The following is a 54,433-nucleotide window of genomic DNA, read 5'->3' as shown; positions in this document are numbered from 1 at the left end:
CGCCCTCGTCATCGGGTTCTCGGTGATGGGCGCCGGCAAGTTCAACACCGGCTCCAACTTCGTCAACCTCGCGCAGAACGTCGCCATCCTCACGGTCCTGTCCATGGGGGCGACGTTCGTCATCGTCACCGCGGGCGTCGACCTGTCGGTGCCGAGCGCCGTCATCCTCGGCGAGGTCTTCGCCGTCAAGGCGCTGTCCCTCGTCACGGTCGGCGACGGCACCGGCGTCGACGTCAGCGGGGAGAACACCACGGCGACGCTGCTGCTCGTCGCCCTCGCCGGCTCGTTGTTCGCCGGGCTCACCGTCGGGCTCATCAACGGGTTCGTCGTCGGGTACCTCAAGGTGCCGGCGCTCATCGCGACCCTGGGCACGCTCGGGGCCGGGCTGGGGGTCGCGTACCTCATGCAGAACGGCGTGAACGTCGCGACCTACGCGCTCGCCCCGGTCGCGACCGGTCAGATCATCCCCGGGCTGCCCAACCTCGTGCTCGTGGCGGTGTTCGTGGCCCTGGGCGGGGGAGTGCTGCTCCACCTGACGGTGTTCGGCCGGCACACCTACGCGATCGGCTCCAACGAGGAGGCGGCCCGGCGGTCCGGCATCAAGGTCGAGCGGCACCTGCTCAAGGTGTACGCGTTCGCCGGCCTCATGTCGGGCCTGGGCGGCTACCTCTCGGTCGCCTACTTCTCGACGACGTCGGTGGCCGGGCACTCGACCGACAACCTCAACGCCATCACGGCCGCCGCCCTCGGCGGTACCAGCCTCTTCGGCGGCATCGGCACGATCATCGGCACCGTCATCGGCGTCTGGATCCCGGCCGTGCTCAACAACGGACTCATCATCGTCGGCGTGCAGGCCTACTGGCAGCTCGTCGTCGTCGGGTTCGTCCTCATCCTCGCGGTCTGGTCCGACCAGCTGCGACGTCGGTCGCGCAGCAGACGCTGACCGGGCCGGACGGCGCCGCGCCCACGAGGCGGTGCGTCGTCCGGTGCTCGACCGTCCACCGAACGGCACCATCCAGCACCACCCGGCACCACCGCACCGAAGGCACCACCGTCCTACCGACCCCCTAAGGAGCACATCAGTGAAGACGACTCGACTCATCGGCGCGTCGACGTTCGCTGTCGCTGCGCTCGTCCTCTCCGCCTGCGGCGGCGGGTCCAGCGCCGGCACCACGTCCAGCGACACCGGCACCGCCGGTGCCTCGTCCTCCGCCGCGACGGGTGGCAAGAACATCACCCTCATGGTCGGCGTGAAGGGTGACCCCTTCTACGTCTCCATGGAGTGCGGCGCCAAGGAGGCGGCGGCCGCGGCCGGTGCCACCCTCACCACCCAGGGCCCGGACAAGTTCGACGCGACCCTGCAGAACCCGCTGCTCGACGCGGTGGCGGCGTCCAAGCCCGACGCGCTGCTCGTGGCGCCGAACGACGTCAAGGCGTCGGTCGGCCCGCTCAAGAAGATCCAGGACGCCGGCTCGAAGGTCGTCCTCGTGGACACCGTCGTCGACGACGCGTCGATCGGCGTCTCCCGGATCGCGACCGACAACAAGCTCGGTGGCGTGAAGGCCGCCGAGGCGCTCCAGACCCTCGGCGTCCCGGCCAAGGGCAAGGTCCTCGTCATCTCGACGAACCCGGGCGTCTCCTCGGTCGACGCGCGCGTCGACGGCTTCAAGGAGAAGGCGGCCGAGCTCGGCTACACGCTGGTCTCGGACACGCAGTACTCGAACAACGAGGCCGCCAAGGCCGCGCAGATCATGTCCGCTGCGCTCGCCAAGGACCCCGACCTCGCGGGTGTGTTCGCGACGAACCTGTTCACCGCGCAGGGTGTCGCGACCGGTGTGAAGCAGGCCGGCCAGTCCGGCAAGGTCAAGGTCGTCGGCTTCGACGCCGGCCCCGACCAGATCAAGCAGCTCGAGGCCGGCGACGTGCAGGCCCTCGTCGCGCAGAAGCCGTTCGACATCGGCGTCCAGGGCGTCGAGCAGGCCATCGCGGCGCTGTCCGGCGGTTCGGTCACCGCGAACATCCAGACCGAGTCGCTCGTCGTGACGAAGGACAACATGGCGCAGCCGGACGTCGCGAAGTACATCTACAAGGCGAGCTGCTGACCTCCGGGTCGCAGCGACACCGAACAGGTCGCTGCGCCGTCCTGCCACGCGCGGACGGCGCAGCGACCGCACCACCTGCGCAACCGCTCGACCTGCTCCACCGCACGACCTGCCGCCTCCCGGCGGGGTGCACCGCCTGACGGCGGTGCACCTGCCAGGGTGGCAGCAGCCAGATCCCGGTGGCCCGACCCCTGCGGGGCACCGGACAGGCGCCCCGGCCGTCCTCGGACGCGCCGGGGCGTCGCCGCGAACCGAGGAGGACGTGTTGCTCGTCGTCGGAGCCAACCTGTGCATGGACCGCACGCTGCGGATGGAACGGCTCGTCCCGGGCGCGGTGCAGCGACCGCGGACGGCGGACCTCACGGCGGGCGGCAAGGCCGTCAACGTGTGCCGCGCGGCGAAGGCGCACGGCGTCCGGACCCGGCTCGTCGGCAACCTTCCCGGGGTCCTGGGGCGCTACGTCGGCGACCTGCTCGACCGGGAGGGCCACGACGTCCGACGGGTCGTCACGAGCGGTGAGATCCGGTCGGCGACGATCATCCTCGAGGACGACCTGCGGGCGACGGTGCTCAACGAGCCCGGCCCGCCGCTCGCCGAGCCCGACCGCAGCATCTTCCTCTCGGCGGTGGGGGAGGAGCTCAGCGGGCACCGCGTCGTCGTCATGTCCGGCAGCCTGCCGCCGGGGCGGCACCAGGACCTCTACGGCGACCTCGTCGAGCTGGCCGGCGCGCGCGACGTCCTGAGCATCGTCGACGCCGCCCGGGACGCGCTCGTCGCCGTCCTGCCGCACCACCCGGACGTCGTCACCCCGAACCTCTCCGAGGCGCAGGCCGTCGTCGCGGTGCTCACCGGCGCCGCGCCGTCCGCACCCGTCGACGAGTCCGTCGAGCCGTCGTCGGGGGACGTCCGCGCCGACGCCTTCGCCGCCGCGCGTGCGCGGCGGCGAGTTCTGGGNTTCGTCTTGTAGTCCACGACGAGGTAGCGCGGCCGCCGCCGGGGCCCGGGCCGCCCTCGTCACCGCGGGCCGCCACGGCGTCGCCGCCGCGCACGCGGGCGGCGAGTTCTGGGTGCCCGCGCCCACCGTCGACGAGGTGAACCCGATCGGCGCCGGTGACGCGTTCGCGTCCGGCCTCGGGGCGGGCCTGGAGCTGGGTGAGCCGCTGGAGCGGGCGACCGTCCGCGCGGTCGCCAGCGGGTCGTCGTCCGTGACCCGGCCGCTCGCCGGCGAGGTCGACCCGGCGCTCGTCGCCGCGCTCATGGAGCGGGTCGCGCCGCAGCCGGCCTGACCTCCGGCCGGGCCGGCCGGTCGTCCGGGCGGGGCGTCCTAGCGGGTCTGCCCCGCGCGGACCATCTCGACGGTCTTCGCGACCCGTTCGGCCCGGGTCTGCTCCCGCTTGGCCTCGGTGACCCAGCGGACGTACTCCTTGCGGTGCGAGTACGCGAGCGCGGTGAAGGCGCCCTGCGCCGCGCCGTCCGCCGCGAGCGCCGCGGCGAGGTCGTCGGGGACCTCGACGGTCCGCTCGCCCGCGTCCGCGGCGACCTCGACCGTGTACGTGCCGTCGACCTCGACGCCGGCCTGCGCACGGACGGCCTTGTTGAGGCCGATCATGTTCTCGCCGCCCATCCGGGCCAGCCGCAGCGCCAGCGTGGTGCCGTTGACGGTCACGCTCACCGGGAAGGTCTTGCGCCCGTCGCCGACCGCCGCGACCTGCTCGTCGGTCAGCAGGAACGCCCCCGCCGGCCCGCGCTTCTCCAGCACCGCCTCGAACCTCAACGTCTCACCCATGGCCCCAGAACTTACTAGCGCGTATGACCCGATCAACGGGTCATACGCGCTAGTAACTGCAAGGAGTGAGAGTCAGTGGTCGGGGTGGAGGCGCTCGCCCTTGGGCTGGCCGATCTCCTTGAGGAGGTCGGTGAACCACTCGACGTCCGTGTCGAACGCCTTCCCGCCCTTGATCCGCGGGAACTCGACGGCGCGCAGCGCGTCGCCGGCCTCCTCGTCCTGGCCGACGACACCGCTCTCGCCGCGCAGCGCGGCGTCGACGGCGTAGTCGGTGCAGCGCTTGATGAGCGCGAGGTCGGCGTCGTTGGCCGCGGCCGAGCGCGAGTAGTAGCCGCTCTTCTGCACCATCGTCTTCTCGGCGCCGACGAGGCCCGCGAACTGCTTGGCGAACCAGGCGCCCGGGTTGATCGTGTCGATCTTGACGTGGCCGAACGCGTCGCGCTGCGGCTCCTCGCCGCGGGCGATCATCTCCTCGACGATCGTCTCGACGCCGGCCCCCTCGGAGAGGAACAGGTTGACGCAGCCGACCTCGTCCATGACGGCCCTGAGGCGCTCGGCCTCCTCGGCGATGTCGAACGACAGCTCGGGGACGAAGACGCCGTGGACGTCCCACTTGCGCGCCTCGTTGCCGAAGCCGGCGAACTCCTGGCGGCCCAGCCACTCCCGGTAGGCGACGGCGGTGGCGCCGGTCAGCCAGCCGCAGTGCCGGCCCATGACCTCGTGGACGATGAGCATCCGCGGGTTCGAGGAGTGCTCGGCGACGATGTTCTTCGCGAAGATCGCGCCCTGCTCGGCCGCGGTCCAGGCACCGAGGCTCTGCCGGATCGGGATGACGTCGTTGTCGATCGTCTTCGGCAGGCCGACGACGGTCAGCTCGTAGCCGTTCGAGTGCAGGTACGCCGCGAGGTCGGCCGCGGTCGTGTTGGTGTCGTCGCCGCCGATCGTGTGCAGGACGTCGACGCCGTCGCGCGTCAGCTGCTCCGCCGCGACGTGCAGCGGGTCCTGGCCCTCGGTGACGAGGCCGCGCTTGACGCAGTCCGCGACGTTCGTCAGCTTGACCCGGCTGTTGCCGATCGGGCTGCCGCCGAACTTGTGGAGCAGGTGCGCCTTCTGCCGGACCTCGGGGGTGACGGTGATGTAGCGGCCGGCGAGCAGGCCCGCGTAGCCGTCGAGGTACCCGATGATCTCGATGTCGGGGGCCACGGCGCTGTAGCGCTCGATGAGCCCGCCGACGGCGGAGGAGAGGCAGGGAGCGAGGCCGCCCGCGGTGAGCAGGGCGACGCGGCGAACGGTCATGACGACGGGACTCCGTGGGTCGACGACAGGTCGGTGGACGCCAATGTCCCGCGGGCCGCGGCCGATGGCCGGCTGCCGCCCGCGCGGCACAACCCTAGTGCGCCGGTCGGGCCGCTCCGGCCGCGATGGTCCCGTCAGATCCGGACGACGGTCACGGCGGCGTCCGACTGCTCCGTCAGCGAGAGCAGGTCCGCGGGGTCGCCGGTGAGGACCGTGGGCCGTGGTTCACCGGCGGCCAGCGCTGCGACCACGGCGTCGACCGCGCTCACGTGCCGGGCGCGGCGCGAGGTGGCGCGCAGCCGTGCGGCCTCGCGGGCCAGCGGCTCCTCGACCGGGACGATCGTGCAGGTCCGCAGGAGACGGTTGGCCGCGTGGTCCCGGCGGTGGTCCCCGGTGAGGCACTCGGCGAGGACGACGGCGGGCACCTTCGGCGGCCAGGCGCCGCGTCGGGCGAGCGCGGCCAGGCGCTCCTTGTCGCCGGCGAGCGCCGTGACGGCGCCGGAGTCGAGCACGAGGGTCACGCGGACCGGTCCTGACGTCGCCGGGGACGGCCGTGCGTCGCGACCGACACGGCGCCGCCGCCCAGCACCTGGTCCGCCCAGGCCTCGGCGGCCGCCACCTCTTCTGCGGTCGCGGGACCCTGCTCCGCCTCGAGCTCGGCGAGGTAGGCGTCGAGCGCAGCCACCTTGGCCCGCCGCTCGAGCTCCGCCTCGAGGGCTGCGGTCGCCACCTGGGACACGTTGAGCCCCGCCGCGCGGGCGGCCGCGATCACGTCGTCCGCGACCGTGATGTTCACCCTCGCCATGCGCATAGAATACACACGTGGAGACCTTGGTGCCGCGGCCGGCGACGGGTGCCGACGTGCCCGCCGTGGAGGCTCTCGTCGCGGCGGCGTACGGGCACTACGTGGCGCGGATCGGGATGCCGCCGCTGCCCATGGTCGACGACTACCCGGCCCGGGTCGCGGCGGGCCAGGTGTGGGTCGTCGACGCGCCGGACGGCGGGGGACCGGACGACGTGCCGGGTCCGCTGCTCGCGCTCGTCGTCCTCGAGGAGGAGCCCGACCACCTCGAGGTCGACAACGTCGCGGTGCACCCGGGTGCCCAGGGCCGCGGGCTCGGCCGGGCCCTGCTCGACTTCGCGCACGCGCGGGCCGTCGCGGCGGGGCTGCCCGAGCTGCGGCTCATGACGAACGAGCTCATGACCGAGAACCAGGCGATCTACGAGCACCTCGGCTGGCGCCGGGTCGGCGGGGTCGTCCGCGAGGGTCGCCGCGCCGTCCGGTACGCCAAGCCGGTCACGCCCGGCGCCTGAGCCGGGGCGTGCCTCAGCCCCGGACCGTCGCGAACGCCCGCCCCAGCGCGGCCACGGCGCGGACGATCGTCTCCTCGTCGTAGTACGCGAAGCTCAGCCGGAGCCGGTCGGTCTGGCCGCCGTCCACGGAGAACAGCGTGCCGGGCCGGAAGTCCACGCCTGCGCGCTGCGCGGCCGCGCGCAGCACGGTGAGGTCGACGTCCGCCGGGACCCGCAGCCAGAAGAAGTACCCGCCGCCGGGGGTCGCCCACATGACGTCCGCCGGCAGGTGCTCGCGCAGCGCGGCGTCCATCGCGGCGGCCCGCCCGCCGAGGATCCCGCGCAGCCGCCCGAGGTACGCGGCCGCGGAACCGTCGGCGAGCGACCGGGCGACGACCGCGCAGACGAGCGGGTTGAGGCCCCCGCCGGAGACGACGAACCCGCGCATCGCGAGGCGCCGGGCGAGGTCGGGAGAGGTGTGCACCCAGCCGAGCCGCAGCCCCGGGGCGAGGATCTTGGAGAACGTCCCGAGGGACAGCACTGCCCCGGACGGCGCCCACGCAGCCATCGGCCGTGGCATCACGGAACCGTTGCCGGGCAACGGGTCCTGCCCCGGCGCGGGCGCGGACAGCAGGTGGTAGACCTCGTCGGCGACGACGAGCGCGCCGTGCTCCGCGGCGAGCGCGACGACCCGCTCGCGGCGCCGGTCGTCGAGCGTCGCGCCCGTCGGGTTGTGGAACGAGGGGACGACGTACACGAGCTTCGGCCGGTGCGCGCGCAACGCCTCCTCGAGCGCGTCGGGGACGATCCCGCCCTCGTCGACCGCGACCGGGACGACCCGGACGTGGTGGTTCGCGAAGATGTCGAGCGCCAGGAAGTACGTCGCCTCCTCGACGAGGACGACGTCCCCCGGCTCGGTGAGCGTGCCGACGACGAGGTCGATCGCCTGGCTGTTCCCGTTCGTGACGAAGGCGGCCTCCGGGTCGGGGCAGAACCCGTAGTGCGGCTCGAGGTAGTCGCTCACCGCGACCCGCAGGTCGCCGTCGCCGGGCTCGATGCCGTACTGCAGCGGGTGCGGGCGCCCGGACGCCGCGGTCGCGGCCATCGCCGCGGACAGCACGTCGACGGGCAGGATCGCGTCCTGCGGCTGGCCGATCCCGAGGTCGACGACACCGTCGGCCGCCCACAGCTGCGTCGTCCGCTCGTGCAGCCGGGCGCGGACGTCGTCGGGTACCGGGGTCATGCGGGGCTCCCTCCGCGGGCTCGGTCCGCGTGCCGGACGTGTCGCGGCCACCCACCCTGGCCGCGCGGGCGGGCGCGTGCAAGCATGCGCGCATGCCCACCCTGGACACCTACGTCGCCGCCTCCGACCGCTACGACGACACCATGGCCTACCGGCGCACCGGCCGCAGCGGCCTGCTGCTGCCCGCCGTGTCGCTCGGGCTCTGGCACAACTTCGGCGACGACAAGCCGATCGAGACCCAGCGCGCCATCCTGCGCCGCGCGTTCGACCTCGGGATCACGCACTTCGACCTGGCGAACAACTACGGCCCGCCGTACGGCAGCGCGGAGAAGAACTTCGGCTCGATCTACGCCCAGGACTTCAAGCCCTACCGGGACGAGCTCGTGCTGTCGTCGAAGGCCGGCTACGACATGTGGCCGGGCCCGTACGGCGACCACGGCTCGCGCAAGTACCTGCTCGCGAGCCTCGACCAGTCGCTGAAGCGGATGGGCGTCGACTACGTCGACATCTTCTACAGCCACCGGTTCGACCCGGAGACCCCGCTCGAGGAGACGATGGGGGCCCTCGACACCGCGGTCCGCTCCGGACGCGCGCTCTACGCGGGCATCTCGTCGTACTCGCCGGAGCGCACCCGGGAGGCCGCGACGATCCTGCGGTCGATGGGGACGCCGCTGCTCATCCACCAGCCGAGCTACTCCATGCTCAACCGCTGGATCGAGGAGGGCCTGCTCGACGTCCTCGGCGACGAGGGGGTCGGCTGCATCGCGTTCTCGCCGCTCGCCCAGGGCATGCTCACCGATCGCTACCTCGGGGGCGTCCCGGCGGACTCCCGGGCGGCGCAGGGCAAGTCCCTCGACCCGGGGATGCTCGACGAGCGGGCGCTCACGCACGTCCGGGCGCTCAACGACATCGCGGCGTCGCGCGGGCAGTCGCTCGCCCAGCTCGCGCTCTCCTGGGCGCTGCGCGACGACCGGGTGACGAGCGTGCTCATCGGGGCCAGCAGCGTCGCCCAGCTCGAGGGCAACGTCGCGGCCGTCTCCGCGCCGCCGTTCACGGACGACGAGCTCGCGCAGATCGACCAGCACGCCGTCGACGCGGGGATCAACCTGTGGAAGCGGTCCAGCGACAGCTGACCGCGACCACGGGGGACGTGCCCGGAAGGGCAATGGTCCTTCGTACCCCCGGCGGCGCACCCTGGCAGGGTCCGGTCCGTGCCGTCGGGGGAGTCACCGTGGAACCGTCTCTGGCCAGCACCGCGAACGACGGCCCCGGGGAGGACGCCGAGACGCTGCGGACCGCCGTGCTCGGTGCGGCGGTGCTGCTGCTCGCCGCGACCGGCGCCGGGATGGCGCTGGGGCGCAGGTGGTTCGGGCTCGGCGAGGTCCTCGCGTGGGCCGGCCTCGGGGTCGCGGCGCTCGCGGTCGTCGCCGTGCTCGGGGCCCGCGGCCCGGCGGGGGTCGTCGGGGCGAGGCTGCTCGCCGGGGCGGGTGCCGTCCTCGGCGGCCCGGCCGTCGCGGCGGCCTGCCTCGTCGTCGCGGTGGCGACCGTGCGGCACCCGGCGTCGCGGGTCGTCCCGGCGGGCCTGCGCAGCCTGCCGCCGTCCCGGACCCCGCGGCGCCCCCGCCGCGAGCCGGCGCACGCCTCCGGACCGCCGACGGCACCGCTGCCCGCTCTCGGGGACCAGCCGACGGAGCGGCTCCCGGCCGTGCGGGACCAGGTGTGGCGATGAGGGCGCCGGGCACCCTGCGCTGGACCAGCGCCATGCTCGCCGTCGCGTCCGCGGCCGTCGTGACGGGCGCCTTCGCGGCGTGGGTCCAGGGCCTGGACGACCGGGTCGTCGTCGCTGTGGACCGCCCGCGTCCTGCGGCGCCGCGCCCGCCGGCGGCGGTCGCCCAGCCGCGTCCGGTGGCGACGCGGGCCGCCGTGACCCGGGTCGACACCGGGGCCGCCGGGGCGGTGCTCCTGCGGGTGTCCGGCGGGGCGCTCGTCGTCGAGGGCGTCGAGCCGGGGGCGGGCTGGACGGTCGAGCGGGCCCGCGACGGCGGCCGGGTCGACGTCCGACTGCGCAACGGGCACTCGGAGACCCGGGTCGAGGCCTCGATCGTCGGCGGCGAGGTCGTGCCGCGGGTCCGGACGAAGAGCTAGCCGGGCGGCCGGGACCTCAGGTCGCCGTCCGGTGGCTCTGCGCGAGCGCCTGGTCGGCGAGGTGCGCGCCGGCGTCGGTCGCGCCGTCCCCGCGCCCGTACCGCAGCAGCCGGCGCCAGGCGTCGGTGTCGTGGCCGGCCGGCTGCGTCGCGGCGAGGAACTCCTGGAGCACCCCGAGGAACCGGGCGGGCTCGCAGTGGTGCGGGAAGTGGCCGGAGCCCTCGAAGACCTCCAGCCGGCTGCCGGGCATCGCCGCGTGCGCCACGAACGCGTGGTCGACCGGCACGATCGTGTCGTGCCGGCCCCACACGAGCAGGGTCGGCACCGCGCGGGCGAGGTAGCAGCGGTCGAGCATCGTGACGACCTGGCCGCGCCAGTCGACGACGGCGCGCAGCGTCCGGGTGACCGCCGAGCGCGACTGCGCGTCGGGCAGCGCCTCGAAGATGCGCAGCAGGTCGTCGACGTCGTACCCGAGGTCGAGGGGCAGCCGGCGGACCGCGGCCGCGCCGACCCGGCCCACGACCTTCGTCGTCGGCAGCCGCAGCAGGTGCATGAGCTGGTCCATGTACGGCAGCGACACCAGCCGCAGCACCGGGTTGACGTCGCGGCCCACCCCGCCGGTGCTCACGAGGACGAGCCGTTCGACACGCTCGGGGTACTGGTAGGCGAACTGCATCGCGACGCCGCCGCCGAGGCTGTGCCCGACGAGGGTCACCCGGTCGACGTCGAGGATCCCGAGCAGGTCGCGCATCGCGTTGGCGTACGCGGCGACCGAGTAGTCGGCGCGCGGCTTGTCGGAGCGGCCGTGCCCGAGCAGGTCCGGCGCGATGACCGTGTGGTCGCGGGCCAGCACCGGGATCAGGTCGCGCCAGGTGTCGGCCGAGTCGCCGATGCCGTGGACGAGGAGCAGCACGGGCCCGCTGCCCGCCCGCAGGAACGCCCGGCGGTACCCGTGCACGGTCCGGTACTCCACGCGGACCGGCTCGTCGAGCGCGGCGAGCGGCCGACGGGCGGCCGGTACGGCGTTCCCGGAGGGCCTCATGGCGGGATCGTCCCTTCCCTGGCGTCCGATGGCAACGTTCACACCTCGGCGGCCGCGCCCGGGCCGTCCCGGGCCGGAGCACGACCAGGCACCAGTGTCCTCCACACCCTCGCAGGGGATGCGACCCACATCCCGGGTCGGGCGTCCGGCAGGATGCTGCCGTGCCTTCCGACACCTCTGTGCCGACCACCGCCCCCGGGCCCGGCGGGGCGTCCCCCGCGCCGGCGACGCCGCGCGAGATCGCCGACCGGTACGTCCGGCGGCTCGTCGCGCTCAACCCCGTGCTCGCGACGAGCCTCGGGCTGCCCGACCGTGCGGACGAGATGCCCGACTTCTCGCCGGACGGTCTCGCCGCCGAGGCTGCCGTCCGGCGCGAGACCCTCGCCGAGCTGGACGCCGCGGAGGCGGCCGCCGGCGGGCTCGCCGCGCTCGACGCCACCGAGCGCCGGTGCGCGCGGCTGCTGCGCGAGCGGCTCACGGCGTCCCGGGCGCTCGAGGAGGCGGGGGAGCAGTACCGCTCGCTGTCCACCCTCTTCTCGCCGCTCCACTCGACGCGGCAGGTCTTCATGCTCATGCCGACGGCGACGGACGACGACTGGGCCACGGTCGCGCGCCGGCTCGGGGCGGTGCGCGGCGCCCTCGCCTCCTACCGCGCGACGCTCGACCTCGGCCGCGAGCGCGGGCTGCTCGTCGGCCCCGCCCAGGTCGACACGGTGCTCGACCAGCTCGGTCAGTGGCTCGGCGGCGGCGCCCCCGACGGCATCCCGTTCTTCGCCGGCTTCGCGGCGAAGGGCCCGGACGTCCACCGGACGGCGCTCGACACGGCGGCCGCGGACGCGGACGCCGGGGTCACCGAGTTCCGGGACTGGCTGCGCGACACCTACGCGCCCGCCGCCCGTGCCGACGGCCGCGACCCCGTCGGGCGCGAGCGCTACCGGCGCGCCGCGAGGTACTGGACCGGCTCCGACCTCGACCTCGACGAGGCCTACCGCTGGGCGTGGGGCGAGTACGCCCGCCTCGACGCCGAGATGCGGGCGGAGGCCGAGCGGGTCCTGCCCGGCGCGACCGTCCGGGAGGCGATGACCTGGCTCGACACCGACGGCCCCGCGATCGAGGGCGTCGAGGAGGTTCGGCGGCACCTGCAGGGCCTCATGGACACGGCGATCGCAGACCTCGACGGCACGCACTTCGACCTCGCCGAGGAGGTCAAGCAGGTCGAGGCGATGATCGCGCCGCCCGGCGGTGCCGCCGCGCCGTACTACACCCGCCCCGGCATCGGCTTCTCCCGGCCGGGCCGGACCTGGCTGCCGACGATGGGCGAGACCCGGTTCTCGCTGTGGCAGCTCGTGAGCACGTGGTACCACGAGGGCGTCCCGGGCCACCACCTGCAGCTCGCGCAGTGGGTGCTCGTCGCGCCCCGGCTCTCGCTCTACCAGACGAGCATCGGGTCGGTCGGTGCGAACGTCGAGGGCTGGGCGCTCTACGCCGAGCGCCTCATGGACGAGCTCGGCTACCTCACCGACCCCGGCGCCCGGCTCGGCTACCTCGACGCGCAGCAGATGCGCGCCGTCCGGGTCATCATCGACATCGGCATGCACCTCGAGCTGGAGATCCCCGCGGCCGCCGACCAGGGCGTGCCGGTGCCCTTCCGGCCGGGGGAGCGGTGGACCCCCGTGTTCGGCCGGGAGTTCTTCGGCCTCAACAGCGGCCGGCCGGCGGACTTCCTCGACAGCGAGCTCGTCCGCTACCTCGGCATGCCCGGCCAGGCGATCAGCTACAAGCTCGGCGAGCGGGCGTGGCTCGAGGGCCGGGCGCAGGCCCGGGCCGCCCACGAGGCGCGCGGCGAGACGTTCGACGCGAAGGCCTGGCACATGGCCGCCCTCTCCCAGGGGTCCCTCGGGCTCGACGACCTCGTCGCCGAGCTCGCGGCCCTGTAGGCCCGCTGTGCGCGCCGTCCTGCTCGAGGAGTACGGGGTGGTCCCCCGGGTCGCCGACGTCCCCGACCCGGTGTGCCCGCCGGACGGCGTCGTCGTCCGTGTCGAGGCCACCGGCCTGTGCCGCAGCGACTGGCACACGTTCGAGGGGCACTTCCCGGACATCCCGCTGCCGCACGTGCCCGGGCACGAGTTCGCCGGCGTCGTCGAGACCGTCGGCGCGGACGTCGCCGGCTGGCGTCCCGGCGACCGGGTGACCGCCCCCTTCGTCAACGCCTGCGGGACGTGCCCGACCTGCCGCCGCGGGGACCACCAGGTCTGCGAGCGGCAGACCCAGCCCGGCTTCGACGGCTGGGGCTCGTTCGCCGAGCTCGTCGTCGTGGAGCGCGCGCCGGTCAACCTCGTCGCGGTGCCGGACGGCGTGGACGCCGCGACCGCGGCCGCGCTCGGCTGCCGGTTCGCGACGGCCTACCGGGCCGTCGTCGAGGTCGGCCGGGTCCGCGCGGGGGACTGGGTCGCTGTCCACGGGTGCGGCGGGGTCGGGCTGTCGGCGGTCATGGTCGCGGTCGCCGCCGGCGCCCGGGTCGTCGCGGTCGACGTCCGGCCCGGGCCGCTGGCGCTGGCGACCGCGTTCGGTGCCGAGGCGGTCGTCGACGTGCGCGCCCTCGACCTCCCGTTCGACCAGCGGTCCGGTGCCGCGGCCGGTCCGCTCGCCGTCGGCGAGGCCGTCCGCGCGGCGGCCGGCGGTGCCGTCGACCTGTCGCTGGACGCGCTCGGCAGCCCCGCCACGTGCGCCGCCTCGATCGCCGGGCTGCGCCCCCGCGGCCGGCACGTCCAGGTCGGGCTGCTGCCGGCGGCGGTCGGCTGGCCGCAGGTGCCGATGCACCTCGCGATCGCCGGTGAGCTGGAGCTCCTCGGCAGCCACGGGATGGCGGCCCACTCCTACCCGGGCATGCTCGGTCTCGTCGAGGCCGGGAGGCTGCGGCCGCTCGACCTCGTCACCGGCCGGGTGGGCCTCGACGACGTGCCGGCCGGGCTCGCCTCGCTCGGCTCGGCCCCGCCGACCGGGATGACCGTCGCCCTGCCGAACGGCTGACCCGGCCCGTCGACGTGCCACTGCCGCGGTCCTGCGACAGGGTGGGGCCGTGCCGGAACGACCAATCCGCCGGGCTGCCCGCGCCGAACAGCGGACGTGGAACCCAGCCAGAACCTCCCGGGCGGGGCGCGGCATGCCCGGCCGGTCCGCCTCGTGCCGCGGTCGGGCGCCGCGCCGGTCCTGCGCATGAGCGACGGGCCCCCCGGCGTCGCCGACGTCCCGTCGTCCCCCGAGGCGCTGCTCGCCCGCGTCGCCCGTGGGGACGAGCGCGCCTTCGAGCAGCTGTACGACGCCCTCGTCGGTTCCGTCCACGGGCTGGTCCTCCAGGTGGTGCGCAACCCCGCGCACGCCGAGGAGGTCACCCAGGAGGTGTTCGTCGAGGCCTGGCGGACCGCCGCGCGGTTCGACCCCGGGCTGGGCAGCGTCCGGGCCTGGATCACGACGATGGCGCGCCGTCGCGCCATCGACCGGGTCCGGGCCGCGCAGGCCTCCACCGACCGGGACGTCCGGGTCGGGACGTCGTCCATGGAGCGCGACGTCGACCTCACCGCCGACACCGTCGAGGTGCGGCTGGAGCAGCAGCAGGTGCGCCGGTGCATGGGCGGCCTCACCGACCTCCAGCGGGAGGCCGTGACGCTCGCGTTCTACCGTGGTCACACGCACCGCGAGGTGGCCGGGCTCCTCGAGGTCCCGCTCGGCACCGTGAAGACCCGGTTGCGCGACGGGCTCATCCGGCTCCGCGACTGCTTGGGGGTGGCGTCATGACCGACGACACGACGACCGCCGGCCCCGGCGACGCCGCGGACCTGCACGCGCTCACCGGCGCCTACGCCCTCGACGCCCTCGACGACCTCGAGCGCCGCACCTTCGAGCGTCACCTCGCCGGGTGCGCCGCGTGCCGCGAGGAGGTCCGCGGCTTCCGCGAGACCGCGGCCCGGCTCGCCGACGGCGTGACCCTCGCGCCGGCAGGCGCGATGCGCGACCGGGTGCTCGCAGAGGTCCGGCGGACCCCGCAGCTGCCGCCGCTGCAGCGCGACGGGGAGCAGCAGGACGCCGCGGGGCGCGGCCGGCCGCCGGCCTCGGGCCGCACCTGGGTGGCCGCGGCAGCCGTCGCCGCCGTCCTCGCGCTCGGCGGCGGCACGTTCGGCGCCGTCGAGTGGCGGGCCGCGCAGGACGCCCGGGCCCGCCAGGACGCCGCCGTCGCCCGCGAGCAGCGGATCGCGACGGTGCTCTCCGACCCGGCCCGCCGGCTCGTCAGCGCCCCGGTGAGCAGCGGCGGCACGGTGACGCTCGCCGTCGCCGGTGACCGTGCGGTGGTCCTCACCGCCGGGGTCGCCGGGCTGCCGGCGGACCGGACCTACCAGCTCTGGGTGGTGCGCAGCGACGGGATCCGCTCGCTGGGCCTCGGCCCGGCGGCAGCGGACGCGGCCGGCAGCTGGGCCCGGCCCGTCGAGGGGATCCGGCCCGGGGACACGGTCGCGGTCTCGGTCGAGCCGCAGGGCGGCTCGCAGCAGCCGACGACCGAACCGGTCGCCGCGGTGAAGGTCTAGGCCGGCGGGTCGGCCAGCGGCCGCGCCGCGGACGCGAAGCCGCGCACCTCGACGTCCACGAGGAGCCTGGCCCGGACGGCGCCGCTCGCGAGCCGGCGGCCCAGCGCCGCCGCGGGCAGCGGCCGCACCGACGCGGCGAGGACGACGTTGCCGTACCGGCGGCCGTGGAACTGGCCGGGCTCGGCCGCGAGCGCGACGTGCGCGAACACCGCGAGCGCGCTCGCGGCCTCGCCGCGGGCGAGCGACATCTTCGGCGTGTCGGCGACGTTCGCCAGGTAGACGCCGTCCGGGGCGAGGACCCGCCGGACCTCGCGGAGGAACTCGACCGTCGTGAGGTGCGCCGGTACCTGCGAGCCGTCGAAGGCGTCCCGGACCACGACGTCCTGGCTCGCGTCCGGGAGCCCGGCGAGCCCCTCCCGGCCCTCGCAGACGCGCAGCCGCAGCAGCTTCGACGAGCGCAGCCCGAGCGCGTCACGAGCGGCGTCCAGCACCGCGGCGTCGATCTCGAGGACGGTCTGCCGGGACCCCGGCCGGGTCGCGGCGACGTAGCGGGGCAGCGTGCAGCCGGCGCCGCCGACGTGCACGGCGCGGACCGGGTCGCCCGGCGGGAAGGCCACGTCGAGGACGTCGCCGACCCAGCGCATGTACTCGAAGTCCAGGCGGGTCGGGTCGTCGAGGTCGACGTGGCTGCTCGGGACGCCGTCCACCTGCATCGTCCAGCCGCGCCGGCCGTCGTCGTCCGGGACGAACACGACCCGGCCGCCGGCGAGCGGGAAGGGCCGCGGCGGCGCGGACTCCAGCGCCCCTGCCGGTTCCCCTCGCCTCGCCACCCGGACACCCTGCCACGGGCGGCCGGGGCCCCGTCGGGCGGTCCGCGTGGCCCCTGCTCGCGGGCCGCCCGACGGGACCGGCGCGTCGTGCACCCCCGTGGTGCACCAGGCGCCGGTGAGGTCACCGTGCCGCCGCCCCGCGCCCGGTTCCCTCGCGGGGCAGAACGCGCCGGGCCCGTCCCTGATACGTCCGGACCCGGCCCGCGTCGGGTGGCGTACCTCACGAGGTCCGGACGTATCAGGGCCCTGTCCCGGCGCCTCCGTGCGGCGCTCCGGGGGCCGGACGGGTCCCGCCGGACGTGGCGCACGCCTCACCGGGGCCGGGGAGCCGCAGCGGCCCGGACGCCGTCCGACGCGCCGAGGGACCCCAGGGGTGGCGGAACACCGCACCCATGGGCGACCGTTGAGAGGTCGGGGGCCGGGTCCGGTCCCCACGGCGACACGAGGGGTCGGCATGAAATCGGTGCGGCGCGCCGCGGCGCTCAAGGTCTTCTGGCAGACGATGCGCGGCTCACGCGTGGCAGGGGCGCCCACCGCGGGCGCCCGGCTCGGGGCCGTCCCGCGGATGGTCGCCCAGGGGATGCGCGGCACCTACCCGCACCTGGACCGCGGCCGGATCCTCGTCGCCCTGCTCGGCCTCGTCTACGTGCTGTCCCCCGTCGACGCGATCCCGGAGATCATCGTGCCGATCCTCGGTTTCGGGGACGACGCCGTCGTCGCCGCGTTCGTGTTCGGCTCGCTGCTCTCGGAGGCGGACGCCTTCCTGGAGTGGGAGGCGGAGAAGAGCCGGACGGTCACGGGCCAGGTCATCGGCTGACGTCCGGTCGGGTCCGACCCGTCCACAGGTCGCGCGTTCGTCCCACTGTCCACAGCCGGCACCCGCGACCGCGCGGGACGTCGCCGCTGCCCGCCACGGTGGGCGCCATGACCTCAGTGATCCGCGGGGGAGCCCCGCACGACCTCATCGCCTACGCCTGGTTCGTCATGGGGTTCCGGCCCCGGGAGAGCGTCGTCGTCGTCGGCATGTCCGGCGACAGCCTGACCTCCGGTCTCGTGGCCCGGCTCGACCTGCCGGGCGAGCGGCACGCGGCCCGCGCCGCCGTGATGTTCGCCGAGATGCTCGAGCGCAGCGGCGACGAGGCGTGCCTGGTGCTCGTCGTGTCGGACGCCGCGGGCGACGCGCCGCTCGTCGACGGCGACGGCGCCATGCCGCACGACGGGCTGACCGTGCGGCTGCGTGCAGCGCTCGCCGCGGCCGGCGTGCACGTCGTCGACGCGCTGCTCGTGGGCTCCTCCACGTACCGCTCCTACCTCTGCGAGGACGAGGGCTGCTGCTCGCCGGCGGGCCGGCCGCTCACGGAGGTGACCGGGAGCCGGGTCGCGGCGGCGATGGTCCTCGAGGGGCGCTGCGTGCTCGACGACGAGCAGGACCTCGTCGCGGACGTCGACCCCGACGCCGCCGCGGCCCGCGGAGAGCCCGTGCTCGCCCTGCCGAGGGCCCGTCCGGGGCGCGGCCGGCGGCGCGCGGCGTTCCTGCGGTGGTGCGCGGACCTCGACGCCGCCGCCGAGGAGCCGACCCGGGCCGAGGACCTGCTCGCGGCCCTGGTGGCCGACCGGGACCTGCGTGACGCCGTCCTGTTCAGCCTCGTCCCCGGTGGCCGGGCGACGGCGCTGCGGCTCCTCGAGGGCCGCCCGACCGGTCCGCTCGGCCCGGACCGCGACGCCCGGCCGCAGGATCCGCTCGTCCGCACCGGGGACCGGTTGCTGGCCTGCCTGGCGCGCCGGGCGCCGGCGGGCTCCCGGGCGGAGCCGCTCGCCGCGCTGGCCTGGCTGGCCTGGTGGTCCGGGGACGCCGTGCGCGGCCGGCTGCTCGCCGACCGGGCGCTCGAGGACGCCCCGGGGCACCGGCTCGCCGGGCTCGTCCACGCGCTGCTGGAGGGCAGCGTCCCGCCGCCCTGGACGGACGTCGCGCGGGCGTCCCGCGACCTCGAGCCCGCGCAGCAGCAGCAACGGTGAGCGGGTGTGCTCCGGGCGGGGGACAGGTCCTGGCGAGCGGGTGAGACGCGCGGATCGGATGGTGAGACGGGTGGTCCGGCCCCGGGGGTGTGTCCTAGGATCGACGACAGGTCATGAGCGCCAGCGTCAAGCCCCGGCTCGCTGGCCGGCAACCCTCCTAACCGCGGTGGGGTGCCCCGGGTGATGACCAGGCTGACCGCCGAGGTGGCGGAGGCAAGCGCGGGTCCCCTGGGGCCCCGGTTCCGAGGAGCGCACCATGACCTGTCGAATGTGTCGCTGAGCAGCAGTCCCGACGCTCCCTGACCAGGGCACCGCCGCCCGGCACCCCCGGCGGCCGCACGTCCCGAGCGTCGTCGACGTCCTCCCCGGCGCGCCCTGCGCCCGTGACGTCCCGGCACACGCCACTCCACGACCGACCACCGCGGCCGCGCCGTGCGCGGCCCCGACCCTCCGGGAGACACCCATGAACGACGGCTGGTCCTTCGAGACGCGGCAGATCCACGCCGGCCAGACGCCCGACCCCACGACCGGGGCCCGGGCGCTGCCGATCTACCAGACGACCTCCTTCGTGTTCAAGGACGCCGACCACGCGGCGAACCTGTTCGCGCTCAAGGAGCTCGGCAACATCTACACGCGGATCATGAACCCGACCCAGGACGCCGTCGAGCAGCGGCTGGCGAGCCTCGAAGGCGGCGTGGGCGCGCTCCTCGTCTCGAGCGGGCAGGCCGCGGAGACGATCGCGATCCTCAACGTCGCCGAGCACGGCGACCACATCGTGTCGAGCCCGAGCCTGTACGGCGGCACGTACAACCTCTTCCACTACACGCTGCCGAAGCTCGGGATCGAGGTCACGTTCGTCGAGGACCCGGACGACCTCGACTCGTGGCGCGCCGCGGTCCGCCCCAACACCAAGGCGTTCTTCGGCGAGACGATCTCCAACCCCAAGCAGGACCTCCTCGACATCGAGGGGGTCTCCGGGGTCGCCCACGAGGTCGGCGTCCCGCTCATCGTCGACAACACCGTCGCGACCCCGTACCTCGTGCGCCCGTTCGAGTGGGGCGCCGACATCGTCGTCCACTCGACGACGAAGTACCTCGGCGGCCACGGCACCTCGATCGGCGGCGCGATCGTCGACTCCGGTCGCTTCGACTTCGCCCAGTACCCGGAGCGCTACCCGAACTACAACCAGCCGGACCCGAGCTACCACGGCCTCGTCTACGCGCGGGACCTCGGCGTCGGCGGTGCGTTCGGGGTGAACCTGTCGTTCATCCTCAAGGCGCGCGTCCAGCTCCTGCGCGACCTCGGGTCGGCGACCACCCCGTTCAACGCCTTCCTGCTGGCGCAGGGCCTCGAGACGCTCAGCCTGCGCGTCGAGCGGCACGTCGCGAACGCGAAGGCCGTGGCCACCTGGCTCACCGGCCGCGACGAGGTGGAAAGCGTCGCCTACGCCGGCCTGGAGTCGAGCCCCTGGTACTCCGCGGCGCAGAAGTACGCGCCCAAGGGGCCGGGCGCCGTGCTCGCGTTCGAGATCAAGGGTGGCGTCGAAGCCGGCAAGCGTTTCGTCAACGCCCTCCAGCTGCACAGCCACGTGGCGAACATCGGCGACGTCCGCAGCCTCGTGATCCACCCCGCCTCGACGACGCACAGCCAGCTCTCCGAGGCCGAGCAGCTCGCCGCCGGCGTCACGCCGGGCCTCGTCCGGCTCTCGGTCGGCATCGAGCACGTCGACGACATCCTCGCCGACCTCGAGGCCGGGTTCCGGGCGGCGAAGGTCGACTGATGGTGGCCGCTCAGGAGCTTCCCGTGCCCGCCGCGCTCCCGGTGACGGGGGCGTGGCGGGTAGGGGACCCCCCGGGCGGGCGCCGGTTCGCCGAGGTCGGCCCCCTGCCTCTCGAGGCCGGGGGCCGGCTCGACGGCGTCACGGTCGCCTACGAGACGTGGGGCCGGCTCTCGCCGGCCCGGGACAACGCCGTCCTCGTGCTGCACGCCCTCACGGGCGACAGCCACGTCGTCGGTCCGCAGGGCCCGGGGCACCCGACGCCGGGCTGGTGGGACGGCCTCATCGGTCCGGGCCAGATGCTCGACACCGACCGCTGGTTCGTCGTGGCCCCCAACGTCCTCGGCGGCTGCCAGGGGACGACGGGCCCGTCGTCGGCGCATCCCGACGGGCGGCCGTACGGCAGCCGGTTCCCGTTCGTCACGGTGCGGGACCAGGTCGCGGCCGAGGCCGCGCTCACCGACCACCTCGGCGTCGACCGCTGGGCGCTCGTCGTCGGTGGGTCGATGGGCGGGATGCGGGCGATCGAGTGGGCCGTGTCCTACCCGCAGCGGGTCGAGCGGCTGCTCGCGCTCGCGACCTGCGCAGCCGCCACCGGGGACCAGATCGCATGGTGCTCGCCGCAGCTCGCCGCGATCCGTAGCGACCCCCACTTCGCCGGCGGCGACTACTACGAGGCGCTGCCGGGCCAGGGCCCGCAGAACGGGCTCGGCATCGCGCGCCGGATCGCCCAGGTGACCTACCGCTCGGGCAACGAGATCAACATGCGCTTCGGCCGCAGCCCGCAGCTCGGCGAGAACCCGGTCGGCGGCGAGGGCCGCTACGCGATCGAGTCCTACCTCGACCACCACGCGGACAAGCTCGTGAGCCGGTTCGACGCGAACTCGTACGTCGTGCTCACCGAGGCGATGAACTCGCACGACGTCGGCCGCGGGCGCGGCGGGGTGGCCGCCGCGCTGGCGCGGGTCACGGCGCGGACGACGGTCGTCGCCGTCGACAGCGACCGCCTCTACCCGGTCGACCTCAACGCGCTCGTGGCCGCCGGCATCCCGGACGCCGCGCCGCTGCAGGTCCTGCACAGCCCCTACGGCCACGACGGGTTCCTCGTGGAGTCGGCCGCGGTCGGCCGGCTCGTCGCCGCGCTCCTCGAGGAGCACGATCCGGACGACGCACCCGCCGCGGGGACCGCGGACGCCCAGGTGTCCGACGCCCAGGTGTCCGACGCCCAGGTGTCCGACGCCCAGGTCGCAGGCGCCTGACCGCCGGGCCGGTCAGCCGAGCTCGTCGCGCAGCCCCGGCCAGGCCCGGGCGAACGCGGGGTGCAGCGGCAGCGCCGTGACGTCGTCCAGCCCGACCCAGCGCAGCTCGTCGCTCTCCTCCGTGCGGGGGGCGACCGCGACGTCGGCCGGGGCCTTCGCGAGCACGTACGTGTAGCGCCAGTCGACGTGGTCGACGCCGAGCCGGGAGCCGATGACGGCGACGGCGTCCGCCGGTACGGCCGCCTCCTCCCACGCCTCGCGCAGTGCTGCGGTCACGACGTCCTCGTGGCTGTCCCGGGCCCCGCCGGGCAGACCCCAGGAACCGCCCTCGTGGGTCCACCCGGCACGCAGCTGCAGGAGCACGTCGGTGCCCGCGCCGCCGTCCGTCGGGTCGCCCGCGCCGTCCCGCAGGAGCAGCAGCCCGGCCGCGCCGTGCAGGCCCCAGTGCCGTTGCCCGCAGCGGCACTCCACCCACCCGTTGCCGTCGTGCGCAGCCACGGGTCCACCGTAGGTGGTGGGCGCCGGGTCCGCCGGGGACGACCGGGACGAACCGACCCGCTGCAAGCGGTCGTCATCGGGTAGCGTGCCCGGCACCAGCCGTGGCCGTGCCGCCCGCGGGCCACGCCCCGGGAGCGCCGGCACCGGACCGTCGCGAGGAGGAGGGCGAGATGGCCGTCGTCGTGGGCTACGTCCCGACAGCAGAGGGTCGTGCGGCCCTGCACCGGGCCGCCCTGGAGTGCCGGCTGCGCAGCACGAACCTCGTCGTCATCAACTCCAACCGCGGCGGCAAGGACCTCGACGCCGCCGAGGCGGCCGCCTACGAGGCCGAGCTCGACGCCGTCCGCGCCGAGCTCGACGCCGCCGGGATCGCGCACGAGGTGCGCCAGCTCGTCCGGGGCCTCGAGCCCGCCGAGGACCTCATCGCCGTCGCCGAGGAGGTCAAGGCGGACTTCATCGTCATCGGCCTGCGCCGCCGGACGCCGGTCGGCAAGCTCATCCTCGGATCCAACGCCCAGCGCATCCTGCTCGAGGCGCCCTGCCCGGTGCTCGCCGTCAAGGCCGAGGGCTGAGCCTGTGGCGGCGCTGAGCATCGCCGGTGACCCGCAGGCCGACGCACTGCTGAGCACCGACCCCTTCGCCCTGCTCGTCGGCATGCTGCTCGACCAGCAGATCCCCATGGAGAAGGCGTTCTCCGGCCCGGCCGTCATCGCCGCCCGGATGGGCACCCCCGGCCTCGACCCGCAGGCGGTCGCGGACTGCCCGCCCGAGGAGTTCGAGACCCTCATGGCGGGCCCGCCCGCCGTCCACCGCTACCACCGCAACTTCGCCGGCCGGGTCCAGACCCTCGCGAGGTTCGTCGTCGACACCTACGGCGGCGACGCCGCGGCGATCTGGGCGGACGTCGAGGACGGGCCCGCGCTGCTCGCCCGGCTCAAGGCGCTGCCGGGGTTCGGCGAGCAGAAGGCGAAGATCTTCCTCGCACTGCTCGGCAAGCAGCTGGGCGTCGAGCCCGCCGGCTGGCGCGAGGCGGCGGGGGACTACGGCACCCCGGGCAGCCACCGCTCGGTCGCGGACGTGGTCGACGGCGAGAGCCTGCTCAAGGTCCGGGAGTTCAAGAAGGCCATGAAGGCCGAGGCCAAGGCGAAGGCGGCGCGCTGACGACGACCCCACGACACACCGGAGCGGCCCGCTCCGCGCGGGCCGGTCGCGGCCCCGGCCGGCACAACGTCATCCGTACGGACGACCGTGACCGAGCCGTCCGTTTGCGACCGCATACCTCCGGGCATGCAACAATGAGCAGTTGACCGGCTCAGTCGGGCACAAGTTCGTGCCCGCCGCCGTTGGAACCTGTGTCCTTCACCGGGACATCCACGTAGCTTCACCACGACGAAAGGTTGTCCGTGTCGTCGGTCCCGACCTCCCGGCCTCTCCCGTCCGAGTTCACCCACCCCGCGCTGCAGGAGCTCCTGCGGCTCGGCAGCACGCGGGGCAGCGTCGACGCCGTTGCCCTCCGCTCCGCCTGCGAGCAGGCGGAGGTTCCGATGGCCCGGATGAAGGCTGTCCTGCGCGCCATCGACGACGCGGGGATCACGGTCGAGCTGCCCGACACGCCCGCGGCCCGGCGTGCCGTCGCCGCGACGAGCACCCGCAGCGGTGCCTCGGCGTCCGCGACGGCGACGGCCAAGCGCCCGGCCAAGGCCGCGGCGAAGACCGCCGCCCCGGCCGCCGAGGGGGACGAGCCGCCGGCCGCCCCCGCCAAGAAGGCCGCTGCCAAGAAGACCGCCGCCAAGGCCGCCGCCGCCAAGGGCGGCGACGCCGAGGCGGACGGCGAGGTCGAGGACCTCGAGCTGGACGCCGACCTCGTCGAGCCCGGTGACGACCTCGTCGTCGAGGAGGTCGTCGTCGAGGACGTCGTCGTCGTCGAAGAGGTCGAGGTCCCCGCGGTCGAGGCCGAGGCGGCCGTCGCGGAGAAGCCCGAGGAGGAGAGCGAGGACGCCTTCGTCCTGACGGACGACGACGACGACGCTCCCGCCCAGCAGGTCGCGACCGCCGGTGCGACCGCGGACCCGGTCAAGGACTACCTCAAGCAGATCGGCAAGGTCGCCCTCCTCAACGCCGAGCAGGAGGTCGAGCTCGCCAAGCGCATCGAGGCCGGCCTGTTCGCCGAGGAGCGGCTCAACTCCGGCGAGAAGATCGAGACGAAGCTGCACCGCGAGCTCCGCTGGATCGCCGAGGACGGCCGCCGGGCGAAGAACCACCTGCTCGAGGCCAACCTGCGTCTCGTCGTCTCGCTCGCCAAGCGCTACACCGGCCGCGGCATGCTCTTCCTGGACCTCATCCAGGAGGGCAACCTCGGTCTGATCCGCGCGGTCGAGAAGTTCGACTACACCAAGGGCTACAAGTTCTCGACCTACGCCACGTGGTGGATCCGGCAGGCCATCACACGCGCGATGGCCGACCAGGCCCGGACCATCCGGATCCCGGTCCACATGGTCGAGGTCATCAACAAGCTCGCGCGCGTGCAGCGGCAGATGCTCCAGGACCTGGGCCGCGAGCCCACGCCCGAGGAGCTCGCCAAGGAGCTCGACATGACCCCCGAGAAGGTCATCGAGGTCCAGAAGTACGGCCGCGAGCCGATCTCGCTGCACACCCCGCTCGGCGAGGACGGCGACAGCGAGTTCGGTGACCTCATCGAGGACTCCGAGGCCGTCGTCCCGGCGGACGCCGTGTCGTTCACCCTGCTCCAGGAGCAGCTGCACTCTGTCCTCGACACGCTCTCCGAGCGCGAGGCGGGCGTCGTCTCCATGCGGTTCGGCCTCACCGACGGCCAGCCGAAGACGCTCGACGAGATCGGCAAGGTCTACGGCGTCACGCGCGAGCGGATCCGGCAGATCGAGTCCAAGACGATGTCGAAGCTGCGTCACCCGAGCCGGAGCCAGGTGCTCCGCGACTACCTCGACTGACCGCACCCGCACAGACGTCGACGGCGGCCGCCCCCTGCGGGGCGGCCGCCGTCGTGTCGTAGGGGGCGGGTGCCTCAGCCGAGGACGAGCCCGACGACCCAGACCGCGGTGACGAGCAGGGCCGTCGCGAGCTCGATGACGATCGACCAGCCGACGGCGGCGAGCGCGCGGCGCGTCGACGGCCAGGCGGCGGCGGTGTCCTTGAGGCGGAGCCACTCGGCGAGGAAGACGCCGAGCACGAAGCCGAGGACCACCCCGACGACGGGGACGACGAAGAAGCCGGCGATCCCGAGGACGGTGCCCAGGCCCACCGTGGTCCACGGCACGCCGGACTCCTTGAGCCGGCGGCCCGGGAGCAGGTACTTGACGACGCTGCCGCCGACGGCGACCAAGGTGGCGACCGCGAGCACGGTCCACGCGCCGGCGTCGTGCTCGGCGACGGCCCAGACCGCGACCCCGCCCCACACGAGCAGGAGGCCCGGCAGGACCGGGACGACGATGCCGGCGAGGCCGATGACGATCATCAGCCCCGACAGCAGTGCGACGCCGGTCAGCCGGGCCTCCGTGCTCGTGTCGAGTCGTTCGCGGTCGGGAGAGGTGCGACGGTCAGGTGCGTCCGGGGGTCGCCCTGTCGGCGGCGCCCGGCCGGGGACAGGTCAGCGCTCTTCGTCCGGGGCGATCGCCGGTGTGACGCTGGTCAGGGCGTGCGACTCGTCCTGGATCTCGACGGCCTTCTCACGGAGCGCGTCCTGGTGGGCGCGCCCGTGGTGGGCACAGAACAGGAGCTCGCCACCCTTGGGGAGCAGGACGCGCACGTAGGCGCGTGCTCCACAACGGTCACAACGGTCGGCAGCGGTCAGGGCCGCGGGGGCAAGGGTTGCGTTCACGGGGCGACCTCCTCCAGGCGGTGGGCCGGCGCAGGGGTGTTGCAGGGGGTGGAGCGGGTGGTGCGTGCGGTCGTCGCTCTCGACGTCCTTGTCGGTCGCCCGCGGCGGTTCAGTAGCACTTGCAGGGATCCTCGTGCGGGTGGTGCGGCGGTGCGGGTGGTACTCGGCGGTACTGACGGTGCGTGGTCACTCTTCGTTCCCTGGTAAGACACGGACGTCGCGAGCGACGACCGCACGCACCACCCNGTCGCCGCTGTCAGCGGCGACGCCTGTTCCAACAGTGAAGCAGCCGTACCCGTTCCCGGTCAGCCCCCACGCGTGCGTTCGCTCTCCGCGTAGCGCTCAGCGACAAGCGGGATGTGGCGCACGTCACGACGCATACCGGACGTCACGACATCGGGCGCGGATCGTGCTGCGACCCCCGCGCTCGGGCGTTGCGCCGCAAGGGTTTTCGAGGTTTCCGTCACGTAACGTCACCGTGGGTGACGGCTCTGCGGCGCAGGCCGGTCGCGCCACGGCCCCTCCCGGCGTGCCTCAGCAGGTGCGGGCGGCCCGCGGGGTAGCCTCGATCAGACGTACGAACGAAACGCCCTGCGGCGTGCCCGACGACGGGGGCGCCGGGGGCCGTCCTGAACGCGAGGAGCGCGCCCCCGTGGCCCAGCCGACGACCGACCGCAGTGCCCGCGCGCAGGCCGACGTCCGGACTGCGGCCGCCTCCGGCTACACCGCCCGGCACCTGTCGGTGCTCGAGGGGCTCGACGCCGTCCGCAAGCGCCCGGGCATGTACATCGGGTCGACCGACTCGCGCGGGCTCATGCACTGCCTCTGGGAGGTCATCGACAACGCGGTCGACGAGGCCCTCGGTGGCTTCTGCCACACGATCCGGGTCGTCCTCCACGCCGACGGGTCGGTCGAGGTGCACGACGACGGCCGCGGCATCCCGGTCGACGTCGAGCCGAAGACGGGCCTGTCCGGCGTCGAGGTGGTCTTCACCAAGCTGCACGCCGGTGGCAAGTTCGGTGGTGGTTCGTACACGGCGTCCGGCGGTCTGCACGGTGTCGGCGCGTCCGTCGTCAACGCGCTGTCCGCGCGGCTCGACGTCGAGGTCGACCGCTCGGGCAAGACGTGGATGATGAGCTTCCGTCGCGGTGAGCCCGGCATCTTCGGCGACGGCAGCGGCGGGCCCGACCCGGACGCGGAGTTCACCCCGTTCGTCGAGCGCTCCGAGCTGCGCGCCCGCGGCGGCGTCAAGCGCGGGGTGACCGGCACCCGGGTCCGCTACTGGGCCGACCGGCAGATCTTCCTCAAGGACGCCGCGTTCGCCTACGACGAGCTCGTCACCAGGGCCCGGCAGACCAGCTACCTCGTGCCCGGGCTGAGGATCGTCGTCCGGGACGAGCGCGGCCTGCCCGGCACGCCCGGCGAGAACGGGGCGGTCGAGGAGGTCTTCCAGCACGACGGCGGGATCGGCGAGTTCGCCGAGTTCCTCGCCACCGACCCCGAGGTCACCTCGGTGTGGCGGCTGCAGGGCACCGGCACCTTCCGCGAGACCGTCCCGGTCCTCGACTCCCGCGGGCACATGACGCCGACGGAGGTCGAGCGCGAGTGCTTCGTCGATGTCGCGATGCGCTGGGGCACCGGCTACGACACCGAGGTCCGGTCGTTCGTCAACATCATCGCGACCCCCAAGGGGGGCACCCACCTCGCCGGATTCGAGCAGGCGCTCGTCAAGACCTTCAAGAAGGTCGTCGAGGAGAACGGGCGCCGGCTGAAGTTCGGCAAGGACGACAAGCTCGACAAGGACGACGTCCTCGAGGGGCTCACCTCGGTGGTCACGGTCCGGCTCGCCGAGCCGCAGTTCGAGGGCCAGACCAAGGAGGTCCTCGGGACGAACGCGGTGCGCGGCATCGTGTCCCGCGTCGTCGAGAAGGAGCTCACCGCGCTGCTCACCTCGACGAAGCGGGTCGAGAAGGCGCAGTCCGCGCTCCTGCTGGAGAAGGTCGTCGGGGCGATGCGCACGCGCGTCACGGCCCGCCAGCACAAGGAGATCAGCCGGCGCAAGAACGCGCTCGAGACCTCGTCGCTGCCGACGAAGCTCAAGGACTGCCGCAGCGAGGACGTCGAGCGCACCGAGCTCTTCATCGTCGAGGGGGACAGCGCCCTCGGGACGGCGAAGGAGGCGCGCAGCTCGGACTTCCAGGCGCTGCTGCCGATCCGGGGCAAGATCCTCAACGTCCAGAAGGCGTCGATCTCGGACATGCTCAAGAACGCCGAGTGCGCCTCGATCATCCAGGTCATCGGCGCCGGGTCCGGTCGCTCGTTCGACCTCGAGGCGGCGCGCTACGGCAAGATCATCCTCATGACGGACGCCGACGTCGACGGCGCCCACATCCGCACGCTGCTCCTCACGCTCTTCTTCCGGTACATGCGTCCGCTCGTCGAGGCGGGCCGGGTCTACGCGGCGATGCCGCCGCTGCACCGGATCGAGGTGGTCAACGCGGGCTCGAAGAAGAACGAGTACGTGTACACCTACAGCGATCCCGAGCTGCACCGGACGATCGCCGCGCTCGACAAGAAGGGCCGCAAGTACAAGAGCCCGCCGCAGCGCTACAAGGGTCTCGGCGAGATGGACGCCGACCAGCTCCAGGAGACGACGATGGACCCGCGGCACCGCACCCTGCGCCGCGTGCGCATGGCGGACGCCGCGGCCGCCGAGCGGGTCTTCGAGCTCCTCATGGGCAACGACGTCGCACCGCGCAAGGACTTCATCGTCGACGGTGCCGCGCGGCTCGACCGGGAGCGGATCGACGCCTGACACGGGTGGGCCGCGCCGCGGCGTCGACGTGGCCGTGACCCGCTGCGGGGCCTAGCCTTCGGGTCATGTGCCACGAGACCGGCTCGCGCCCGCCCGCCCCGCCCGTCGTCGGCGAGGTGGCCTCGACCGCCGAGCTGCGGTTGACCGCCTCCGACGGCGCCGTGCTCGCGGCGTTCGAGGCCGTACCGGCGGGGGAGCCGCGGGCGGCCGTCGTCGTCCTGCCCGACATCCGCGGCCTGCACCCGTACTACCGCGCGCTCGCCGAGCGGCTGGCCGAGGCCGGGTACCACGCGGTCGCGATCGACTACTTCGCCCGCACCGCGGGGGCGTCGATGCGCGACGAGACGTTCGAGTGGCAGACCCACGTGCCGCAGGTGACCCCCGAGCACATCCTCGCCGACGTCGCCGCGGCGATCGGGCACGTCTCGCCGGACGGCGCGCTCCCCGTGCTCACCGTCGGGTTCTGCTTCGGCGGCGGGCACTCCTGGGGGCTGGCCGGCAGCGTGCTGGCGGCCGACGGCACGCTCGCGGGCGCGATCGGCTTCTACGGCCGGCCGGCCCTGCTCGCGGAGCGCGCCGCGGACGTCGCCGCGCCGGTCCTCATGCTCGTCGCGGGTGCCGACCACGCGATCGCGTCGATGGACGTCGTCGCCGTCGCGGACGACGTCCGGGCCGGGGGCGCCGACGTCGAGGTCCACGTCTACGACGGGGCGCCGCACTCGTTCTTCGACCGCACGTTCGCCGACCACGCCGACGCCTGCGCCGACGCCTGGCAGCGGATCGTCGCCTTCACCGACCGCGTGACGGAGACCCGACCGGTGCGGTAGTGCACCGGTCCGTTGAAACCCGGTTGCCCTGTGCGGGCCGCCCGCACGACCCTCGGAGGATGGCCGCCGAACCCGCGCACCCTGGTCTGACCTGGGTCCCGCTCTCCGCCGGGCGCGTCCCCGCCTGGCACCGCCTGCTCGAGGCGTGCGTCGAGGCGGACGGCGGCGAGGAGCACCTCACCGTCGAGGACCTGCACGACGAGCTCGCACCGCAGTGGCTCGACCTCGAGCGCGACACGCTCCTCGGCGTCGACGCCGACGGGGTGGCCCGGGCCTTCGGGCTGACGCTCGTGCGGCCGGGGGAGTCCGCCGAGCGCCGCGTCACCCTCTGGGGAGGCGTCGACCCGCAACGCCGGGGTCTGGGCATCGGGCGCGAGCTCCTCGGCCGGCAGGTCGCGCGGGCCGGCGAGATCCGGGACGCCGCGAGCGACGGGCGCCCGACCGCCGTGTACGTCTCCGCGAAGGAAGACGTGTCGTCAGCGGTGCGGCTGCTCGCCCGGGCCGGCTTCGAGAAGGTCCGGCTCAACCACGTCATGCTGCGCGCGCTGCCGGCGGCCGGCGGCGTCGTCCCGGACGTCCGGGTGCCCGACGGCGTCCGGTTCGTCACGTACACCGAGGACCTCGCCGAACCCTTGCTGGCGGCCCACAACCGGGCCTTCGACGGGCACTGGGGCTACGTCCCGTGGACGCCCGAGGAGTGGCGGCTGTGGGCGGTCGAGCAGCGCTGGTTCCGGCCCGGCTGGAGCGTCGTCGCACTGAGCGGGGACCCTGCGGACGGCGGCATCGCCGGGTACGCGACGAGCGCCGGCTACGAGCCGGACTGGGGTCCGCAGGGCTTCACCGAGGGCTGGACGGGTCGGCTCGGCGTGGTGCAGTCATGGCGCGGCCGCGGGCTGGGGAAGGCGCTGCTCGCCGAGTCGATGCGGCGGTTCGCCGCCGACGGCATCGAGTACGCCGGGCTCGACGTGGACGCCGAGAACGTCAGCGGGGCGCTGGCCCTCTACACCGGCATGGGCTATGAGGTCCGCAGCACGACGGGGACCTGGCGGCATCGGGGGCGGTGACGCCGGCGGCGTCACGCCGGCGCCGCGGTGGCGCGGTCCGGGCCGCCGGAGCGCCCGTGTCGCGAGCGCCAGCCGCAGCAGCACCGCCGCCGCCCCGGTGACCTCGACGAGCCCGAAGACGACGGGTGCCGTCGTCGACGTGACCCGGCCGTACGCGACGGCCACGACGGCCTCGACGACGAGCAGCCACCATGTGCCCGCCGCCACGGCGTGCACGTCCCGGCTGCGCCACACCTCGACGGCGGACGGCAGCACGAGCCACGTGATGGACCCGCCGACGACGAAGGCCAGCAGACGCCACGCGCCGAGCACCTCACCCGTCGCTGCGAGGACCAGCGTGCCCGCCCACACCAGGGGCAGCGCGAGGTCCGCCCGGCGGCGGCTCGCCCGCCAGGCGACCCAGGCCGTCCCGAGCGCACCCGGGAGCCCCACGGCCGAGGCCCCGAGGAGCCAGCCGTCGTGCAGCCGGAGCGAGTACGTGGTCCAGGCGACCTGGCTGACCGCGGCGTTGGCGAGGGCGGCGACGCTGACCCCGGCGACCGACCGCCCGCGCACGATCCGGACGAGCTGCGGCACCGTGGCCCACGCGGCGACGACGATCCCCGCGACCCCGAGCACGTCGGCCGTGCTCGCCCCCGACAGGCCGGTCATCAGGGACTCCCCTTGCACGGTGGTGGACTGCGGCCCGGGGCTGCCCCCGTCGGGCGCCCGTCCGTATGACTACTGAATGTAGTCAAACACTACCGTGAGTTATTAGACGAGGTGGTGCTTTCGGCGCGGAGGTCGGGCCGGACCCGGGTCAGGACGGGTCAGTACAAGGTCAGTACGGGTCAGTACGACTTCGGCAGCCCGAGGACGTGGTGGCCGAGGTGGGCCAGGACGAGGTTGTTGCTCACGGGCGCCGTCCGGTAGAGCCGGGTCTCGCGGAACTTGCGCTCGACGTCGTACTCCACGGCGAAGCCGTAGCCGCCGTGCGCGTCCAGGCTCGCGTTCGCGGCGGCGAACGACGCCTCGCTCGCGAGGAGCTTGGCCATGTTCGCCTCTGCCCCGCACGGCAGCCCGGCGTCGAACCGGCGGGCGGCGTCGAGCCGGACGAGGTCGGCCGCGCGCAGGTGCGCGTAGGCGTGCGCGAGCGGGAACTGGACGCCCTGGTTCGCGCCGACCGGCCGGCCGAAGACCTCGCGCTGCGAGGCGTAGGCGACGGCGCGGTCCAGCAGGAACCGGCCGTCGCCGAGACACTCGCTCGCGATGAGGATCCGCTCGGCGTTCATGCCGTCGAGGATCTGCCGGAACCCCTGCCCCTCGACGCCGACGAGGGCGTCCTCGGAGACGACGACACCGTCGAGGAAGACCTGCGTGGTGCTGTGGTTCATCATCGTCGCGATCGGCCGGATCTCGATCCCCGGGGTGCCGCGCAGGTCCACGAGGAACGTCGAGAGCCCGTCGGAGGGCCTGGCGGAGGGGTCGGCGCCGTCCGCGCGGGGCGCTGTCCGGGCCAGCAGCAGCATGAGGTCGGAGTGCTCGGCGCGCGACGTCCAGATCTTGCCGCCGTCGATCTGCCAGCCCTGCGGTACCCGGACGGCGCGGGTCGTGATCCGGGTGGTGTCGGAGCCGGCCTCCGGTTCCGTGACGCCGAACGCCTGGAGCCGCAGCGCACCGGAGGCGATCCGCGGCAGCCACCGCCGCTTCTGCTCCTCGCTGCCGTGCCGCAGCAGCGTCCCCATGACGTACATCTGGGCGTGGCACGCCGAGGGGTTCGCCCCGGACGCCGCGACCTCCTCGAGGATCACCGCGGCCTGCGTGAGGGTCGCCCCGCCACCGCCGTACTCCTCGGGCACGAGCGCCCCGAGGTAGCCGGCGGCGGTCAGTGCGGCGACGAACGCGGTCGGGTAGCGGTCGGGCTCGAGCCCCTGCCAGTAGCTGCCGGGGAAGTCCGCGCACACCGCACGGACGCCGGCTCGCAGGTCGTCGTGCTCGGGCAGCGGGGTGAGCTCCATGCGGCCAGCCAACCAGTCGCCCGTGCCGGCAGCGATCAGGCGCGTCCGAAGGGCCCGCCGACCGCGGCGACCGGCTGCGGCAGCGGCGTCCCGGAGCCGTCCCGGCGGGGATCGGGTGTCGGCAGCGTCAGGGCGACGCCGTTCGCGGCCGACGCGACCGGTGGTGCAGCCCCGGCCCACGCGAGCAGCAGGGTGTCCTCGCCCTTGAGGAAGCGGTGGCAGCGCACGCCGCCCGTCGCGCGGCCCTTCACCGGGAACTCCGCGTACGGCGTGACCTTCGCCGTCCCCGGCTGGGTGCCCGGCAGGGCGGACGTCGAGCCGGCGACCGTGACCACGGCGGCCCCCCACTCGCCGTCCGGGATCCGCAGGTCGACGACCCCGAACCAGGCGACCTTGGCGCCGGTCGCGAGGTTGATGCCGGCCATCCCGCCCGCGGCGCGGCCCTGCGGCCGGACCTTGTCCGCGCCGAAGCGCAGGAGCTGGGCGTCGTCGGTGACGAAGACGAGGTCGTACTCCTCGTGGGTGAGCTCCGCGGCGCCGACGACGGTGTCGCCGTCCTTGAGCGAGACGACCTCCCACGAGTCCTTGTTCGACGGGTAGTCCGTCGTGACGCGCTTGACGACGCCCTGCGCCGTTCCGAGCGCGAGGCCGGGGGAGTCCTCGCGCAGCGACGAGAGCGCGAGCAGCCGCTCGCCCTTCTCCAGCGCCAGGAACTCCGCGACCGGCGCCCCGCCGGACAGCGACGGGCTCGTCGAGGTCGGCGGCAGCGCGGGCATGTCGAGGACCGGCAGCCGGACCATCCGGCCCAGGCTCGTCACCGCCGCGACCTCGCCGCGGGCCGTCGACCGGACGGCGCTCACGACGACGTCGTGCGACGCGCGCTGCGCCGGGTCGACCGGGGGCAGCGGCTCGTCCGAGCCGGTCCGGGCGAGCAGCCCGGTCGACGACAGGAGCACCCAGCACGGGTCGTCGGCGACCTCGAGCGGCGCGGCGGACCGGCGGCTCGCGGTGACGGTCTGGCCGGCGGACTCCAGGAGCACGGTGCGCCGCGGCGTCCCGAACTCGGCGGAGACCGCGGCGAGCTCGTCGGAGACGACCCCGCGCAGCAGCGCCTCGTTCTCGAGGATCGCCGTGAGCTCGTCGATCTCGCGCTGCAGGTCGGACTTCTCCTTCTCGAGCTCGATCGTCGAGTACTTCGTGAGCCGGCGCAGCGGCATCTCGAGGATGTACTCGGCCTGCACCTGGGTCAGGTCGAAGACCTGCATGAGCCGGTCACGGGCCTGCGCGGTGTCGTCGCTGCCGCGGATGAGCGCGATGACCTCGTCGATGTCGAGGATGGCGACGAGGAGGCCCTCGACGAGGTGCAGCCGGTCGAGCCGCTTGGTGCGGCGGAACTCCGAGCGCCGGCGGACGACGTCGAGCCGGTGCCCGACGTAGACCTGGAGCAGCTCCTTGAGCCCGAGCGTGCGCGGCTGGCCCTCGACGAGCGCGACGTTGTTGATGCCGAAGGAGTCCTCGAGCGGGGTGAGCCGGTACAGCTCCTCGAGGACCGCCTCGGGGTTGAACCCCGACTTGATCTCGATGACCAGGCGCATGCCCTGCTTGTTGTCCGAGTAGTCGTCGATGGCGCTGATGCCCTGGAGCTTCTTCGCCTGGACGAGGTCGCTGACCTTCTCGATGACCTTCTCGGGCCCGACGAGGTACGGCAGCTCGGTGACGACGATGCCCTGCTTGCGGGCCGTGACGTTCTCGATCCGGGCGGTCGCCCGGGTGCGGAACGTGCCGCGGCCGGTCGCGTACGCCTCGCGGATGCCCTCGAGGCCGACGATCTTGCCGCCCGTCGGCAGGTCCGGGCCGGGGACGAACTTCATGAGGTCGTCGAGGGTGGCGTCCGGGTTCGCGATGAGGTGCCGCGCGGCACCGACGACCTCGACGAGGTTGTGGGGCGCCATGTTCGTCGCCATCCCGACGGCGATGCCGGACGACCCGTTGACGAGCAGGTTCGGGAAGGCCGCGGGGAGCACCTCGGGCTGGCTGAGCTGACCGTCGTAGTTCGGGACGAGGTCGACGACCTGCTCGTCGAGACCGTCGGTCATGAGGAGGGCCGAGCGTGCCATCCGTGCCTCGGTGTACCTGTACGCCGCCGGGCCGTCGTCCAGGCTGCCGAAGTTGCCGTGCCCGTCGATGAGCGGCAGCCGCAGCGTGAAGTCCTGCGCGAGCCGGACGAGCGCGTCGTAGATCGCACCGTCGCCGTGCGGGTGCAGCTTGCCCATGACGTCGCCGACGATGCGGCCGCACTTGACGTGCGGGCGGTCGGGCCGCAGGCCCATCTCCGACATCGTGTAGAGGATCCGGCGCTGCACCGGCTTCATGCCGTCGCGGGCGTCCGGGAGCGCGCGCGAGTAGATGACGGAGTAGGCGTACTCGAGGAACGCCCCCTGCATCTCCTGCTCGACGTCGATGTCGACGATGCGCTCGGTGAAGTCCTCCGGGGGCGGCGGTGCGCTGCTCCGGCGTGCCATGACGGTGATCTCCTCGCTGCTGCGTGCGACGCCGCCCGCAGGGTGGGGAAGCGGCGGCGTCGCAGGCATTGTCCCTTGCCCGGCCCCGGGCGTGGCGGAGCGACCCGCCCGTGCGGGCCCGGGGCGTGCTCGGCAGACCGTGTTGGGAGGATCTGCGCGTGGCCACGGACGAGATCGACACCCATCCCGCCGTCGTCGCGGCCCGCACGCTCGCCGACGACCTGCTCGCCCCGGCGGCGGCCGAGGTCGACCGGACGACGGTGCCGCGCTCGCACCTCGACGCGCTGGCCGCGGCCGGGCTGCTCGGGGTCTCCGCCCCGGTCGCCGTCGGTGGCCTCGGGGCGCCGCCGGCCGTCGTCCGCCGCACCCAGGAGCTGATCGCCGGCGCCGACCTGTCGACGTGGTTCGTCCAGATCCAGCACCACACGTGCGCCCCGATGGCCCTCGACGCCGGCCGCGAGGACCTCGCGCGCGACCTCGCGACCGGCCGGGCGGTGGCCGGCATCGCCTTCTCGCACCTGCGCCGGCGGCCCGCCCGGCCGGTCGTGGCGGTCCCGGACGGCGCGGGCTGGCGGCTCGTCGGCGACGCGCCCTGGTACACCGGCTGGGGGATCAACGACGTCGCCCTGCTCGGTGGGGCGACCGACGACGGCCGGGTCGTCTTCGGGGTCGTCCCGGCCCGCGAGCAGCCGGGGCTGGCCGCCTCCGCACCGATGGACGTCGCCGCCCTGCGCTCCGCGGTCACCGTGACGTTGCGGCTCGACGGGCTGCGGCTGGGGCCGGACGACGTCCTGCTCGTCGACGACATCGAGGCCTGGGCCCGGCGGGACGCCCGGCCCTCCGCGAACCCGGTCCCCGCGGTCTTCGGGGTCGCCGAGTCGGCGCTCGACCTGCTCGCCGCGCGGGGCCGCGGGCGCGACGAGCCCGAGGCCGTCGACGCCGCCGAGCGGCTGCGGTCCCGGGTGCTCGCGGTGAAGGGCGAGGTGTACCACCTCCTCGACGAGGTCGACCCGGACGCGCAGACGCAGCGCCGGCTCCGGCTGCGGGCGCTCGCGCAGGCGCTCATGGTCGAGTGCACGACGGCGCTCGTCGTCGCCGGCGCCGGTGCCTCGATGGCCGCGTCCGACCCGGCGCAGCGCAAGGCCCGCGAAGCGCTGTTCCTGCTCGTCCAGGCGCAGACCCGGCCCGCCCGCTCGGCGGCGCTCGGCGCCTTCGCCCGCTGACCCGCCCTCGCGGGCGACGGTCCGTGGTCGTAGGTTCCCGGTCATGGACTACGTGCGTCTGGGCTCCACCGGCCTCAAGGTCTCCCGGATCTGCCTCGGGATGATGAGCTACGGCGACCCGGCGTGGCGCGCCTGGGTGCAGGGGGAGGACGTCGCCGACCCGATCGTCCGGCAGGCGGTCGAGGCCGGTGTCACGTTCTTCGACACCGCGGACATGTACTCCGTCGGGGTCAGCGAGGAGATCACCGGGCGGCTGCTCGGCAGGTACTTCACGAACCGGGACTCCTACGTCCTGGCCACCAAGGTGTTCTGGCCGATGGGGCACGGGCCGAACGACGCGGGGCTGTCCCGCAAGCACGTGACGGCGGCGCTCGACGCGTCGCTGCGGCGGCTCGGCACCGACCACGTCGACCTCTACCAGATCCACCGGTTCGACCCGCACACGCCCGTCGAGGAGACGATGGAGGCCCTGCACGACGCCGTCCGCGCGGGGAAGGTGCGCTACCTCGGTGCCTCGAGCATGTACGCGTGGCAGTTCGCGACGATGCAGCACGTCGCCCGCGAGCACGGCTGGACGCCGTTCGTGTCGATGCAGAACCACTACAACCTCGCCTACCGCGAGGAGGAGCGGGAGATGCTGCCCTTCTGCCGGGCGACGGGGGTCGGGGTCGTCCCGTGGAGCCCCCTCGCCCGGGGCCTGCTGACCCGGCCGCGCCCGGCGGACGCCGCCGCGGCCCGCGGGGCGACCGTGCGGGCCGGCAGCGACGCCGTCGCCGACTCGATGTACACCGAGGCCGACCACGCGGTCGTCGACGCCGTCGAGCAGGTCGCTGCGGCGCGCGGCGTCCCGATGGCGCAGGTCGGGCTCGCCTGGCTGCTGTCCCGGCCCGGGGTCACCGCGCCGATCGTCGGTGCGACGAAGGAGCGGCACCTCACCGACGCGCTCGGTGCGCTCGAGGTCCGGCTCACCGACGACGAGGTCGCCGCGCTCGAGGCGCCGTACGTCCCGCACCCGGTGCTCGGGCACTGAACGGCTCGAACGACCGCTGAGCGCGCCCCGGCACCGGGCGGCCGCTGCTCCGTCCGGGGGCGGGTCACCCGGACGGCTGACGGCCGAACCGGGCACGGTGGGCGCGGATCGCCCGCCTCGTGCGGGTTCGCCCGTTCCGTGCGGTCAAGCCCCGGTGGCCGCCCGCCGATGTCCGCCGCATGCCTGGGGGACCTCACGGGGGCGTCGAACGCCGGCCCGTCACCGCCGTCCGTGCCCGCCCGCGCCGCGCGCTGCGGGCCGCCCGGCTGCGCGGCGCGCTCGTCGCCGCGCTCGCCGTGCTGCTCGTCGGGGCCGTCGCCGCTCCGGCAGGCGCGGCGTCCTGGCCGGCGACCAAACCGGTCGACGTGCGCGTCCTCGACGTCACGCACACCTCCTTCCGGGTGACGCTCGCTCGCACCCTCAACGCCGACTCCTACCGGCTGTGGATCTCCCCGAAGAACGACGACATGTACGTCTCGAAGCTGCGGTCGGCGTCGTCGACGCGCAAGGGCTACGTGTCGAGGACCCCGGCGTTCGCGCTCACCGGGCTGACGTACCGGGCCGCGCCGTACTACGTGCGCGTGGCGACGGCCAAGGGCTCGAACTGGCGGGTCGGCGGCACCTTCAAGGTGTGGCTGCGCCCGTGGACGCCCGGTGTCACGGCGACCGCCGACGGCGCGGGGCTGCGGCTCACGTGGCAGGACCTGCTCGTCACCGGGTACGAGGTGCGCCGGGCGACGAACCCCGCCTTCACCACCGGGCTCGTGAGCTACACGGTCCGTGGCCGGACGAAGCAGTTCACCCCCTACGGCGTCGCCGCGGGGACGCCCTACTGGTTCCAGGTGCGCTCGGTGAACGGTGCGACGCGCTCGGCCTGGTCCACACCCGACACCGCCACCCCGGTGACGGCCGCGGTGAAGGTCCGCGTCGCGAGCTACAACATCCTCGGGAAGTTCGCGGACGGCGCGCGCGGCGACTTCGGCGCCGGCGAGGTCGTCGCCCCGTGGACGTCGGCCCGGCGCACCGCGACCGCTGCGACCGTCAGGCCCTGGGCCCCCGCCGTGATCCTCGTGCAGGAGGGCTCGGAGTGGATGAACGGCTGGGACAGCGACCTGCAGGTCGACACGTTCGCCGCCACGCTCGGCGCGCGCTACGTCGTCGCCCGCACCCAGGGCCGTGCCGGTGACGTCGACTACGCCCGCCGTGGCGTGCACGTCGTCTACGACGGCGACGTCCTCGAGGCCGTCGGCAACGGCGGCAACTGGACGCTGCCGAACACCCGGTTCGCCGCCTGGCAGCGCCTGCGGCACAAGGCCACCGGTGCCGAGATGCTCGTCATCAGCGTGCACAACACCTCGGCCGCCGGCGCCGGCTACGACGTGAAGCGCCGGGCCGAGGCCGAGGCGCTCAGCGACCGGGTCGCCGCGTACCAGAGCGCGCACGGGCCGGTGCCGGTCGTCACCGGCGGGGACGTCGGCTCGTACGCGGCCCGCTGGCACCCGTACGACCCGCCCGGCGTCGTCATGCGTGCCGACGGGTACGTCGACACGCTCGAGGCCGCGCAGTACCTGACGAACGAGCAGTACGGCAGCTACAACCACTACACGCGCAGGCCGCCGAAGGACACCGGCTCCGCGGACCGCATCTTCGCCTCACCGGGCGTCGGGGTCGTCGGCTGGGCGCAGCTGCTGCGGCTCAAGAGCGACGGCACCTTCAACGGCACGATCCCGTCGGACCACAACCCGGTGCTCACCGACGTCATGGTCCCCTACGCGGACGGCGGCTCGTAGCCGGAGCATCAGACGAACGGGACGGCGTACCGGCCGTCGTGGGCGACCTCGGCGACCGGACGGCGCCCACGCCGCAGCGACGGCGAGCGCCGGTCGGCCGCGGCGTACCCGAGGCTGCACACGCCGACGACGCGGCGGTCGGGCGGCGCCCCGAAGGCGGCGAGCGTCGCCGCCTGGTGCTCGGGCGGCACACCGAAGAAGCAGCCGGCGAGCCCCTCGTCGACGGCCGAGAGCAGCACGAGGAGGGCGGCCATCCCGGTGTCGACGTCCCAGTACGGCACCGGCCAGCGGGCGACGTCCCGGTCGGCCCAGCCCTTGTCGGGCTCGGCGTACCGGTCGAGGTAGCGGTTCGGGTCCGACAGGCACAGGACGAGCGCGGGGGCGGAGCGCATGCCGGTCAGCCAGGCGTCGGGTTCGGCGTCCGGGTCGCTCGTGACCTGCCAGAACAGGTCGCGGTCCGCCGGTGCGGTCAGCACGAGGAAGTCCCAGCCCTGCGAGAACCCCGCGCTCGGTGCCCGGACCGCGAGGTCGAGCATCCGCAACAGGGCGTCCCGGGGGACGGGCCGCTCGGGGTCGTAGGCGCGGACCATGCGCCGCCGGCGGACGACGTCGGAGTACTCCATGACGGCCGAGGCTACTGGCCGGGGTCGTGGCGGCCCTGCGGCGGTGCGGTCGTGCGGCGGGCGCGCGGACCGGGAGGATCTCGCGCGCATGATCGGTGACCTTCGGGGTACCGGGGGCTCGACAGCCGTCCAGCAGCGCGAGAGGCATGACATGGCACTCGGTATCGGGATCTTGCTCGTGGTCGTCGGCGCGATCCTCGCGTTCGCCGTCGAGGCGACTGTGTCGGGGCTCGACATCCAGGTCGTCGGCTGGATCTGCATGCTCGCCGGGGTGCTCGCCATCGTCCTGTCGCTCGTCATGAACGCCCAGCGGGCGAACACGACCCACACCGAGGTGGTCGAGCGCCGGGACGTGGTCGACCCGCCGCCGCGGTACTGACGGAGCGGGCGGCCCGGTCCGCGACAGGGGACTTCAGCGACGGAAGATCGCGGTGAGCGCCGGGGCGACGTCCCGGTGGTGCCGGACGGTCCGCAGCCGGCCGTGCCCGAGGCGGGCGAGGTCCCGGCCGAGGTCGAGGTCGTGCTCGCCCGTGGTGTCGAGGAGGACGTCGAGCCGGGGCAGGGCCCCGGCCGACGGGCGGGGGTCGGGGCCGGCGTTGTGGACGCAGTCCGACAGCAGGAGCACCCGGGCGTCCCGGGCCGGCACGGCGGCGAGCTCGCGGCGGGCCACCTGGAGCGGGAACGCCACGTTGGTCAGCCCTTGCGCGGGGATCCGCAGCAGGTCCTCGAGGAGCCGGCGGGGCCGCACCGGCCGCCCGAGCGGCAGGACGACCGCGGCGTCCGACCAGAACGCGACGACGCCCAGCGCGTCGTGCGCGAGCTCGCCGGCGAGCGCCCCGACGGTCGCGGCCGCCGTCCGGACCCGTTCGCCGCGCATCGAGCCCGACAGGTCCACGAGCAGCAGGACGCTGCGCCGGGTCCGCATCCGCTCCCGGACGACGATGTCCTCGGGCTCGGGTACCGGCCGCTCGGCGAGCACCTCGAGGGTGCGGTCGAGGTCGACGTCGTCCGAGCCGCCCGCGTAGGGCACGCTCGTCAGCGTCCCGGCACCGCGGCGCATCGTCGCGTCGGAGCGCGGACGCCGCAGCGCCAGCCGGGTGGCGATCGCCGCCGCCCGGGCGAGCACCTCCGGGTCCACGTCCACCGGCTCCGGGGGTGCGGGGGCGATCGTCGCCGTCTCGTCGGTGAACGCAGCCGGGGCGCCGCCGGCCCGGGTGCCGCCCGGTGCCTGACCGCGCCGTCCGCCGGACGGCTGCAGGACCAGACCGTTGCCCGACGCGCCCGGGGTGAACAGGGTCGGCTCCGCGGTGAGCTGCTTCGGCTTGCGCCGCAACGGCTTGGCGTTCTCCGGCGCCCGCTGCCCGCTGCGCCGCCGGACCGCGGACGCGACGTCCGCAGCCCTTCAACCGGGCGCGGCCGCCGCCGGACGGAGGACGAAGTGGTCCTCCCAGATCTCGCGGAGCACCCGCTCCGGGGTCGTCTGCGCCGCCTCGTCGAGGTGGATCCGGCCGGAGAGGGCCACGACGAGCGCGTCGTGGACCACCTCGGGGTAGCGGGGGTCGTCCGGACCCCCGACCTCGCGCAGCGCCGCGAGCGGCGCCGCCACGAGCACGAGGTCGATGGCGCCGCGCACGCTCGACCCCTGCCGGACGTCCTCGTGGGTGCGGGTCGCCCGGGTCAGGGCCACCGCGTCGGTGACGAGCCGGTCCGCGAGCGGGCCCGCGTGCAGCCCGGCGCCGGTCGCACCGGGCGCGGGGACGCCGTCCGCGAGCCCGGCCCGCAGCCGGACGATGGCGTGCTCCGCGGGCCCGTCCTGGTAGTCGATCGTCAACCGGCACAACCGGTCGTGGACGCTCGTCGACAGCCGCGTCGTCCCGACGTCGTCGACCGGGTTCATCGACGCGACGACGCGGAAGGTCGGCGCCGCGGTGACGACCCCGACCCGGGGGACGGCGATCTGCCGGTCGGCCATCGCGGTGAGCAGGGTGTTCAGGGTGTCCTCGGGGGCCCGGTTGAACTCCTCGATGTAGAGGAACCCGCCGGCCCGCATCGCGGAGACGAGCGGGCCGTCGACGAACGTGTCGGCGCTGTAGTCCTCGCGCAGCACCCGGGCCGGGTTGTGGTGGCCGACGATCTTCGCCGGCGTGAGGTCGGCGTTGCCCTCGACGAAGAGCAGCGGGATGCCCCACTCGGCGGTGATCGCCTTGAGCATCGTCGTCTTGCTCGTGCCGGGCGGGCCCTCGAGGACGATGTCGCGCCCGGCCGCCACGGCGGACAGGACGAGCTCGAGCTCGCGCTGCCTCCCGACGAGACGTGCCGCGACGCGCGCCCGCGTCGCGACGACGTCGACGACGGGGCTGCCGTGGCGGCCGTTCGCGCTCACTTGACGACGAAGCCCGCGTCGACGGGCAGCGTCACGCCGGTGACGTACCGGCCGGCGTCGCTCACGAGGAAGAGGATCGCGTTGCTGATGTCGACCGCCTCGACCATGGGGACCGGGAGGGCGTTCTGCAGCGAGAAGTCGATCCCCATCGACTCGATGACCTGCTCCATGACCGGGTTGACGACCATCGGGGTGCTGACCCCGGTCGGGTGCACCGAGTTGACCCGGATCATGTGCGGCGCCAGCGCGTTCGCGTAGGCCCGCATGAGCCCGACGACGCCGTGCTTGGCCGCCGTGTAGCCGATCCCGCCGGGCAGGTCGCCGGTGATGCCCTTGAGGCCGGCCGTCGAGCTCGTGAGGACGATCGCGCCGCCCCCGCGGTCGATGAGCGCCTGCTTGCTCACCTCCACCGTGTGCCAGACCCCGGTGAGGTTGACGTCGATGACGTCGAACCACTCCTGCTCGTCGTAGCCGTTCACCGAGATCGGCGCGATGCCCGCGTTGGCCAGGACGATGTCGCAGCCGCCCAGCTCGGCGACCCCGGCGTCGAAGGCGCCCTTGAGGGCGGCCTTGTCGCGGACGTCGGCCCGGGTCGCGACGATCCGCCGGTCGAGGGCCTCGACCTGCTTGACGGTCTCGTCGAGGTCGGAGGGCGAGGCCATCTCGTAGGCGACGCTCGCGATCTGCTCGCACAGGTCCACGGCGATGATGTCGGCGCCCTCCTGGGCCAGCCGCAGCGCGTGGCTGCGGCCCTGCCCTCGGGCGGCGCCGGTGACGAACGCGACCTTGCCGTCGAGTACTCCCATGACATGCTCCTTTGCACGTTTCGGGGCTTCTACGGGGTGATGGAGGCGGTGTCGACGTCGGGCACCGTCCGGTGCCCGGCCCTGGCCGCGCCGCACCGGGACCCACGATCGCTCGGCGGGTGTGAGGTACGCCACGGAGGAAGGTGCCCGAAGAGTAACTGCACCGGGTGACGAAACGGAAGAGGTGGGACAGATCGCCCGGATCGCCAACTCTCTCAAAGGGGTGTCGTCCGGCGCGTGACATCCTGAATGTTAGGAACTAACATTTGTCGCGTGACCGCATCTGCGCAGCCGTCCGCCAGGACGGCCCGGACCCGCGAGCGGCTGCTCGCCGCCGCGCTGGACCTGTTCTCCCGCAACGGGTACGACGGGACCACGGTGGCGCAGGTGGCGGCCGCCGCGGGGGTGACGGAGATGACCTTCTACCGGCACTTCGGGTCCAAGGAGGCGCTCCTCCTCGAGGACCCGTACGACCCGCTCATGGTCGCGGCGGTCGGCAGGCAGCCCGTCGCGCTGCCCCCGATCGTCCGGGTCGTCCGCGGCGTCCGGACGGCGTGGGAGCAGGTTCCGATCGAGGACGCGGCGCCCGTCCGGGAACGGGTCCGGATCGCGGGGGGCTCGCCTGCGCTGCGGGCCTCGATGCACGCGAACACCCGCCGCTCGCAGGAGGCGATCGCCCGGCAGCTGGTGGACGACGGCGCCGACGCGGTCGCGGCCGCCGTCGCGTCGTCCGCCGTCATGGCGGCGCTCATGACCGCACTGCTGCTGTGGGCCCAGGGCGAGGACGCCGACCTCGGCGCGGCGATCACCGGAGCGCTCGACGTGCTCGACGTCGGCGCCGGACCGAAGGGGTGAGGACATGGCGGTTCCTGTACTGGCTCTGCGCGGCGTGACCCGCGTGTTCGACGGTGGGGCCGGGGTCCACGCGGTCGACCTCGAGGTGCGTCCGGGGGAGGTGGTCGCGCTCGTCGGTCTCAACGGTGCGGGCAAGACGACGCTCCTGCGGCTGGTGCTCGGGATGCTGCGGCCGCACACCGGGTCCGTCGAGCTCGACGGCGTCCCGCTCGACCGGCTGCCGGCGGTCGCGTGGGCCGGCGTGGGCGCCCAGATCGAGTACCCGCTGGCCTACCCCGAGCTGGACGGCGCGACGAACCTCGCGCTCGCGGCGCGGCTCCACGGCGTTCCCCGGGCGGACGTCGGGGCGACCGTCGCCGCCGTCCTCGACGAGCTCGACCTCGGGCGCTACGCGCGGGTCCTGGCCCGGCGGATGTCGCTGGGCAACCGGCAGCGCCTCGGGCTCGCCGTGGCGCTGCAGCACCACCCACGGCTCGTCGTCCTCGACGAGCCGACGAACGCGCTCGACCCGCGGGGCATCCTGCTCGTCCGGGCCGCGGTCCGCCGCCGGGCGGACGCCGGGGCCGCCGTCCTCGTGTCGAGCCACCACCTCGACGAGGTGGCCCGGGTCGCGGACAGGATCCTCGTCATCGGCGACGGCCGGATGATCGGCACGCTCGACCCGCACGGTGCCGAGCTCGAGCGCGCGTTCTTCGCGCTCGTCCACGACGACGCGCTCTCGAGGGCGTCGTGACCGCGCCCACGGTCGCGGGTCCGGGCACCCTGACCGGCCTGCGCACCGCCCTCGCCGTCGAGTCGGCGAAGGTCCGGGCCTCGCTCGTGCTGCGCTCGACGTCCGTGCTGCTCGTCGCCGGGGTCTGCCTGCTGTCCGCGGCGATGGTGGCCGCGGTCCGCGCCGGGCGCACGGACGTGACGCGCAAGCTCGGGCCGGCCGTCGCGACGGGGGACTGGGACGCGTTCCTCGCCGTCGCGACCCAGGTGACCGGTGCGGCCGCTGTCCTCGCGACGGGCGTCGCCCTGGCCTGGCTCGTCGGGCGCGAGTTCTCCGACGGCACGGTCGGCGGGCTCTTCGGGCTGCCGGTGACCCGGAGCACGATCGCCGCGGCGAAGGTGCTCGTCTACCTCGGGTGGGCTGCCGGGCTGGGCGTCGTCCTGCCCTGCGCCCTGCTCGCCGCCGGGCTCGCCTGCGGCCTCGGCGCCCCCGGCGCCGCGGTCTTCGCCGGTCTGGCCCGCGTCGGGCTCCTCGTCGTCCTGTCGGCCTGCGTCGCCGTGCCCGCGGCCCTCGCCGCGACCCTCGGTCGAGGCCTGCTGCCGGGGGTGGCGACGACGGTGGGGGTCGTCGTCGTCGCCCAGGTCGGCGCGACCCTCGGGGCCGGGACGTGGTTCCCGCTCACCGCGCCGGCGCTGTGGGCGATCGCGCCGGGCACGGTGCCGCCGGGGGCGCTCGCGACGGCGCCGCTGCTCGCGCTCGCCGTCGCCGCGCTCACGGTGCTCGCGTGGCGCCGGCTCCAGCTCGACCGCTGACGTCGCCGGGCCCCGGCAGCAGGTCCGGCAGCCGGGTGCGCAGGTGCTCCCAGAGCTGCGGCGGTGCGGCGAACCGGTCGGCCCGGTAGAGCTCGCCGATCGCGACGGCCGTGTCGATCTGGTCGGCCGCGCGCGCGGCGAGGACGGCGTCGAGGCGGGCCCGGGCCGGGCCGTCGCCGGACGTCCTCGCGTGCGTCGACAGCGGGAGCCGGGCCCGGTCGAGGTACCCGACCTCGATGCCGCTGCGGATCTGTCGCCCGCAGCGGCAGGGGTTCGCCGGGTCGACGAGGCCGCAGCGGTTGTCGATGACCGCGCGCAGGGTGCGCCGGGCCCGGGCGAGCCGCTGCCGGAACGCGGCCGGCGTGACGTCGAGGATCGGGGCGGCCTCGGCGTCCGTCAGCCCGATCACGTCGCCGAGCAGGTACGCCGCACGCTGGTCGCGCCCCAGGCACAGCAGCATCCCGTAGGTGCAGGAGATCCGGACCTCCTCGCAGAGCTGCCGGTACTCGGCCTCCTCGGCGGTGAAGTCGCGGTCGTCGAGCCCGGCGTCGAGCAGCGTGCCGAACGGCACCGGCCCGCGGACCGACGCCTCGACGGCCCGTCTGCGGGCCCGGAGCAGGTGCCGGGTCGCCACGGCGTACGCCCACGTCATGAAGGCCGACCGGCCCTCGAACGTCGACAGCCGGGTGACGACCCGGGCGAGGATCTCCTGGGTGGCGTCCTGGGCGTCGTGCGGGTCGCCGAGGAAGCGCAGCGCCAGCCGGTAGAGCGGGTGCTGGACCTGCCGGACCAGCTCGGCGAGCGCGGCGTCGTCCCCGCGGGTCGCGGCGGCTGCGAGGTCGTCGAGCGACGGCCCTGCGGGGCCGTCGACGTCGTGCGCGTGCACCGCGCCCGCGGGGACGGCGCTCACTGCGCGGTCTCCCGGGCGAGCGCCTGCGGGCCCGTCGAGTGCTCGAGGACGCCGCGGTCGAGCGACTGCACGCCCGCGACGAGCGCGTGCATCCGGCCGAGCGCCGGCAGCCCGCCGGCCGCCGCCATGAGCCGCTCGTCGCCGTCCGCGGAGTCGAAGACGAGGACGTCGAGCCAGGTCCGTTCGTCGAGCCGGACGAGCTCGGCGCGCAGCAGCCCGGGGTGCACGGAGCGCGCCTGCTCGATCGCCTCGGCCCGGACCGCGAGCAGCGCGCCGGCGTCCGCGGGATCGACCTCGGCGCGGAACACAAGCACGTGCGCCGCCGGGTGGTCGGGTGTCGTCGTCATGGGGCCTCCTCGCTCGCGGCGGTGCCGTCACCGCCGTCCGTGGAGTTGGAGACCGCGACGACCCCGACTGTGACAGCCCGGTCCGACACCGGTGCGGTCCACGAGGTCCGCGGGCCGCTCAGCCCGGCAGGTCCTCCTCCCAGAACTCCCGCTCGCCCCGGGCCGCGAGGTTGTCGCCGTACGGGTGCCGGGAGTCCTCGGTGCCGCGCAGCTCGACCCGGCGGATCTTGCCGGAGATCGTCTTGGGCAGGTCCGCGAACTCCAGGCGGCGGATCCGCTTGTACGGTGCGAGGTGCTCGCGGGCGTAGCCGAGGATGTCGGCGGCCGTCTGCGCGGTCGGCTCCCAGCCGGCGGCGAGGACGACGTAGGCCTTCGGGACGGCCAGGCGCAGCGGGTCGGGCGAGGGGACGACGGCCGCCTCGGCGACCGCAGGGTGCTCGATGAGGACGCTCTCGAGCTCGAACGGGCTGATCCGGTAGTCCGAGGCCTTGAAGACGTCGTCGGCCCGCCCGACGTAGGTGATGTAGCCGTCGGCGTCCGCGACCGCGACGTCACCGGTGTGGTAGACGCCGTCGCGCATCGCCTCGGCGGTCCGGGCGTCGTCGTCCCGGTAGCCGACCATGAGCCCGAGCGGGCGGCCGAGGACCGGTGAGTCCAGGCGCAGGCACAGCTCGCCCTCCTGGCCCGGCTCCGTGCGGACCTCGCCGCTCAGCGGGTCGACGAGGACGACGTCGTAGCCGGGCAGCGGCCGGCCCATCGACCCGAGGACGACGGGCTGCCCCGGCGCGTTGCCGACCTGTGCCGTCGTCTCGGTCTGGCCGAACCCGTCGCGGACCGTCAGCCCCCACGCGGCACGGACCTGCTCGATGACCTCGGGGTTGAGCGGCTCGCCGGCGCCGACGACCTCGCGCAGCGGGATCCTGCCCTTCCACGCGCCGAGGTCGGCCTGCACGAGCATCCGCCACACCGTCGGCGGCGCGCAGAACGTCGTGACCCCGCAGCGGGCCATCGTGTCGAGCAGCGGGCCCGCGGCGAACCGGGGCTGGTTGACGACGAGGACCGTGGCCTCGGCGTTCCAGGGTGCGAAGAGGTTGCTCCAGGCGTGCTTCGCCCAGCCGGGCGAGGAGATGTTGAGGTGAACGTCGCCGGGCTGCAGGCCCACCCAGAACATCGTCGCGAGGTGCCCGACCGGGTACGACACGTGGGTGTGCTCGACGAGCTTGGGGGAGGCCGTCGTCCCGGACGTGAAGTAGAGCAGCAGCGTGTCGGACGCCGCGGTGTCGGCCTGCGGCACGGGCCGGCCCTCGTAGACCTCGGCCTGCCCGTAGTCGAGCCAGCCCTCGACCGGCGCGCCCACGGCGATCGGCGTCCAGGCACCGAGGAGCGCCTCGAACTTCGGCGCGTCCTCGCTGCGCGCGACGACGTGCCGGACCCGGCCGCGGTCGATCCGGTCCCGCAGGTCGGCGGGGGCCAGCAGCGTCGTCGCCGGGATGATGACGGCGCCGAGCCGGATGCACGCGACGACGACCTCCCACAGCTCGACCTGGTTGCCGAGCATGAGGAGCACCCGGTCCCCGGCCCCGACCCCGTGGTCGGCGAGCCAGGCGGCGACCCGCCCGGAGCGGCGCGCGACGTCGGCGAAGGTGAGCTTCGTCTCCGAGCCGTCCGCGTCGACGACCCACAGTGCCGTCCGCAGCGACACGACCGGGTCCGCCGCGAGCCGGTCGAGGTGGTCCCGGGCCCAGTTGAAGCGCTCCGGCCGCGGCCAGCGGAACTCGGCGACCGCCCGCGGCTGGTCCTCCCGCAGGGCGAGCAGCAGGTCCCGGGCGGCACGGAACTCGTCCGCCGCGTGAACACCCGTCGTCGTCGACGTGGTCTCCGTCATAACGGACACCCTGCCAGGGCCTTCGGCCGCGCGACCAGGGATGGGCGGTCGGTAGTCTCCTTGACGTGCCCACCGGACCGGTCCCGCCCCCCGAGGACGACGTACCGGTCGCGTACCCCGCGCACTGGGAGGCGGACGTCGTCCTGCGCGACGGCGGGACGGCGCACATGCGCCCGATCCGCCCCGACGACGCCGAGGCGCTCCAGCGCTTCCACCTCGCGCAGTCGCCCGAGTCGATCTACCTGCGGTTCTTCGCGCCCATGCCGCGGCTGTCCGACAAGGACCTGCACCGGTTCACCCACGTCGACCACCTCGACCGGGTGGCGTTCGTCTGCACCGTCGGCGGCGAGATCCTCGGCGTCGGCCGCTACGACCGGACCGAGCCCACCGAGGCCGAGGTCGCGTTCAACATCTCGGACCACCACCACGGCCGCGGCCTCGGGTCGGTGCTGCTCGAGCACCTCGCGGCCGCCGCCCGGGAGAACGGCGTGCACCGCTTCGTCGCGGAGGTGCTGCCGCAGAACCGCAAGATGATGGGCGTCTTCCGGGACGCCGGGTACGAGGTCAAGCACGCCTTCGACGACGGCGTCATCTCCCTCGAGTTCGACATCGACCCGACGGAGAGGTCGCTGGCCGTCATGGAGTCCCGCGAGCACCGCGCCGAGGCGCGCTCGGTGCACGCGCTCCTCAACCCGCGCTCCGTCGTCCTCGTGGGGGCCAGCCGGCACGAGGGCACCGTCGGCCACAAGCTCCTCATGGACATGCTCGCCGCCGACTTCACCGGCGCGCTGCACGTCGTCCACCCGGAGGCGGACGCCGTCCTCGGCGTCCCCGCGTTCCGGCGCCTCGCCGACGTCCCGCCGCCGGTGGACCTCGCGATCATCGCCGTCCCCGCCGCGGCCGTCCTCGAGGTCGTCGACGAGTGCGCCGCCGTCGGCGTCCGGGGCCTCGTCGTCGTCTCGGCCGGCTTCGCGGAGACCGGCCCCGAGGGCCTGGAGCGGCAGCGTGCGCTCGTCCGGGTCGCGCGCGAGCACGGCATGCGGGTCGTCGGCCCGAACTCGTGGGGCGTCATCAACGCCGACCCCGGGGTGCGGCTCAACGTCTCGCTCGCCTCGGTGCTGCCGACGAGCGGGCGGTTCGGGCTCTTCAGCCAGTCCGGTGCGATCTCCGTCTCGGTGCTCGACGTCGCCCAGCAGCGCGGCGTGGGGCTCTCGACGTTCGTCTCCGCGGGCAACCGGGCGGATGTGTCCGGCAACGACTGCATGCAGTACTGGGAGGAGGACCCTGGCACCGACGTCGTGGGCCTCTACCTGGAGAGCGTCGGCAACCCCCGCAAGTTCTCCCGCATCGCCCGTCGGCTGTCGCGCACCAAGCCGGTCATCGTCGTGAAGTCGGGGGCGTCCCGGTTCAGCGCGACCCCGGGGCACGCCGTCCGGCCCAGCCGGGTGCCCAAGGCGGGGTTCAACGCGCTGCTGCGGCAGAGCGGCTGCATCCGGGTCGACAACGTCCGACAGCTCTTCGACGTCGCCCAGCTCGTGCTCCACCAGCCGCTGCCGTCGGGCAGCTGCGTCGCGGTCGTCGCGAACAGCGAGGCGCTCGCGGCGCTCACCGCCGACGCCTGCGTCGCCCGCAAGCTGGACGTCGTCCACGGGCCGGTCGCGCTGCCGACGCTCGCCGGGCCGGAGGACTTCCGGACGGCGCTCGAGGCGGCCTTCGCCGACGAGCACGTCGACGCCGTCGTCACCGCCTTCATGCCGCCGGTCGCGACGCACGCGGCCGAGGTCGCGCGGGTGCTCGCCGAGACCTCGGCGACGGCCTCGATCCCTGTCGTCGCGTCGTTCCTCGGGATGAGCGGCATCCACGAGCAGCTCTCCGCGGGCCGCGTCGTCCCGACGTACCCGACGCCCGAGGAGGCCGTCCGGGCGCTCGCCGCCGCGACGAAGTACGGCCAGTGGCGCCGCCGCGACGCCGGTCCGCGGGTCGACCCGCCGGGCCTGGACGTCGAGGGGGCGCGCACGTTCGTCGACGCGCTCCTCGCCCTGAACCCGGAGGGGCTCGAGCTCTCGCAGCCCCAGGCCGCCACCCTGCTCGCGTGCTACGGCGTCCGGCTCTGGCCGAGCGTGCCGGTGACCACGGCCGAGGAGGCGGTCGCCGCCGCCCTCGAGGTCGGGTTCCCGGTGGCGCTCAAGGCGACGGCGCCGCACCTGCGGCACCGGGTCGACCTCGGCGGCGTCCGCCTCGACATCGCCTCGGTCGGCGAGCTCTCCGAGACCTTCGTGCGCATGCGCGACACCCTCGGCCCGCTCGGCGGGGAGGACCTCGTCGTCCAGGCGATGGCCCCGACCGGTGTCGCGTGCGTCGTCCGCTCCGCCGAGGACCCGCTCTTCGGTCCGGTCGTCTCGTTCGGCCTGGCCGGCGACGCGACCGCCCTGCTCGGCGACTGGGCGCACCGGATCCCGCCGCTGTGCGAGCAGGACGTCGTCGACCTGGTCCGCACCGTGAAGGCGGCGCCGAAGCTCTTCGGCCACCGCGGCGCCGGCGAGGCCGACGTCGACGCGCTCCACGACGTCCTCGCCCGGGTCTCCTGCCTCGCCCTGGACGTCCCCGAGATCGCCGAGCTCGACCTCAACCCGGTCGTCGCCGCCGACCGCGGCGCTGCCGTGCTCGGCGCGACCATCCGGCTCGCGCCCGACGAGGGCCGCACCGACGCCGGGGTGCGCGAGCTCACCACGGGCTGAGCGTCACGTCGTCCGGGGTCCGGCGTTCCGCATCCGGATCGCGCTGAACCGGGCCCCGGCCGCGACGACGGCGTCGACGTAGGGCCACAGGTCGGTCGTGAGCCGGACCTCGACGCCCAGGCCCGCGAGCGCCGCGAGGCAGTCGTCCACCCGGCGGACGGCGCGGACGGCGGCGGCGTCCTCGCTGACCCAGTAGCCGGCGACAGGGTCCAGCAGGGTGAAGCCGGCCGGCTCGAGGTCGTGGACGAAGAGGCCGGCATCGGTGAGCCGCGGCACCCAGCGGTGCTCGACGGCGACGACGCGCGCCGCGGGCGACGTGAGCAGCGGGTGGGTGCCGTCGGCGGGGGTGGCCCAGCAGACCCGCGGGCAGTCCCGCGGCAGCAGGTAGTTCGCGAGCCGCTCCGCGTCGACGGCCCAGACCCAGCGGCGTCCCTCGTGCGGGGTACCCGGCGGGGAGGGGCGGGGGACGAGGACGTCGAGCGGGCCCGCGTCGCTCACGTGGTGGAGTCCCGGCATCCCTGCGACGGTAGCCGGACCTGCGGCGCCCCCGCCCCGGTCGGCCCCTCTGAGGTACATCGCCGTGCATATCGAGGGTGATGTACCTCAGAGGGCCGCCGCCGCGGGCGGGGCGCGTCAGACGACGGCGAGCGTGACCTCGATGTTGCCGCGGGTCGCGTTGCTGTACGGGCAGACCTGGTGGGCCTTCTCGAGCAGGGCCTGCGCGGCGTCCCTGTCGAGGTTCGGGGCGTGCAGGTCGAGCTCGACGGCGAGGCCGAAGCCGCCCGCGCCGTTGGAGCCGATGGAGACCCGGGTCGTGATCTCGGTGCCGTCGACGTCGAGCTTGTCCCGGCGGGCGACGACCTTGACGGCCGAGTGGAAGCAGGCCGCGTAGCCGGCGGCGAAGAGCTGCTCGGGGTTCGTCGCGCCGCCGGGGCCGCCGAGGCCCGCGGGCATCCTCACGTCGGCGTCGACGAGGCCGTCGTCGGAGCGGACGTGGCCGTTGCGGCCGTCGCCGGTCGCGGTGGCCACGGCGGTGTAGAGGGCGTCCATGGGAGGTTCCTTTCGCTGGATTCTCAGAGGATCGTGCACAATCGGTAGAGCACGTGCCGTCAGGACGTTCGTGGGGGCGGGCGCTACGAGAGGAGGCCGCGGTGGCGGGCAGGACGGCGAGACGCGGTGCGCGGGCGGTGGCCGGTGAGCAGGGGCCGGTGCTCGGCGACCTCCTGTGCTTCTCGCTCTACACCGCGAGCCGAGCCGTGACGCGGGCCTACGGGCCGGTCCTCGCGGAGCTTGGGCTGACCTACCCGCAGTGGGTGACGATGGTCGCCCTGTGGGAGTCCGCGGAGCCGCTCTCCGTCGGTGAGCTGGGCCGCCGGCTGCACCTCGACAGTGGCACGCTCACCCCGTTGCTCAAGCGCCTCGAGGCCGACGGGCTCGTCACCCGCACCCGGGACCTCGCGGACGAGCGCCGGGTGCTCGTCGCCGTGACCCCGGCCGGTGCCGCGCTGCGCAAGGACGCCTGCGACGTCCCGGCGCGGATCGCGGCGGCGTTCGGCGGGGACGCCGGCGCGATCCTGGCGCTCAAGCGTCAGCTCGATCAGCTCGTCGAGGTCGTCGAGTCGTCGTCGCCCGGCTGAGCCGACGGCCGCGACTGCGCGAGCAGCTCCTCGACGATCGGCGCCAGGTCGTCCGGGTCGGTCGCCGGGGCGAACCGCCGCACCGTGACGCCGTCCGGCTCGACGAGGAACTTCGTGAAGTTCCACTTGATCGTCGACCCGAGCAGGCCCTTCGAGCGGGCCTTGAGGAAGCGGAACACCGGGTGCGTGCCGCTGCCGTTGACGTCGACCTTCGTCGACAGCGGGAAGGTCACCCCGAAGTTGACCCGGCACTCCTGCGCGATGACCTCGTCGGAGCCCGGCTCCTGGTGCGCGAACTGGTCGCACGGGAACCCGACGACGGCGAGCCCGCGGGGGCCGTACTCCTCGTGCAGCTTCTGCAGCGTCGCGTACTGGGGAGCGAACCCGCAGTGCCGTGCCGTGTTGACGACGAGGACCGGCCGCCCCGCGAACTGCGCGAAGGAGACCTCCTCGCCGGTGTTCGACGTGTACGAGAGGTCCTGCAGGCTCGTCGGATCGGACATGATTCGATTGTGCACGATCTAATTCGGGTCGGCAAGCGCACAGGGCACCGCCCGGTGGACGGTGCCCTGTGCCCGGTCGTGCTCCGGCCGGACGGTCGCCGACCGGTCGGCTCAGCTTGTGGAGGTCCGCAGCGCGCGCCCCTCGGCCGCCGCGTCCCGCTGCTGCGCGGCCACCTCGCCGATGGTGCGCTGGAACGCGTCGACCGCGGCGACGATCTCCTGGATCTCGCCGATGGCGCGGGTCGCGTGGCGGGTGTCCTGGAGGATCGCCTCGACCTTCTGCGCGATGTCGCCGGTGGCGCGCGACGTCTCGTTCGCCAGCTCCTTGACCTCGTTGGCGACGACGGCGAAGCCGCGCCCGGTGTCGCCCGCGCGGGCGGCCTCGATGGTCGCGTTGAGCGCCAGGAGGTTCGTCTGGTCGGCGATCGAGGTGATGAACTGGACGACCTTGCCGATCTCGGAGCTGCTGTCGCCGAGCTTCTCGATGGCCGAGGCGGTCGACTCGGCGGCGGTCACCGCGCTGCGCGCGGTCTGCGACATCTCGGTGCTCACATGGGCCAGCTCGTCGGCGCTCGCGCTGAGCCGGTCGACGAAGCTCAGCGCCGACGTCGTGAGCGTCTTCTCGGCGTCGATGTCGAGCAGCGCACCGGCGACCCGCACGGGGGTGCCGTCGGACGCCCGGCGGGTGCTGCCGCTCGCCCGGAACCACCGGTACTGGCCGTTCTTCAGCTGCAGCCGGTACTTCACGTCGTACGGCGTGCGGCCGCTGCGGTCGTTGAGGTGCGCGCCGAACGCGTCGAGCACCCAGCCCGAGTCCTCCGGGTGCAGCCGCGACGCCCAGCTGTCGAGGACGTTCGGGAAGTCGCTCGTGTCGCGGTAACCGAGCATCGCGCGGAAGTGGTCGGACCACCAGAACTCGTTGTTCGGGTTGACCGGGTCGCCCGCGATCACGGACATGTCCCACAGACCGATGTTCGACGCGTCGATCATGAGCTCGTACCGCTCGTTGACGAACGTCAGCTCCTCGCGCAGCGCCGACACCTCCGCCTCGAGCGCGGCGACGCGGTGGTCGTCGAGCGCAGGCTGGGCGTCGGCCCAGGTGGCGAGGCCGGTCGTCGGGGTCGTCTCGCGGCGGAAGAACATGTGGGCCTCTCCGGAACGGGGCAGGACGGGGTGCGTCCGCCCTTCATCGGCCGCCGCGGCCCCTTCCGGAGCGGGCGCCCCCGCGCGAGGA

52 protein-coding genes, 3 pseudogenes and 1 riboswitch (1 of these 56 only partly in view) are annotated in these 54,433 nt (G+C 74.4%); of the genes and pseudogenes, 31 read left to right on the top strand and 24 right to left on the bottom strand.

All coding sequences use genetic code 11. The features are described 5' to 3' along the window. The 4 genes and pseudogenes from EDJALFJO_RS32320 to EDJALFJO_RS32305 form a co-directional block, all read left to right on the top strand. Window positions 1–943, top strand: partial view of an ABC transporter permease gene (locus EDJALFJO_RS32320; protein WP_088290738.1) — the 3' portion only. The gene continues 185 nt to the left of window position 1, outside the view; 943 of the gene's 1,128 nt are visible here — the last part of the coding sequence; the start codon falls outside the window, past its left edge; it ends in the stop codon at window positions 941–943. Window positions 944–1,082: 139 nt separating this feature from the next. Then, entirely contained in the window at window positions 1,083–2,102 is a 1,020-nt protein-coding gene (locus tag EDJALFJO_RS32315) for an ABC transporter substrate-binding protein (RefSeq protein ID WP_088290737.1), read from the top strand. A gap of 127 nt (window positions 2,103–2,229) precedes the next feature. Continuing rightward, window positions 2,230–3,056: pseudogene (locus EDJALFJO_RS36645) on the top strand (1-phosphofructokinase family hexose kinase); the annotation flags it as partial. Window position 3,057: 1 nt separating this feature from the next. Continuing rightward, the coding region (locus EDJALFJO_RS32305) for a PfkB family carbohydrate kinase (RefSeq protein ID WP_233150165.1) at window positions 3,058–3,388 on the top strand (331 nt) is incomplete at its 5' end. Window positions 3,389–3,426: 38 nt separating this feature from the next. On the opposite strand, the gene EDJALFJO_RS32300 is transcribed toward EDJALFJO_RS32305, so the two are convergent. The 4 genes from EDJALFJO_RS32300 to EDJALFJO_RS32285 form a co-directional block, all read right to left on the bottom strand. Continuing rightward, on the bottom strand, window positions 3,427–3,888 hold the full coding sequence (locus EDJALFJO_RS32300; RefSeq protein WP_088290734.1) for a YdeI/OmpD-associated family protein: 462 nt from the start codon (window positions 3,886–3,888) through the stop codon (window positions 3,427–3,429). Between the two features lie 72 nt (window positions 3,889–3,960). After that, a complete protein-coding gene (locus tag EDJALFJO_RS32295; protein ID WP_088290733.1) occupies window positions 3,961–5,184 on the bottom strand; it encodes a pyrophosphate--fructose-6-phosphate 1-phosphotransferase in 1,224 nt (407 codons plus the stop codon). A 134-nt stretch (window positions 5,185–5,318) separates the two neighbouring features. After that, window positions 5,319–5,705, bottom strand: coding sequence for a type II toxin-antitoxin system VapC family toxin (locus EDJALFJO_RS32290; protein WP_088290732.1), 387 nt, complete (start codon window positions 5,703–5,705; stop codon window positions 5,319–5,321). After that, a complete protein-coding gene (locus EDJALFJO_RS32285) occupies window positions 5,702–5,989 on the bottom strand; it encodes a type II toxin-antitoxin system CcdA family antitoxin (RefSeq protein ID WP_198950850.1) in 288 nt (95 codons plus the stop codon). The genes EDJALFJO_RS32290 and EDJALFJO_RS32285 overlap by 4 nt, the downstream gene beginning before the upstream one ends. Window positions 5,990–6,006: 17 nt before the next feature. Here EDJALFJO_RS32285 and EDJALFJO_RS32280 point away from each other — a divergent pair, with 17 nt between their 5' ends. Beyond that, the gene (locus EDJALFJO_RS32280; protein WP_198950849.1) at window positions 6,007–6,498 is read left to right on the top strand and encodes a GNAT family N-acetyltransferase; all 492 of its coding nucleotides are present in this window, start codon (window positions 6,007–6,009) and stop codon (window positions 6,496–6,498) included. 13 nt (window positions 6,499–6,511) lie between these two features. Here the strand turns inward: EDJALFJO_RS32280 and EDJALFJO_RS32275 are convergent, their stop codons facing one another. Then, window positions 6,512–7,720 carry a PLP-dependent aminotransferase family protein gene (locus tag EDJALFJO_RS32275; protein ID WP_088290731.1) on the bottom strand — a complete coding sequence of 403 codons (1,209 nt, stop codon included), beginning with the start codon at window positions 7,718–7,720 and terminating at the stop codon, window positions 6,512–6,514. 92 nt (window positions 7,721–7,812) lie between these two features. Between EDJALFJO_RS32275 and mgrA the strand changes: the two genes are divergently transcribed. The 3 genes from mgrA to EDJALFJO_RS32260 all read left to right on the top strand — a co-directional run bounded on the left by mgrA (window position 7,813) and on the right by EDJALFJO_RS32260 (window position 9,865). Next, the gene (gene mgrA / locus EDJALFJO_RS32270) at window positions 7,813–8,853 is read left to right on the top strand and encodes an L-glyceraldehyde 3-phosphate reductase (protein ID WP_088290730.1); all 1,041 of its coding nucleotides are present in this window, start codon (window positions 7,813–7,815) and stop codon (window positions 8,851–8,853) included. A gap of 98 nt (window positions 8,854–8,951) precedes the next feature. After that, on the top strand, window positions 8,952–9,449 hold the full coding sequence (locus EDJALFJO_RS32265) for a hypothetical protein (RefSeq protein WP_088290729.1): 498 nt from the start codon (window positions 8,952–8,954) through the stop codon (window positions 9,447–9,449). Beyond that, window positions 9,446–9,865, top strand: a complete 420-nt coding sequence (locus tag EDJALFJO_RS32260) for a hypothetical protein (protein ID WP_143448917.1) — start codon at window positions 9,446–9,448, stop codon at window positions 9,863–9,865. Before EDJALFJO_RS32265 ends, EDJALFJO_RS32260 begins: the two co-directional genes overlap by 4 nt. Before the next feature lie 16 nt (window positions 9,866–9,881). On the opposite strand, the gene EDJALFJO_RS32255 is transcribed toward EDJALFJO_RS32260, so the two are convergent. Further along, window positions 9,882–10,907, bottom strand: a complete 1,026-nt coding sequence (locus EDJALFJO_RS32255; RefSeq protein WP_088290727.1) for an alpha/beta fold hydrolase — start codon at window positions 10,905–10,907, stop codon at window positions 9,882–9,884. Window positions 10,908–11,086: 179 nt separating this feature from the next. On the opposite strand from EDJALFJO_RS32255, the gene EDJALFJO_RS32250 reads away from it, so the two are divergent. The 4 genes from EDJALFJO_RS32250 (at window position 11,087) to EDJALFJO_RS32235 (ending at window position 15,487) form a co-directional block, all read left to right on the top strand. Beyond that, entirely contained in the window at window positions 11,087–12,844 is a 1,758-nt protein-coding gene (locus tag EDJALFJO_RS32250) for a DUF885 domain-containing protein (protein WP_088290726.1), read from the top strand. Window positions 12,845–12,851: 7 nt separating this feature from the next. Then, on the top strand, window positions 12,852–13,937 hold the full coding sequence (locus EDJALFJO_RS32245) for an alcohol dehydrogenase catalytic domain-containing protein (RefSeq protein WP_088290725.1): 1,086 nt from the start codon (window positions 12,852–12,854) through the stop codon (window positions 13,935–13,937). Window positions 13,938–14,123: 186 nt separating this feature from the next. Further along, window positions 14,124–14,702: an ECF RNA polymerase sigma factor SigK gene (gene sigK, locus EDJALFJO_RS32240; protein ID WP_088290749.1), complete on the top strand. Its 579-nt coding sequence runs from the start codon at window positions 14,124–14,126 to the stop codon at window positions 14,700–14,702. After that, the gene (locus EDJALFJO_RS32235) at window positions 14,699–15,487 is read left to right on the top strand and encodes an anti-sigma factor domain-containing protein (RefSeq protein ID WP_088290724.1); all 789 of its coding nucleotides are present in this window, start codon (window positions 14,699–14,701) and stop codon (window positions 15,485–15,487) included. Before sigK ends, EDJALFJO_RS32235 begins: the two co-directional genes overlap by 4 nt. Here the strand turns inward: EDJALFJO_RS32235 and EDJALFJO_RS32230 are convergent. After that, window positions 15,484–16,317 carry a spermidine synthase gene (locus tag EDJALFJO_RS32230; RefSeq protein WP_158220654.1) on the bottom strand — a complete coding sequence of 278 codons (834 nt, stop codon included), beginning with the start codon at window positions 16,315–16,317 and terminating at the stop codon, window positions 15,484–15,486. The genes EDJALFJO_RS32235 and EDJALFJO_RS32230 overlap by 4 nt on opposite strands. Window positions 16,318–16,771: 454 nt before the next feature. Between EDJALFJO_RS32230 and EDJALFJO_RS34735 the strand changes: the two genes are divergently transcribed. The 4 genes from EDJALFJO_RS34735 to EDJALFJO_RS32210 all read left to right on the top strand — a co-directional run bounded on the left by EDJALFJO_RS34735 (window position 16,772) and on the right by EDJALFJO_RS32210 (window position 21,369). Beyond that, window positions 16,772–17,134 carry a YkvA family protein gene (locus EDJALFJO_RS34735; protein ID WP_158220653.1) on the top strand — a complete coding sequence of 121 codons (363 nt, stop codon included), beginning with the start codon at window positions 16,772–16,774 and terminating at the stop codon, window positions 17,132–17,134. Between the two features lie 107 nt (window positions 17,135–17,241). Beyond that, the gene (locus EDJALFJO_RS32220) at window positions 17,242–18,333 is read left to right on the top strand and encodes a DUF4192 domain-containing protein (protein WP_088290721.1); all 1,092 of its coding nucleotides are present in this window, start codon (window positions 17,242–17,244) and stop codon (window positions 18,331–18,333) included. Window positions 18,334–18,442: 109 nt separating this feature from the next. Then, window positions 18,443–18,559: riboswitch (SAM riboswitch) on the top strand. A 237-nt stretch (window positions 18,560–18,796) separates the two neighbouring features. Then, entirely contained in the window at window positions 18,797–20,113 is a 1,317-nt protein-coding gene (locus tag EDJALFJO_RS32215; protein ID WP_088290720.1) for a bifunctional o-acetylhomoserine/o-acetylserine sulfhydrylase, read from the top strand. Further along, window positions 20,113–21,369 carry a homoserine O-acetyltransferase gene (locus EDJALFJO_RS32210; protein ID WP_088290719.1) on the top strand — a complete coding sequence of 419 codons (1,257 nt, stop codon included), beginning with the start codon at window positions 20,113–20,115 and terminating at the stop codon, window positions 21,367–21,369. Before EDJALFJO_RS32215 ends, EDJALFJO_RS32210 begins: the two co-directional genes overlap by 1 nt. Before the next feature lie 12 nt (window positions 21,370–21,381). On the opposite strand, the gene EDJALFJO_RS32205 is transcribed toward EDJALFJO_RS32210, so the two are convergent. Further along, window positions 21,382–21,867 (bottom strand): NUDIX domain-containing protein, encoded by a 486-nt coding sequence (locus EDJALFJO_RS32205; protein ID WP_088290718.1) that lies wholly within the window; start codon window positions 21,865–21,867, stop codon window positions 21,382–21,384. A 170-nt stretch (window positions 21,868–22,037) separates the two neighbouring features. On the opposite strand from EDJALFJO_RS32205, the gene EDJALFJO_RS32200 reads away from it, so the two are divergent. From EDJALFJO_RS32200 to EDJALFJO_RS32190, 3 genes are all read left to right on the top strand, one after another. Next, window positions 22,038–22,439: a universal stress protein gene (locus EDJALFJO_RS32200; protein WP_088290717.1), complete on the top strand. Its 402-nt coding sequence runs from the start codon at window positions 22,038–22,040 to the stop codon at window positions 22,437–22,439. A gap of 4 nt (window positions 22,440–22,443) precedes the next feature. Continuing rightward, window positions 22,444–23,028 (top strand): HhH-GPD-type base excision DNA repair protein, encoded by a 585-nt coding sequence (locus tag EDJALFJO_RS32195; RefSeq protein ID WP_088290716.1) that lies wholly within the window; start codon window positions 22,444–22,446, stop codon window positions 23,026–23,028. 242 nt (window positions 23,029–23,270) lie between these two features. After that, entirely contained in the window at window positions 23,271–24,833 is a 1,563-nt protein-coding gene (locus EDJALFJO_RS32190; protein WP_088290715.1) for an RNA polymerase sigma factor, read from the top strand. Between the two features lie 74 nt (window positions 24,834–24,907). On the opposite strand, the gene EDJALFJO_RS32185 is transcribed toward EDJALFJO_RS32190, so the two are convergent. Then, on the bottom strand, window positions 24,908–25,357 hold the full coding sequence (locus tag EDJALFJO_RS32185; protein WP_088290714.1) for a DUF456 domain-containing protein: 450 nt from the start codon (window positions 25,355–25,357) through the stop codon (window positions 24,908–24,910). 132 nt (window positions 25,358–25,489) lie between these two features. Further along, a complete protein-coding gene (locus EDJALFJO_RS32180) occupies window positions 25,490–25,720 on the bottom strand; it encodes a hypothetical protein (RefSeq protein WP_088290713.1) in 231 nt (76 codons plus the stop codon). A 652-nt stretch (window positions 25,721–26,372) separates the two neighbouring features. Here EDJALFJO_RS32180 and EDJALFJO_RS32175 point away from each other — a divergent pair. From EDJALFJO_RS32175 to EDJALFJO_RS32165, 3 genes are all read left to right on the top strand, one after another. Further along, entirely contained in the window at window positions 26,373–28,535 is a 2,163-nt protein-coding gene (locus EDJALFJO_RS32175; RefSeq protein WP_088290712.1) for a type IIA DNA topoisomerase subunit B, read from the top strand. Between the two features lie 65 nt (window positions 28,536–28,600). Next, window positions 28,601–29,362 (top strand): dienelactone hydrolase family protein, encoded by a 762-nt coding sequence (locus EDJALFJO_RS32170; RefSeq protein WP_088290711.1) that lies wholly within the window; start codon window positions 28,601–28,603, stop codon window positions 29,360–29,362. A gap of 59 nt (window positions 29,363–29,421) precedes the next feature. After that, on the top strand, window positions 29,422–30,426 hold the full coding sequence (locus EDJALFJO_RS32165) for a GNAT family N-acetyltransferase (RefSeq protein WP_088290710.1): 1,005 nt from the start codon (window positions 29,422–29,424) through the stop codon (window positions 30,424–30,426). A 468-nt stretch (window positions 30,427–30,894) separates the two neighbouring features. Here EDJALFJO_RS32165 and EDJALFJO_RS35915 read toward each other — a convergent pair. The 3 genes and pseudogenes from EDJALFJO_RS35915 to EDJALFJO_RS32150 form a co-directional block, all read right to left on the bottom strand. Next, window positions 30,895–31,077, bottom strand: a pseudogene (locus EDJALFJO_RS35915) (PQ-loop repeat-containing protein); the annotation flags it as partial. Window positions 31,078–31,256: 179 nt separating this feature from the next. Further along, window positions 31,257–32,423 (bottom strand): acyl-CoA dehydrogenase family protein, encoded by a 1,167-nt coding sequence (locus EDJALFJO_RS32155; RefSeq protein ID WP_088290708.1) that lies wholly within the window; start codon window positions 32,421–32,423, stop codon window positions 31,257–31,259. 35 nt (window positions 32,424–32,458) lie between these two features. Continuing rightward, window positions 32,459–34,945 carry a DNA topoisomerase (ATP-hydrolyzing) subunit A gene (locus tag EDJALFJO_RS32150; RefSeq protein WP_088290707.1) on the bottom strand — a complete coding sequence of 829 codons (2,487 nt, stop codon included), beginning with the start codon at window positions 34,943–34,945 and terminating at the stop codon, window positions 32,459–32,461. Window positions 34,946–35,103: 158 nt separating this feature from the next. Here EDJALFJO_RS32150 and EDJALFJO_RS32145 point away from each other — a divergent pair, with 158 nt between their 5' ends. The 3 genes from EDJALFJO_RS32145 to EDJALFJO_RS32135 all read left to right on the top strand — a co-directional run bounded on the left by EDJALFJO_RS32145 (window position 35,104) and on the right by EDJALFJO_RS32135 (window position 38,988). Continuing rightward, a complete protein-coding gene (locus EDJALFJO_RS32145; RefSeq protein WP_198950847.1) occupies window positions 35,104–36,168 on the top strand; it encodes an acyl-CoA dehydrogenase family protein in 1,065 nt (354 codons plus the stop codon). Between the two features lie 43 nt (window positions 36,169–36,211). Continuing rightward, on the top strand, window positions 36,212–37,198 hold the full coding sequence (locus EDJALFJO_RS32140) for an aldo/keto reductase (RefSeq protein WP_088290706.1): 987 nt from the start codon (window positions 36,212–36,214) through the stop codon (window positions 37,196–37,198). Between the two features lie 179 nt (window positions 37,199–37,377). Continuing rightward, window positions 37,378–38,988, top strand: a complete 1,611-nt coding sequence (locus EDJALFJO_RS32135) for a hypothetical protein (protein WP_088290705.1) — start codon at window positions 37,378–37,380, stop codon at window positions 38,986–38,988. An 8-nt stretch (window positions 38,989–38,996) separates the two neighbouring features. Here EDJALFJO_RS32135 and EDJALFJO_RS32130 read toward each other — a convergent pair whose 3' ends face one another. After that, window positions 38,997–39,611, bottom strand: a complete 615-nt coding sequence (locus tag EDJALFJO_RS32130; protein WP_088290704.1) for a nitroreductase family protein — start codon at window positions 39,609–39,611, stop codon at window positions 38,997–38,999. 151 nt (window positions 39,612–39,762) lie between these two features. On the opposite strand from EDJALFJO_RS32130, the gene EDJALFJO_RS32125 reads away from it, so the two are divergent. After that, entirely contained in the window at window positions 39,763–39,990 is a 228-nt protein-coding gene (locus EDJALFJO_RS32125) for a DUF6458 family protein (protein ID WP_088290703.1), read from the top strand. A gap of 33 nt (window positions 39,991–40,023) precedes the next feature. Here the strand turns inward: EDJALFJO_RS32125 and EDJALFJO_RS32120 are convergent, their stop codons facing one another. The 3 genes from EDJALFJO_RS32120 to EDJALFJO_RS32110 form a co-directional block, all read right to left on the bottom strand. Beyond that, entirely contained in the window at window positions 40,024–40,944 is a 921-nt protein-coding gene (locus tag EDJALFJO_RS32120) for a VWA domain-containing protein (protein ID WP_088290702.1), read from the bottom strand. Window positions 40,945–41,013: 69 nt separating this feature from the next. Beyond that, the gene (locus EDJALFJO_RS32115; protein WP_088290701.1) at window positions 41,014–41,994 is read right to left on the bottom strand and encodes a MoxR family ATPase; all 981 of its coding nucleotides are present in this window, start codon (window positions 41,992–41,994) and stop codon (window positions 41,014–41,016) included. Further along, window positions 41,991–42,800 (bottom strand): mycofactocin-coupled SDR family oxidoreductase, encoded by an 810-nt coding sequence (locus tag EDJALFJO_RS32110; protein WP_088290700.1) that lies wholly within the window; start codon window positions 42,798–42,800, stop codon window positions 41,991–41,993. The genes EDJALFJO_RS32115 and EDJALFJO_RS32110 overlap by 4 nt, the downstream gene beginning before the upstream one ends. Before the next feature lie 273 nt (window positions 42,801–43,073). Here EDJALFJO_RS32110 and EDJALFJO_RS32105 point away from each other — a divergent pair, with 273 nt between their 5' ends. The 3 genes from EDJALFJO_RS32105 to EDJALFJO_RS32095 are packed head-to-tail and all read left to right on the top strand — an operon-like array spanning window position 43,074 to window position 45,179. Then, a complete protein-coding gene (locus tag EDJALFJO_RS32105) occupies window positions 43,074–43,655 on the top strand; it encodes a TetR/AcrR family transcriptional regulator (protein ID WP_198950846.1) in 582 nt (193 codons plus the stop codon). 4 nt (window positions 43,656–43,659) lie between these two features. Continuing rightward, on the top strand, window positions 43,660–44,388 hold the full coding sequence (locus EDJALFJO_RS32100; RefSeq protein WP_088290698.1) for an ABC transporter ATP-binding protein: 729 nt from the start codon (window positions 43,660–43,662) through the stop codon (window positions 44,386–44,388). Next, on the top strand, window positions 44,385–45,179 hold the full coding sequence (locus EDJALFJO_RS32095; protein ID WP_088290697.1) for an ABC transporter permease: 795 nt from the start codon (window positions 44,385–44,387) through the stop codon (window positions 45,177–45,179). The genes EDJALFJO_RS32100 and EDJALFJO_RS32095 overlap by 4 nt, the downstream gene beginning before the upstream one ends. On the opposite strand, the gene EDJALFJO_RS32090 is transcribed toward EDJALFJO_RS32095, so the two are convergent. The 3 genes from EDJALFJO_RS32090 to EDJALFJO_RS32085 all read right to left on the bottom strand — a co-directional run bounded on the left by EDJALFJO_RS32090 (window position 45,139) and on the right by EDJALFJO_RS32085 (window position 48,321). Continuing rightward, the gene (locus EDJALFJO_RS32090) at window positions 45,139–46,089 is read right to left on the bottom strand and encodes an RNA polymerase sigma factor (protein ID WP_158220652.1); all 951 of its coding nucleotides are present in this window, start codon (window positions 46,087–46,089) and stop codon (window positions 45,139–45,141) included. The genes EDJALFJO_RS32095 and EDJALFJO_RS32090 overlap by 41 nt on opposite strands. Then, window positions 46,086–46,436: a hypothetical protein gene (locus EDJALFJO_RS34730; RefSeq protein ID WP_158220651.1), complete on the bottom strand. Its 351-nt coding sequence runs from the start codon at window positions 46,434–46,436 to the stop codon at window positions 46,086–46,088. Before EDJALFJO_RS34730 ends, EDJALFJO_RS32090 begins: the two co-directional genes overlap by 4 nt. A gap of 118 nt (window positions 46,437–46,554) precedes the next feature. After that, on the bottom strand, window positions 46,555–48,321 hold the full coding sequence (locus tag EDJALFJO_RS32085; protein WP_088290695.1) for an AMP-binding protein: 1,767 nt from the start codon (window positions 48,319–48,321) through the stop codon (window positions 46,555–46,557). Between the two features lie 65 nt (window positions 48,322–48,386). On the opposite strand from EDJALFJO_RS32085, the gene EDJALFJO_RS32080 reads away from it, so the two are divergent. Further along, on the top strand, window positions 48,387–51,059 hold the full coding sequence (locus EDJALFJO_RS32080) for a bifunctional GNAT family N-acetyltransferase/acetate--CoA ligase family protein (RefSeq protein ID WP_233150163.1): 2,673 nt from the start codon (window positions 48,387–48,389) through the stop codon (window positions 51,057–51,059). A gap of 3 nt (window positions 51,060–51,062) precedes the next feature. Here the strand turns inward: EDJALFJO_RS32080 and EDJALFJO_RS32075 are convergent, their stop codons facing one another. Together EDJALFJO_RS32075 and EDJALFJO_RS32070 are read right to left on the bottom strand one after the other, a co-directional pair. Beyond that, window positions 51,063–51,575 carry a DUF6886 family protein gene (locus tag EDJALFJO_RS32075; RefSeq protein ID WP_088290694.1) on the bottom strand — a complete coding sequence of 171 codons (513 nt, stop codon included), beginning with the start codon at window positions 51,573–51,575 and terminating at the stop codon, window positions 51,063–51,065. A 117-nt stretch (window positions 51,576–51,692) separates the two neighbouring features. Next, window positions 51,693–52,109, bottom strand: a complete 417-nt coding sequence (locus EDJALFJO_RS32070; RefSeq protein ID WP_088290693.1) for an organic hydroperoxide resistance protein — start codon at window positions 52,107–52,109, stop codon at window positions 51,693–51,695. Between the two features lie 101 nt (window positions 52,110–52,210). Here EDJALFJO_RS32070 and EDJALFJO_RS32065 point away from each other — a divergent pair, with 101 nt between their 5' ends. After that, window positions 52,211–52,696 carry a MarR family winged helix-turn-helix transcriptional regulator gene (locus tag EDJALFJO_RS32065; RefSeq protein ID WP_233150162.1) on the top strand — a complete coding sequence of 162 codons (486 nt, stop codon included), beginning with the start codon at window positions 52,211–52,213 and terminating at the stop codon, window positions 52,694–52,696. On the opposite strand, the gene EDJALFJO_RS32060 is transcribed toward EDJALFJO_RS32065, so the two are convergent. After that, the gene (locus EDJALFJO_RS32060) at window positions 52,657–53,199 is read right to left on the bottom strand and encodes a glutathione peroxidase (RefSeq protein ID WP_088290691.1); all 543 of its coding nucleotides are present in this window, start codon (window positions 53,197–53,199) and stop codon (window positions 52,657–52,659) included. The genes EDJALFJO_RS32065 and EDJALFJO_RS32060 overlap by 40 nt on opposite strands. Window positions 53,200–53,310: 111 nt before the next feature. Further along, window positions 53,311–54,201 (bottom strand): annotated as a pseudogene (locus EDJALFJO_RS36180) (methyl-accepting chemotaxis protein); the annotation flags it as partial. Window positions 54,202–54,433: the final 232 nt, after the last annotated feature.

Origin of the sequence: Kineosporia sp. A_224 (assembly GCF_002198655.1) — a bacterium.
Classification (GTDB): Bacteria; Actinomycetota; Actinomycetes; order Actinomycetales; family Kineosporiaceae; genus R-H-3.
This window is presented reverse-complemented; position numbering and strand designations above follow the sequence as displayed.

Excerpts from the sequence above, each read along its gene's own strand:
- EDJALFJO_RS32300 (WP_088290734.1), bottom strand. The coding sequence starts at position 3,888 with ATGGGTGAGACGTTGAGGTTCGAGGCGGTGCTGGAGAAGCGCGGGCCG.
- EDJALFJO_RS32295 (WP_088290733.1), bottom strand. The coding sequence starts at position 5,184 with ATGACCGTTCGCCGCGTCGCCCTGCTCACCGCGGGCGGCCTCGCTCCC.
- EDJALFJO_RS32285 (WP_198950850.1), bottom strand. The coding sequence starts at position 5,989 with ATGGCGAGGGTGAACATCACGGTCGCGGACGACGTGATCGCGGCCGCC.
- EDJALFJO_RS32275 (WP_088290731.1), bottom strand. The coding sequence starts at position 7,720 with ATGACCCCGGTACCCGACGACGTCCGCGCCCGGCTGCACGAGCGGACG.
- mgrA (WP_088290730.1), top strand. The coding sequence starts at position 7,813 with ATGCCCACCCTGGACACCTACGTCGCCGCCTCCGACCGCTACGACGAC.
- EDJALFJO_RS32260 (WP_143448917.1), top strand. The coding sequence starts at position 9,446 with ATGAGGGCGCCGGGCACCCTGCGCTGGACCAGCGCCATGCTCGCCGTC.
- EDJALFJO_RS32255 (WP_088290727.1), bottom strand. The coding sequence starts at position 10,907 with ATGAGGCCCTCCGGGAACGCCGTACCGGCCGCCCGTCGGCCGCTCGCC.
- sigK (WP_088290749.1), top strand. The coding sequence starts at position 14,124 with ATGAGCGACGGGCCCCCCGGCGTCGCCGACGTCCCGTCGTCCCCCGAG.
- EDJALFJO_RS32235 (WP_088290724.1), top strand. The coding sequence starts at position 14,699 with ATGACCGACGACACGACGACCGCCGGCCCCGGCGACGCCGCGGACCTG.
- EDJALFJO_RS34735 (WP_158220653.1), top strand. The coding sequence starts at position 16,772 with ATGAAATCGGTGCGGCGCGCCGCGGCGCTCAAGGTCTTCTGGCAGACG.
- EDJALFJO_RS32220 (WP_088290721.1), top strand. The coding sequence starts at position 17,242 with ATGACCTCAGTGATCCGCGGGGGAGCCCCGCACGACCTCATCGCCTAC.
- EDJALFJO_RS32215 (WP_088290720.1), top strand. The coding sequence starts at position 18,797 with ATGAACGACGGCTGGTCCTTCGAGACGCGGCAGATCCACGCCGGCCAG.
- EDJALFJO_RS32210 (WP_088290719.1), top strand. The coding sequence starts at position 20,113 with ATGGTGGCCGCTCAGGAGCTTCCCGTGCCCGCCGCGCTCCCGGTGACG.
- EDJALFJO_RS32200 (WP_088290717.1), top strand. The coding sequence starts at position 22,038 with ATGGCCGTCGTCGTGGGCTACGTCCCGACAGCAGAGGGTCGTGCGGCC.
- EDJALFJO_RS32185 (WP_088290714.1), bottom strand. The coding sequence starts at position 25,357 with ATGATCGTCATCGGCCTCGCCGGCATCGTCGTCCCGGTCCTGCCGGGC.
- EDJALFJO_RS32170 (WP_088290711.1), top strand. The coding sequence starts at position 28,601 with ATGTGCCACGAGACCGGCTCGCGCCCGCCCGCCCCGCCCGTCGTCGGC.
- EDJALFJO_RS32165 (WP_088290710.1), top strand. The coding sequence starts at position 29,422 with ATGGCCGCCGAACCCGCGCACCCTGGTCTGACCTGGGTCCCGCTCTCC.
- EDJALFJO_RS32155 (WP_088290708.1), bottom strand. The coding sequence starts at position 32,423 with ATGGAGCTCACCCCGCTGCCCGAGCACGACGACCTGCGAGCCGGCGTC.
- EDJALFJO_RS32150 (WP_088290707.1), bottom strand. The coding sequence starts at position 34,945 with ATGGCACGCCGGAGCAGCGCACCGCCGCCCCCGGAGGACTTCACCGAG.
- EDJALFJO_RS32140 (WP_088290706.1), top strand. The coding sequence starts at position 36,212 with ATGGACTACGTGCGTCTGGGCTCCACCGGCCTCAAGGTCTCCCGGATC.
- EDJALFJO_RS32135 (WP_088290705.1), top strand. The coding sequence starts at position 37,378 with ATGCCTGGGGGACCTCACGGGGGCGTCGAACGCCGGCCCGTCACCGCC.
- EDJALFJO_RS32130 (WP_088290704.1), bottom strand. The coding sequence starts at position 39,611 with ATGGAGTACTCCGACGTCGTCCGCCGGCGGCGCATGGTCCGCGCCTAC.
- EDJALFJO_RS32125 (WP_088290703.1), top strand. The coding sequence starts at position 39,763 with ATGGCACTCGGTATCGGGATCTTGCTCGTGGTCGTCGGCGCGATCCTC.
- EDJALFJO_RS32110 (WP_088290700.1), bottom strand. The coding sequence starts at position 42,800 with ATGGGAGTACTCGACGGCAAGGTCGCGTTCGTCACCGGCGCCGCCCGA.
- EDJALFJO_RS32100 (WP_088290698.1), top strand. The coding sequence starts at position 43,660 with ATGGCGGTTCCTGTACTGGCTCTGCGCGGCGTGACCCGCGTGTTCGAC.
- EDJALFJO_RS34730 (WP_158220651.1), bottom strand. The coding sequence starts at position 46,436 with ATGACGACGACACCCGACCACCCGGCGGCGCACGTGCTTGTGTTCCGC.
- EDJALFJO_RS32085 (WP_088290695.1), bottom strand. The coding sequence starts at position 48,321 with ATGACGGAGACCACGTCGACGACGACGGGTGTTCACGCGGCGGACGAG.
- EDJALFJO_RS32075 (WP_088290694.1), bottom strand. The coding sequence starts at position 51,575 with ATGCCGGGACTCCACCACGTGAGCGACGCGGGCCCGCTCGACGTCCTC.
- EDJALFJO_RS32070 (WP_088290693.1), bottom strand. The coding sequence starts at position 52,109 with ATGGACGCCCTCTACACCGCCGTGGCCACCGCGACCGGCGACGGCCGC.
- EDJALFJO_RS32060 (WP_088290691.1), bottom strand. The coding sequence starts at position 53,199 with ATGTCCGATCCGACGAGCCTGCAGGACCTCTCGTACACGTCGAACACC.